The 45,491-nt window shown below is 50.7% G+C and carries 38 protein-coding genes and 2 pseudogenes (1 of these 40 only partly in view); 8 read left to right on the top strand and 32 right to left on the bottom strand.

What is annotated here, in order from left to right:
- Both FFS57_RS12670 and FFS57_RS12675 read right to left on the bottom strand, forming a co-directional pair.
- On the bottom strand, nt 1-83 hold the 5' end (the start) of the coding sequence (locus FFS57_RS12670) for an amino acid aminotransferase (RefSeq protein ID WP_137938163.1). Its footprint begins 1,093 nt before the window's first position; 83 of the gene's 1,176 nt are visible here — the first part of the coding sequence; it begins with the start codon at nt 81-83; its stop codon lies beyond the left edge, outside the window.
- A gap of 33 nt (nt 84-116) precedes the next feature.
- On the bottom strand, nt 117-1,034 hold the full coding sequence (locus FFS57_RS12675; protein WP_137938164.1) for a DMT family transporter: 918 nt from the start codon (nt 1,032-1,034) through the stop codon (nt 117-119).
- Nucleotides 1,035-1,185: 151 nt separating this feature from the next.
- On the opposite strand from FFS57_RS12675, the gene FFS57_RS12680 reads away from it, so the two are divergent.
- The 3 genes from FFS57_RS12680 to FFS57_RS12690 are packed head-to-tail and all read left to right on the top strand — an operon-like array spanning nt 1,186 to nt 2,944.
- A complete protein-coding gene (locus tag FFS57_RS12680; RefSeq protein WP_137938165.1) occupies nt 1,186-1,653 on the top strand; it encodes an Lrp/AsnC family transcriptional regulator in 468 nt (155 codons plus the stop codon).
- A gap of 50 nt (nt 1,654-1,703) precedes the next feature.
- Nucleotides 1,704-2,090, top strand: coding sequence for a hypothetical protein (locus FFS57_RS12685; RefSeq protein WP_137938166.1), 387 nt, complete (start codon nt 1,704-1,706; stop codon nt 2,088-2,090).
- 23 nt (nt 2,091-2,113) lie between these two features.
- Nucleotides 2,114-2,944: a class I SAM-dependent methyltransferase gene (locus tag FFS57_RS12690; protein WP_137938167.1), complete on the top strand. Its 831-nt coding sequence runs from the start codon at nt 2,114-2,116 to the stop codon at nt 2,942-2,944.
- Nucleotides 2,945-3,017: 73 nt separating this feature from the next.
- On the opposite strand, the gene FFS57_RS12695 is transcribed toward FFS57_RS12690, so the two are convergent.
- Nucleotides 3,018-3,422, bottom strand: a complete 405-nt coding sequence (locus FFS57_RS12695; RefSeq protein ID WP_137938168.1) for a YkgJ family cysteine cluster protein — start codon at nt 3,420-3,422, stop codon at nt 3,018-3,020.
- Nucleotides 3,423-3,617: 195 nt separating this feature from the next.
- On the opposite strand from FFS57_RS12695, the gene FFS57_RS12700 reads away from it, so the two are divergent.
- Nucleotides 3,618-5,018: an FAD/NAD(P)-binding protein gene (locus FFS57_RS12700; protein WP_137938169.1), complete on the top strand. Its 1,401-nt coding sequence runs from the start codon at nt 3,618-3,620 to the stop codon at nt 5,016-5,018.
- 1,142 nt (nt 5,019-6,160) lie between these two features.
- On the top strand, nt 6,161-7,036 hold the full coding sequence (locus FFS57_RS12705) for a DNA/RNA non-specific endonuclease (protein ID WP_137938170.1): 876 nt from the start codon (nt 6,161-6,163) through the stop codon (nt 7,034-7,036).
- A 323-nt stretch (nt 7,037-7,359) separates the two neighbouring features.
- Here the strand turns inward: FFS57_RS12705 and FFS57_RS12710 are convergent, their stop codons facing one another.
- The 23 genes from FFS57_RS12710 to FFS57_RS12820 all read right to left on the bottom strand — a co-directional run bounded on the left by FFS57_RS12710 (nt 7,360) and on the right by FFS57_RS12820 (nt 33,617).
- Complete coding sequence (locus FFS57_RS12710) at nt 7,360-7,986, bottom strand: D-glycero-alpha-D-manno-heptose-1,7-bisphosphate 7-phosphatase (protein WP_171013906.1); 627 nt, start codon at nt 7,984-7,986, stop codon at nt 7,360-7,362.
- A gap of 2 nt (nt 7,987-7,988) precedes the next feature.
- Nucleotides 7,989-9,053 carry an S-methyl-5-thioribose-1-phosphate isomerase gene (gene mtnA, locus FFS57_RS12715; protein WP_502705916.1) on the bottom strand — a complete coding sequence of 355 codons (1,065 nt, stop codon included), beginning with the start codon at nt 9,051-9,053 and terminating at the stop codon, nt 7,989-7,991.
- Nucleotides 9,054-9,056: 3 nt separating this feature from the next.
- Complete coding sequence (locus FFS57_RS12720; protein ID WP_137938171.1) at nt 9,057-9,584, bottom strand: adenine phosphoribosyltransferase; 528 nt, start codon at nt 9,582-9,584, stop codon at nt 9,057-9,059.
- 124 nt (nt 9,585-9,708) lie between these two features.
- Nucleotides 9,709-10,392, bottom strand: a complete 684-nt coding sequence (locus tag FFS57_RS12725; RefSeq protein ID WP_137938205.1) for a class II aldolase/adducin family protein — start codon at nt 10,390-10,392, stop codon at nt 9,709-9,711.
- A gap of 17 nt (nt 10,393-10,409) precedes the next feature.
- Nucleotides 10,410-11,300: an S-methyl-5'-thioadenosine phosphorylase gene (locus FFS57_RS12730; protein WP_137938172.1), complete on the bottom strand. Its 891-nt coding sequence runs from the start codon at nt 11,298-11,300 to the stop codon at nt 10,410-10,412.
- A gap of 35 nt (nt 11,301-11,335) precedes the next feature.
- Complete coding sequence (locus tag FFS57_RS12735; RefSeq protein WP_137938173.1) at nt 11,336-12,241, bottom strand: glycosyltransferase family A protein; 906 nt, start codon at nt 12,239-12,241, stop codon at nt 11,336-11,338.
- A gap of 18 nt (nt 12,242-12,259) precedes the next feature.
- The gene (locus tag FFS57_RS12740) at nt 12,260-12,781 is read right to left on the bottom strand and encodes a discoidin domain-containing protein (RefSeq protein WP_137938174.1); all 522 of its coding nucleotides are present in this window, start codon (nt 12,779-12,781) and stop codon (nt 12,260-12,262) included.
- Nucleotides 12,782-13,879: 1,098 nt separating this feature from the next.
- On the bottom strand, nt 13,880-14,848 hold the full coding sequence (locus FFS57_RS12745; RefSeq protein WP_137938175.1) for a hypothetical protein: 969 nt from the start codon (nt 14,846-14,848) through the stop codon (nt 13,880-13,882).
- Nucleotides 14,835-17,039 carry a hypothetical protein gene (locus FFS57_RS12750; RefSeq protein ID WP_137938176.1) on the bottom strand — a complete coding sequence of 735 codons (2,205 nt, stop codon included), beginning with the start codon at nt 17,037-17,039 and terminating at the stop codon, nt 14,835-14,837. The genes FFS57_RS12745 and FFS57_RS12750 overlap by 14 nt, the downstream gene beginning before the upstream one ends.
- Nucleotides 17,027-19,693, bottom strand: coding sequence for a hypothetical protein (locus FFS57_RS12755; protein ID WP_137938177.1), 2,667 nt, complete (start codon nt 19,691-19,693; stop codon nt 17,027-17,029). Before FFS57_RS12755 ends, FFS57_RS12750 begins: the two co-directional genes overlap by 13 nt.
- A complete protein-coding gene (locus FFS57_RS12760; RefSeq protein ID WP_137938178.1) occupies nt 19,690-21,276 on the bottom strand; it encodes a sulfotransferase family protein in 1,587 nt (528 codons plus the stop codon). Before FFS57_RS12760 ends, FFS57_RS12755 begins: the two co-directional genes overlap by 4 nt.
- A complete protein-coding gene (locus FFS57_RS12765; RefSeq protein WP_137938179.1) occupies nt 21,273-22,610 on the bottom strand; it encodes an ABC transporter ATP-binding protein in 1,338 nt (445 codons plus the stop codon). Before FFS57_RS12765 ends, FFS57_RS12760 begins: the two co-directional genes overlap by 4 nt.
- Nucleotides 22,611-22,703: 93 nt before the next feature.
- Nucleotides 22,704-23,525, bottom strand: coding sequence for an ABC transporter permease (locus FFS57_RS12770; RefSeq protein ID WP_171013908.1), 822 nt, complete (start codon nt 23,523-23,525; stop codon nt 22,704-22,706).
- 16 nt (nt 23,526-23,541) lie between these two features.
- Nucleotides 23,542-24,825, bottom strand: coding sequence for an L-2-hydroxyglutarate dehydrogenase (lhgD, locus tag FFS57_RS12775; RefSeq protein ID WP_137938181.1), 1,284 nt, complete (start codon nt 24,823-24,825; stop codon nt 23,542-23,544).
- A 16-nt stretch (nt 24,826-24,841) separates the two neighbouring features.
- Nucleotides 24,842-25,780 carry an NAD-dependent epimerase/dehydratase family protein gene (locus FFS57_RS12780; protein WP_137938182.1) on the bottom strand — a complete coding sequence of 313 codons (939 nt, stop codon included), beginning with the start codon at nt 25,778-25,780 and terminating at the stop codon, nt 24,842-24,844.
- A gap of 46 nt (nt 25,781-25,826) precedes the next feature.
- Nucleotides 25,827-26,414: a D-sedoheptulose-7-phosphate isomerase gene (locus FFS57_RS12785; RefSeq protein WP_137938183.1), complete on the bottom strand. Its 588-nt coding sequence runs from the start codon at nt 26,412-26,414 to the stop codon at nt 25,827-25,829.
- A gap of 12 nt (nt 26,415-26,426) precedes the next feature.
- Nucleotides 26,427-27,134, bottom strand: a complete 708-nt coding sequence (locus FFS57_RS12790; RefSeq protein WP_137938184.1) for a sugar phosphate nucleotidyltransferase — start codon at nt 27,132-27,134, stop codon at nt 26,427-26,429.
- Nucleotides 27,135-27,137: 3 nt separating this feature from the next.
- Nucleotides 27,138-28,307 (bottom strand): DegT/DnrJ/EryC1/StrS family aminotransferase, encoded by a 1,170-nt coding sequence (locus FFS57_RS12795; protein WP_249383989.1) that lies wholly within the window; start codon nt 28,305-28,307, stop codon nt 27,138-27,140.
- A 17-nt stretch (nt 28,308-28,324) separates the two neighbouring features.
- Nucleotides 28,325-29,317: a transketolase family protein gene (locus FFS57_RS12800; protein ID WP_137938185.1), complete on the bottom strand. Its 993-nt coding sequence runs from the start codon at nt 29,315-29,317 to the stop codon at nt 28,325-28,327.
- On the bottom strand, nt 29,314-30,132 hold the full coding sequence (locus FFS57_RS12805) for a transketolase (RefSeq protein ID WP_137938186.1): 819 nt from the start codon (nt 30,130-30,132) through the stop codon (nt 29,314-29,316). The genes FFS57_RS12800 and FFS57_RS12805 overlap by 4 nt, the downstream gene beginning before the upstream one ends.
- Nucleotides 30,129-31,085 (bottom strand): GDP-L-fucose synthase family protein, encoded by a 957-nt coding sequence (locus FFS57_RS12810; protein WP_137938187.1) that lies wholly within the window; start codon nt 31,083-31,085, stop codon nt 30,129-30,131. Before FFS57_RS12810 ends, FFS57_RS12805 begins: the two co-directional genes overlap by 4 nt.
- A 1-nt stretch (nt 31,086) precedes the next feature.
- Nucleotides 31,087-32,082, bottom strand: a complete 996-nt coding sequence (locus tag FFS57_RS12815; protein ID WP_137938188.1) for a GHMP family kinase ATP-binding protein — start codon at nt 32,080-32,082, stop codon at nt 31,087-31,089.
- Nucleotides 32,083-32,090: 8 nt separating this feature from the next.
- Nucleotides 32,091-33,617, bottom strand: a complete 1,527-nt coding sequence (locus FFS57_RS12820) for a B12-binding domain-containing radical SAM protein (RefSeq protein WP_137938189.1) — start codon at nt 33,615-33,617, stop codon at nt 32,091-32,093.
- Nucleotides 33,618-34,489: 872 nt separating this feature from the next.
- On the opposite strand from FFS57_RS12820, the pseudogene FFS57_RS12825 reads away from it, so the two are divergent.
- The 3 genes and pseudogenes from FFS57_RS12825 to FFS57_RS12835 form a co-directional block, all read left to right on the top strand.
- Nucleotides 34,490-35,376, top strand: a pseudogene (locus FFS57_RS12825) (IS5 family transposase); the annotation flags it as partial.
- Between the two features lie 248 nt (nt 35,377-35,624).
- A complete protein-coding gene (cysC, locus tag FFS57_RS12830) occupies nt 35,625-37,409 on the top strand; it encodes an adenylyl-sulfate kinase (RefSeq protein ID WP_171013910.1) in 1,785 nt (594 codons plus the stop codon).
- A 329-nt stretch (nt 37,410-37,738) separates the two neighbouring features.
- Nucleotides 37,739-39,334, top strand: a complete 1,596-nt coding sequence (locus FFS57_RS12835) for an NAD(P)-binding protein (protein WP_137938191.1) — start codon at nt 37,739-37,741, stop codon at nt 39,332-39,334.
- 7 nt (nt 39,335-39,341) lie between these two features.
- On the opposite strand, the gene FFS57_RS12840 is transcribed toward FFS57_RS12835, so the two are convergent.
- The 6 genes and pseudogenes from FFS57_RS12840 to FFS57_RS25225 all read right to left on the bottom strand — a co-directional run.
- Nucleotides 39,342-40,157, bottom strand: a complete 816-nt coding sequence (locus FFS57_RS12840; RefSeq protein WP_137938192.1) for a DUF2145 domain-containing protein — start codon at nt 40,155-40,157, stop codon at nt 39,342-39,344.
- The gene (locus FFS57_RS12845; RefSeq protein WP_137938193.1) at nt 40,154-40,591 is read right to left on the bottom strand and encodes a hypothetical protein; all 438 of its coding nucleotides are present in this window, start codon (nt 40,589-40,591) and stop codon (nt 40,154-40,156) included. Before FFS57_RS12845 ends, FFS57_RS12840 begins: the two co-directional genes overlap by 4 nt.
- A 107-nt stretch (nt 40,592-40,698) precedes the next feature.
- Nucleotides 40,699-40,965 carry a PAAR domain-containing protein gene (locus FFS57_RS12850; protein ID WP_137938194.1) on the bottom strand — a complete coding sequence of 89 codons (267 nt, stop codon included), beginning with the start codon at nt 40,963-40,965 and terminating at the stop codon, nt 40,699-40,701.
- 18 nt (nt 40,966-40,983) lie between these two features.
- Nucleotides 40,984-42,723 carry a type VI lipase adapter Tla3 domain-containing protein gene (locus tag FFS57_RS12855; RefSeq protein ID WP_137938195.1) on the bottom strand — a complete coding sequence of 580 codons (1,740 nt, stop codon included), beginning with the start codon at nt 42,721-42,723 and terminating at the stop codon, nt 40,984-40,986.
- Nucleotides 42,720-45,176: a T6SS effector phospholipase Tle3 domain-containing protein gene (locus FFS57_RS12860; RefSeq protein WP_137938196.1), complete on the bottom strand. Its 2,457-nt coding sequence runs from the start codon at nt 45,174-45,176 to the stop codon at nt 42,720-42,722. Before FFS57_RS12860 ends, FFS57_RS12855 begins: the two co-directional genes overlap by 4 nt.
- Before the next feature lie 15 nt (nt 45,177-45,191).
- A pseudogene (locus FFS57_RS25225) lies at nt 45,192-45,491 on the bottom strand (type VI secretion system Vgr family protein); the annotation flags it as partial.

The following is a 45,491-nucleotide window of genomic DNA, read 5'->3' on the forward strand; positions in this document are numbered from 1 at the left end:
TTGTGTTCACGGGTGTCGTGACGAAAGGCCTCGGCAACTGACAAAATGGGGTCGGCAGCAGGGATGGGTAAGGAGTTGAACATGGCAACGCTCCGGGAATAACAAAATAGGTTGGTTCAGCGGCGATTGATCGGCCAGCTGGCCAGCGCGACCCCTGCGGTAATGATGGCCATACCTGCTAATGAGGCCATTCCAGGTAATTCACCAAATAACGGTGCTGCCAGTATTGAAGCCAGTACCGGCGTCAACGCACCAGCTGCAGCGGCGCGTGGCGCGCCCAATCGCGTGATGGCATAGGCGTAGGACAAGGTAGATAGCAGGCCGACGCCAAGTCCCTGAATCAAACCGTGAAATGCAAGCGATGAGATGGGCATTGCCAGCAGAGTTGTAGGGAGATGCCCCAGCAATATCCAGACAAGCAACAGTATCAATGAGCCGGTTGAAACAACCGCACCACCTTCCATCGGTTTCAAGCCGGACAGTCTTAAGCACACGGTGAAATTGGCCCACATCAGGCTACCCAGCAGGAACAAGCCATAGCCTTGCAGCACGTCGCCGCTGCCATGGTTGAAAGCCAGCATGATCGATGCACCGATACTGATCATGGCCAGTGCCAGATATTGGTTGCGTGGTGTTACCTGACGATAGAGCAGTCCACCCAGTAATGCGACGAACAACGGGATCGTGCCAGGAATCAACGTACTGCCATCACTGACGGGCGCATGGCGCATACCTAAGCCAGCAATCAGGAAATAGGGCAACCCGCTACCTGCAAACATACCAAGCAGATAGCGTTTGGGTACTGCAACGATGCGTTGCCAGCGGCTGATCAATACCGGCAGGAATACCAAGCCGGCGGGGCCAAAACGGACCAATGCCAGCTCGGCGGGCGGCAGATTGGCACGGGCGCCGGCCCGCAGTGACAGGAAAAAACTGGCCCAGATCAACACCGTGACCGCCAATGCGGCGATACCGAGATAACTGTCAAAGAATTTGCGCTCGGGCTGTAAAGGCAGAGCAATGCTGGCTTTCATGGATGGGCCGTTATTACAGATATGAATATGGTTATTCTCCTACTTGTTGGTGAGTGATTTCGGGCAAAAATCCCTGTTAATTTGGAAAAGTTTGGTGGTTTCAGTCGCAATTCGACGTAAAATAGGTGGAAACCACTCAAGGCGTGATGCGATGGATCGTATAGACCGGCAATTGCTGACGTTGCTGCAGGCCGATGGTCGGCTGACCGTGGCAGAACTGGCTGACAAGGTGGCGTTGTCAGCTTCCCCGTGTGCGCGACGGCTGAAGCGCCTGGAAGACAGCGGCATCATCAGCGGTTACCGTGCGGTGCTGAATCGCAACCGCTTGCAATTGGCGACGACGGTATTTGTGAACGTACGCCTGATGCACCATCGGGAAGACGCTGTACGATTGTTTGAAGAAGCGGTGCTACACATGGAGGAGGTCATCAGCTGCCATGTGGTCTCTGGCGCATTCGACTATTTATTGGAAGTGGTGGTGCGGGACCTGCCCGATTATGAGAAGCTGGTACGCAAGTTGCAAATGCTCTCGATGGTGCAGGATATCACCAGCAATTTCGCGATTCGCACCGTCAAAAGTGGAGCCCCCTTGCCATTGTCGTTTGTCAGTCAAACCTGAAGGTTGCTGACCGCTGCATTGATTCTTGTTTTCAGAAAGTGATCCACACCATGTTTTATCATTCCTCTCAAATCGGGCCGGATATCGCTGCGGTCAAACTGGCTTTGCGCAAAGGCTTTTCGTTAGGTAGCGAGGTTTGCATTGCCGTGACCGAATTGCGTGAGCTGGACGGCGCATTGGGTGAGGTGCTGGGTGAACGTGCCGTCAAATTTCTGAAAAAGGACGGCAAGGCCCAATATTTTGGCAAGCCAGTCAAACTGTTGACCACCAAGGTGGACCCTGGCCCATTGTATGGCGCTATTCTTGCGGCCTATGTGCCGTTGCCCCAGCTTGAAGCCTGGGCGGCCAAATATCCCAAACAACACATTATTTACCTACCACCTGACGAGGCGGCGTTGTCTGCTTATCAGTCCCAGCGGCAGACGATGTCGGTTTAAGTACGGTTTTAGAAAGCAATACCATGCAACAAGACAAGAACGACATTCGTCCCGGTCAATCGCTTGAGCTGCTGAAAGCGCTGCATATTCTGACCCGTGACGGCAAAATGAATCAGGACAGCCGTCGCAAATTGAAACAGGTCTACCACTTGTACCAATTCATCGAACCGCTGTTACAGGATGTCAAACAGCGTCACGATGTGGTCAGGTTGGTGGATCATGGGGCGGGAAAGTCATACCTTGGTTTCATTTTGTACGATCTGTTCTTCAAGACACTAAACGACACTTCGCATATCTACGGCATCGAGACCCGTGATGAGTTGGTCACCAAATCGCGTGAGTTGGCACATCATCTGGGTTTTCCAGGGATGTCTTTTCTGAATCTGTCTGTTGCGGATTCCATTACTTCTGATCAACTGCCAGAACAGATCGATGTGGTGACCGCGTTGCATGCTTGCAACACAGCCACTGACGATGCCATTCACTTTGCGCTGAAAAAACAGGCTCGGCACATCGTGCTGGTACCGTGCTGTCAGGCCGAAGTGGCCAGCGAGTTGCGTAAGAACAAAGCTGTAGCACTGGCTAATCCACTGGCCGAGTTGTGGCGGCACCCTATCCATACCCGTGAATTCGGTAGCCAGGCCACCAATGTATTGCGTTGCTTGCAACTACAAGCTCATGGTTACCAAGTCACAGTGACTGAACTGGTAGGTTGGGAACATTCCATGAAGAATGAGTTGATCGTGGCCCAGTACAATAAGGATGTACCGCGGCGTAAACCGGCCGAACGGCTGAAGATGTTGCTGGAAGAATTGGGATTGCAATCACTGGAACAGCGGTTCTTTGTCGATTGAGCCTGTGGCAGTTGTCTCAAAACCCAGTAAAGGCGCCAGTACAGACTGGCGCCTTTGTGTTTCAGGAAGACGGTTACTTCATTCGATATGCGCAATACCCTGGCCGTGGCCCGACCTGAGGGTGATTGCGACAGGTATTGGGGCGCTTGTCGTAAATACTGCAGCGGCGAGTTTTGGCGTCAAGAAACACACAGTCGCTGTTGGCACGGCGAGCTAAAGTGAAGGTGCTGGTCTTGAAATTAAAGTGATCAATGATGCCAGCTTTGATCAAGCGTTTGGCGATCTGCTTGGGCGCATCGGCTTCAATTTCGAACGCGTCCACCACATCCATCCTTACCAGATCCACCAGTTTTACCTCGGCAGGCATGGTACAACAGGTAGCGATACAGCCATCACATAGTCCTGCCCGGTATTTGAGCCACGTATCAGTACGATCAAGGTTGGAGATGTGGGTGACTTTCTTGACTGGGGCAGACATAAGGTAGTGCGAGAAAAAGCGGGATTATCTCCAAAAATCGGTTACTTTGCTTAGGCTTTTCAGTGCTTGTTACATTCTTCTAAATACTTGATATGGCATATGAAGGTGCCAGCCTAGGTTTGCATCATTAGAATGGTTAGCTTCTTCGCTCTGGCTATCGCCTAGATGCGGATACCCAGCCAGGAAGGGCACTGAATGAATCGTCACGTTGTGATCGTTGGTGGTGGCTTTTGTGGTGCAACCCTTTTATTCCACCTATTGCGTCGGGGCGATAGGTCCCTTCGGGTCACTGTGGTCGATCCTTCGTTGGAGCTCGGGAGAGGGTTGGCCTATGCAGCATGGGCTCAGCAATCCTTGTTAAACGTCCCCTGTGGTGATATGAGCCTTGATGCGGCGGAGCCAGATGATTTTCTTGTCTGGGCGCGGTTGCGTTTTCCCAATGTCACGCCACACAGTTTTCTGCCACGAGCCGTCTATGGACAGTACATCATGGAGCGTGTGTACAGCGTGTGGCGTGACGAATGTGTAGCGCATTTGCGCGATTCGGTAACAATGCTGAGGCCAGAATTGGCTGGCTGGCAAGTTACCCTGAGCCGCGGTCATTCATTGATGGCAACAGAGGTCGTGCTGGCGCTGGGCAACCCACCAATGTTTGATCCCTTGGGGCAGTGTGGACTACCAACGAATCATCCTTATTACTTTCCTACCCCTTGGCCCTGTGTCGCGCTGCCAATTACACACCGCAATGCATCGGTGATGATGATCGGCACCGGCCTGAGCATGGTTGACCAATACCTGGCATTGCGCGCACAGGGGCACAGCGGGCCTTGTTATGCTGTTTCACGGCATGGATTACTACCGCATACCCACATCACACCGCTCCCCATACTCCCGTCCGAACTGGCGATGAGAATTCGTAGTGCTGTATCACAAGGCACGCTATATCAGCGGTTGCGGGCATTTCGTTCATTGGTTAGGCAAGCTGGGCCTGCCTGGTCGTGGCAAGCGCAGTTCAAGGTGTTACGGGAAAATGCAACAATGCTTTGGCAAACCTTGCCGCACAAGGAGCGCCACCGTTTTATAAGACATTTAAGGCCGTATTGGGACGCCCATCGACACCGCATGGCCCCTGAAGTTGGGGAGGCCATTCTGTCGGCGGTGCAGGATGGTGCTTTACAACTGTTACGTGGCCGTTTCCTGCATGTTCATACGGCCAGTGGGCGCTTTGTTGTGACGATGGCAGTGGGGCCTGATGAGCCGACGTCGTTGGAAGTGGATGTCCTGATCAATTGCACCGGCCCATGCTACCAAGCCGCCTTACGGCGACCGCTGGAACAAACACTGGTCCAACAGGGGCTAGCTCAACCAGATGTGCTTGGGCTGGGCCTACAATGCATGCCGGATGGCCAAATGATTGATGTGCGCGGCCAGCCTGTCATTGGGCTTCATATGATCGGCCATGCACGGCGTGGCAGCATTTGGGAATCCACATCGGTACCAGAGTTGCGAGTACAAGCACAACAATTGGCTTCTTTATTGCTGCGCGTGGCCACTCCGCATGGTGCAAAACCATTTGTAACCCAACCTGTTCGCTAGTCTAGTACTGCAATGTGGCCGAGTCTGGCTGCTGCACCTCGCCAGCAAAATTTCAAATCGCATTCGATTGAAAAACTATATATAGCAAAGGTTGTTTTGCCTGATTTGAGGATAGCCATGGATTGGCGGGAGCGCCTTGCTGACAAGGTACATGAGGTCTTATGTATCACTTACTTCTCCTGCTATGAGTGATTCTGATCGTATCACCAACTACCGCAATCCATAGTATGCAGTTCGCCTTAACTATTAAATCCCCATATCGGTTGATAAGACGACTTGATCTACAACACAACAAAGTCTAATTGTTGATATTTTTCGTACCTACCATTACCGTTAACGCCATTTTTAATCGTTAGTTACATCATAGTTAAGTAGCATAGCGCATTACAGGTGTAGTTTTATATTCAGTATATTTGACATATTATGATTGGATTGATATGGTATTTGCATTATTTGCTGTGGTCAAGGTGCAATCTGAAGTTATTCCGCCTCGTTGCCACAATCATATGCACGGTCTGAATTGACACTTTTGATTGTCCAGTAAATGGCACCGATGGTTTGCCAATCTTTGGCCTTAACTCACCGTGAATTTCTAGTGTGAACACAGGCAAGGTGCTTTAGCGCAGTGTGTAACGTTGTGCTTCTGTGCAATGGGCTCACCTTGAGGCACCTCGTTATACACATCTTTTTAATCATTTAAAAACAGTTAGTTACAAGAAGCCGTTGTGAATCCTTTAGTGGCATGGTCAACAAGCTAAATCAAGGGCTTACGCAAAGCACCACCCTACAAATTGCATGACAAACGAGTTGTGTATCCCGAGGTGACCTTGAGGCTGCCACATCATTAGCGTGAGTCGCTTGGCTCTAAACACGCAGGCCTTGATCGCGACCTCACGTAACGCCATTTCAAAAAATAGATTCAATGCCTAAGAACCTGTTCAACGTCTTATTGCGCGACCACGATCAGGGCTCATGTGCTGCTCAAAATCCTCATGTATCACCCATACACCCCGGTTTTTGCGCTGCGCTTCACCCCGCTGGTGGCCGCTCATCACAGACTTTGAACAGGCTCTAAGAACAGCGCTGCCGGGTGAATACCCCTGTTCACCTTCCCTTAACTTAATCAATAAAGGATGTTGGTAATGAACCTGCGCAAAGTTGCCACAGGGCTGTCCGCCCTTGCGCTTATTTTTGCTGTCGCCCTACAAGCTCGTAGCCTGCATGATTTAATCAAACTCCCAGTAAAGCACGACAAGCAAGAATACCGGTCCGGTAGCGTAAGTCAGAGAGAAGCACTGGCACTTTATTCGGCAAAACAAAAGCAAGATTCGTTTTCGGCCTGTAAAGACCAATTTCCTGCCGGAAAGCCGCTAGATATTGACAGAATGCCCGCAAAGATGAAGCCGATGGCGTTGTGTTCGGACAACTTTGCAGTGTTGTATTCCAAGACAAGCAAAACGCCTATGATCGTTGTTGAACGGCTTTCGTCAGCACAACTTAATGATGCCAAAGGCGAGGAGCGAACCAATGCATTCTATGCGGACCCGCGCATTCCCAGCGGCGCACGGGCCGAGCTAAGTGACTACCGTGGCCAGACTCCGCCTGTGGATCGAGGGCATCAAGCACCAGCTGCCGATGCGCCAAATCAAAAAGCGATGGCGCAGTCATTTGCACTATCGAATATGGTGCCGCAGGACCCAACCAACAATCGAAAAATCTGGAGCAAGATCGAATCAGATGTGAGGAAGTACGTTAAACGCGCAGGTGGCAACGTTTTTGTATTTACCGGTCCGATTTTTGACTCCGGGCATGCCGTCATTGGGAAAAACAAGGTTTGGGTACCAACGCGATTATTCAAGTTGGTATACGACGAGAACTCGCAGCGGGCCTGGGCTTACATACTCCCTAATAGCGAGACTCGTATTGAGAAGCCAATGGACTATTCAAATTTTGTGAAGGCGACTGGCCTGCGCCTCTTGGAAAGTCAAGTTGTATCCGGATCATTGCACCGATCTTGAGCAATGGGCATGTCGAATTCAGGCGGTCTGCATGGTCGCCAAATCACTTAATGGCCCTCTACACCAAAGGCTTCAACCACTTCGTTACCTCCTTGATTGTTCTGATTGCTTCTGGCGGGAGCAAAACTCACCGGGTGGGATTTGCACCCGCAAATAAGCACCACCTTGCTATGGCACACGTTGGACTCAGGTGACCACAGAATGTTAACGTTTTACCTAGGTTGCGCCCAATGAATCCGTTGGTGCCTGTGGCCAATATTTGCATTGTGTTGCCCTTTCAGAATTGAAATGGCTACCACAAACTGCGTCATGATATATGGGCTTTATATCTGAAGCTGATAAGTCGCCTCTTTATTCCGGGTGTCAGTGGTGTGCTTGAAAGGTTCTCCTAGCGTTGCCAGGTATTCATTGAGCGCTTGAAGAGTGGGTATGCATATGTCCGGCAACGGAATCATCTGCGCATCGAATTCAGATGTCAGAAGAACAGATAGGCCAACACCCGCTGCTTTGGCTGCCGCAATGTCCGAAGGTTTGTCACCAATGAGAATCGATCTAGGCAGATCAAGATCCAAGTCTGCTTGCGCACGCAGGATCATGCCGGGATTGGGTTTACGATCAAATGAATCAACCGCGTATCGACCAATACCGTGCTCCGCGTGATATGGGCAGAAATAGACGGCGTCAATGGTTACGCTATGCATGGCAAACTGATCGCACATCCAGTTGGTGAGATCGTGAAATTGTTGCTCAGAATAGAAGCCCCTTCCTATCCCCGCTTGGTTGGTCACCACGACAATGGCCATTCCGCGGTCGGCTGCAAGTCGGCATAACTCGAAAATACCGTCGTTGAATTCGAAGTCTTCTCGTTGATGGACATAGTGCTTATCAACGTTGATCACGCCGTCTCGATCCAGAAATAGGGCAGGACGGAAGATGAATGCGGTGTCCATGGCTAGCTCTGCTTCATCAGTTTCAGTAGTTTTGCCCGGTCTGGTTGATTTACAACACATTTCTCAGTGATTAGCGCGGTGACCAACTCGGCCGGCGTGACGTCAAAGGCAGGATTACGTACGGATACACCCTGAGCGGCCCATTGGCAGTCGCGATAGCCGGTGACTTCATCCGCCGCGCGTTCTTCAATCGGAATGGCGTTGCCTTCCGGAATGGTCATGTCAATGGTCGATAGCGGACAGGCCACATAAAATGGAATGTTGTGTCGTCTGGCCAGTACGGCCACCATGTAGGTTCCGATTTTGTTGGCGACATCGGCATTGGCGGCAACACGATCTGTACCGACAATGACTGCGTCAATTTCCCCGCGGCTCATCATAAACCCGGCCATGTTGTCGGTAATCAGCGTAACGGGTATGTTTTCCTGCACCATTTCCCACGCAGTCAACCTGGCACCTTGTAGAAAGGGCCTGGTTTCATCGGCAATGACGGAGATTTTTTTACCTACCTCCCGAGCGGAGCGGATAACGCCCAATGCAGTGCCATGGCCAGCTGTGGCCAGCGCGCCGGCGTTGCAGTGTGTCAACACCCGGGCACCATCCGGCAATAAGTCGGCACCTAGGGCTCCCATTGCCCGGTTGATCCGGATATCTTCGGCCAGTATTTCGTGCGCTTCGTGCAAGAGTAGCTGCGCAACGCTGGCCGGCGATTGGTGGCGATTGGCGTTCCATTTGGTGCGCATGCGGTTCAACGCCCAAAATAGGTTGACCGCTGTCGGGCGGCTTGCGGACAGTAGCGCAAAGCTAGCTTCCAGCCCCTGTTCGAAATCGGGGAATGAAGCACGTTGAAGTCGACGCGCTTCCAGTGCAACGCCGTACGCAGCTGCGCAGCCAATCGCGGGCGCACCACGCACGACCATGTTTCGAATACCTTCCGCAGTGCTGGCGGCCGAATCATATGCCTGGTATTCAAATCGCGCTGGCAAGATGCGCTGATCAATCATTTCCAGATACGGTTCACGCCAGCGTAGCGTTTCAATCGTGGTCATCTTGGTTTGGGTATCCATCGCTCAGTGTCCTTCAAATTCGCAAAGTGAAAAGACTTGCTGCCCCTGCTTCTCAAGGCGGATACGCCCACCCAGATCAGGTAGGTCAATCACAAAACAGCATTCCACGACGTGCCCTCCTGTTTGTTCTACCAATTGAAGCGCAGCTTCTGCGGTGCCACCTGTGGCGATCAGGTCGTCTACCAGTAGTATTCGTTCACCCGGTTCAATTGCATCCGCATGGATTTCAACCCGATCTATACCGTATTCCAGTTCATAGTCATGCCCAATGGTTTCGGCTGGTAATTTGCCCTTTTTGCGAATAGGTACGAAGCCTGCACCAAGCAAGATTGCTAGTGGCGCGCCCAGGATGAATCCACGTGATTCGATACCGGCGACTTTGTCGATGCTGCTTTCGCGATAGCGTTCTGCCAGTTCGTGAATGGCGGATCGAAATGCTTCTCGATCTTTGAGGAGGGTTGTGATATCCCGAAACATGATGCCGGGTTTCGGGTAATGTGGCACGGTGCGGATCTTCGATTTGATTGGCATGGTGATCCTTAGGCTAGGGCTGCTATGCCGATAATTGATTAATGAAATCTATCGTGTCGTGCTACAACTCTTTTGTGCAAGTACCGCCGTTCACAACCGGTGCCAGCGCTACCGTACCGGTCATTCAGGGTGTAAGGTGATCATTCGGTGTAAGCGCCGGATCATTGGTTTGTCCCCATCGCCCATATCCCTTGAACCGATCCAATACTGCGTGCATTTCATCGGGTGACAAGCAACGCGGTTGGCCTATTTGTAATGCCCGCCAGTATTGCTCGCACAGCGATTCGACTTCGACAGCGATAGACAAGGCTTCGTCCAAGTCTCTGCCAATGGCAATCATGCCGTGATTTCCCAATAAACACGCTTTTCTGTCAGCTAGGGCTGTAAGGGCATGATTGGATAAAGCTTGCGTGCCAAAAAGCGCATATTGCGTACAGCGAATGGTGTCGCCGCCAGCAACGGCAATCATGTAATGAAACGGCGGGATGTCCATCCCAAGACAGGCCAACGTGGTGGCAAATGGCGAATGCGCGTGAACAACGGCATGCACCTCGGGCCGTGCTTGCAGAATGTCTCGGTGAATGCGCCATTCGCTGGTGGGACGCCCTTTGCCAATCACCTCTCCTGCCATGGACAGTGAGACAATCCCATCCAGCGTGATGTGTTCGGCAGGCACGCCGGATGGGGTGACAAGCAGGCCATCGGTACTTCGGGCACCAACATTACCAGATGTGCCTCGATTGAGCCCAAGCGAGGCCATTTGGCCTGCAGTGGAAACAACCTGCTGTCGCAGGTTGGCATCGTTCATGATCGGAATCCGATCACTCATATTGCGCCCCGGTCATTACCAAGAATGGCATGCAGTTTCTCCAGCATGGCTGGGTCGCGAGAGGCTGGGGCCGTGAGGATGGCGTGTTGCAGAGCGTGGCGGCATGTGCAATCTGCCGCATGCTGATCATGCCCAATGGGGTGGGCGACCTGCTTAACGAGCGTACGGGCTCTGTCCGCATTACCCATCAGCACATTGACGATTTGGTCGACGGTGACCGCATCATGATTTGGGTGCCAGCAGTCATAGTCAGTGACCATTGCCACCGTGGCATAGCACATCTGGGCTTCGCGAGCTAGTTTGGCTTCCGGCATATTGGTCATACCGATTACGTCGCATTTCCAGCTTCGATATAGCTCGGATTCTGCCTGGCTGGAAAATTGCGGCCCTTCCATGACCAGATACGTTCCGCCGCGAACCGTCTTGATGCCGGCTTCGTGTGCAGCCTGCTCGATGTGATCGCCAAGCCGATGACACACTGGCTTGGCCATCGAGACATGGGCTACCAAACCCGCACCAAAAAAGCTTTTGGCACGGGCGAATGTACGATCGATAAACTGATCGACAATCACGAACATGCCTGGACGTAAATCTTCCCGCAATGAACCCACTGCGCTGACAGAAATGATGTCGGTCACGCCGCTACGCTTCAATGCATCAATATTGGCACGAAAATTGATTTCGCTTGGCGGTATCCGATGGCCACGACCATGACGCGGCAAAAACGCCATGCGTTGGCCCGCCAATTCGCCAAATAATAATTCATCGGAGGGCGAGCCAAAGTTTGAATCTACTTTTACCCAATGCTTATTATTCAATCCGTCGATATCGTATACACCACTACCACCGATTACGCCAATCACTTGTTGCCTATTGTGCTTACTCATGCTGTTGCCTCGTGGATGGAAATTGAAACGGATTGCTACCGAACAAATGGCCGTAACAGTCCGCGGGCAGCCAGAAGACGGCCAGCAAACCAGCACCAAAGAAACCAGCGCCAACAAAATGGCAACCCGTGATCAAATAGAAATTGCTTAGCAAAATAAATGATCGCAGCACTCAGTTGCCGTGGCGTCTGGATAATCACATGCTGTGATTGAAACGGTACCGGCGATTTACCCTGAATTGTGTCAATCAGTCGTTGGGCAGCGCGACTACGTGTGTTTGCCAACGAAATGAAAGTTGGATCATCGATGAATCTTCCTCGCCTGAGATAGGTCGCGTCCGCAGGGGCTTTGCCTGCTCGGAAGTGCATATGTTCAAAGATCACATCGTTCAAATAACAGGTCCTGTCCAACCCAGCATGTTGTAAGCGTTTGAAAATATCAAATAGGTGCACGTCAATAAATGCGCCTTGATATGCAGATGGATATGGTTCGACCAGTAATTCACAGGTACGTCGAGAAAGAATGGGAAATGTACACAAGCCTTTTCGTTTCAGCAGGTCATCTCCATATCCTAGGTAGACTTTGTCAGGGAAGCGATTGTCCAATTCAATAAGCCTCGCATCCCACCCTGGAGTGCGCATCATCATGTCATCATTTGCGAGAAGGATAATGTGCCCTCGAGACCGTTCAAAGCAGATACGGTTATAGTCTCCCATAGACTTTGAGGGGCCAATAATCTTGATAACATGAATCACATCGCTATGCAGATGATGACTATTATGATCATCGTCATCTACATAGAGAATGATCTCTATATTGTTCAGACTATTTACTGTATTGATGATGCTCTTAAATAGCCGTATTACAAGTTCGCTCCTCCCTCGCGTTGGAAGCAGGAGCGAAATTGCAGGTATGTTCATACCTGATTGCGCTGAACGCATCACGTAACTCGCTTTTACCTAGCTGATACGTAGACCACGGATGGTCAACAAATGAGGATCCCCGCAATTCGAAAACACCACAACCTTCACATATCGCGCTGTAGCGGGTTTGCTAAGTGTAACGTCAGTCCAGCCGTCTTTGGCATTGGGCTGGCATGCATCATCTGCACCGGCAACGGGCGTCCATTCATTCCCATCACTACTGACCTCGATACGCAAAGCTTTCGGTCCGCGTTTTGGTTGGCCTTCCTGTTGCAGGAGCCCAACGGTGCCAACCGCCTTAGATGCATGCAAATCGACGGTAATGTACTCTGGGAACTTCGGAGGTTGGTCCGAGTGCCATCCTGGCTTTGTTGCCTGCATTAATCCTGCCGGGCCAAGTTCCGCTGTCTGCGAACTGGCGGATATTGTAGGACCATCAGCCTTGGGTTGAGGTTGCGCTAAATTTTCATTCTTGGAAGCTTGTCCAGCATCATTGGAATCACACCCTCCCATGATGACAACAAATGCAGAAATTACGAATAACAGACTTAATTTCATGTTCACTCCCCTGTTTGGTCGCCAAAACAATAAGTACGGAATATACAAATCAAAATTCTAAAGCAGTGATGCCACAATACTAAATTCGGCACGAGCCATGAAACTGTTTCGTCAGAGCCTAAAACGCAGCCAACAGTGAGAAATGTCTTAATCAGATTAAAAATTACGTTTCAAGCATCGTCGATATATTTATCTTCAGCTAGTATGGTAAAAAAGTGGTAGCCAAGTTTCACGACTAGTAACCTCAATGGTCGATGTGAATTCAAGAAGTCGCATGCTTCTTGCAGGATCCCAATGATAAATTCATAATTAAGTTTTGTAACTATTTATAATTATGGATTTGGTGGTTTTTCAGAAACAATCAGCTGATTAGTAATGATTATTATACAAAAAATAAAATTGACTTTCTAATTGTCCATCCTGCTTCATTTTTGATTTTTTGATTCGTGCTGAGGTGCACTAATCGGGGAAATAGCCATTGTTGCAAACCCATCTCGTTATACACATCTTTTTTAATCATTTAAAAACAGTTAGTTACAAGAAAGCATTGTGAATTCTTCAGTGACATGGTCAACAAGCTAAATCAAGGGCCTACGCAAAGCACCACCTTGCAAATAGCATGACAAATGAATTCTGTATAACGAGGTGTTGCAAACCACGTCAAGTAACGATCTATTTGAGAGGCTTTTTGATGCCTCATCCAATAAATATCCGTACATGGAGCACATGTCTATAATTCGAATCGAAAATATTATTCAATTCTTCTGAAGAGGCATCATCTTTTCTGAATAGAAAAAGATGATATGAATCTTGGTTGTTAATACTATCGCATGAATATGTGGCGTTAGTTTGTAAATTATCAGAAAAAATAAGTAGTCGATAGTCAATAACCGATGAATTATTTTTACATTTCTATCGGTAAGTAATTTGAGATATCCATTCCCAGTTTTATTTGAATTTCTGTAGGCCGCCAGAATATAATATATACAATATAGTTAGGGCACCTCTGCACAAATCGGATTTTGACAGATTCTTCAATCTTAAGTGCTTGAATTTACTGGGCGCTGTTTTTCGATTTTTGATTCGTGCAGAGATGCCTTAGGTATCTATACCGTCTGTTATGGACCAATATTCAATAAAATCATGCGGAAACGGAAACTTCTTCTCAAAGCTGTCCGCCATGTCCATATACTTCTCATATGATGCGCAGTAAATATTTTTCCAATCATTTAGTTTTGATCTTATTTCTTTAGTCCAGTGTGAATCGCTCATATTAATTTGTTCGCAACAATGCGATATCAGAGATTTATCATTCGTTGCGACGGATATTGATGCCCTTCCGCATCGTAGCCCAGCAATGATTCTCATCAATGATAACCACTTCCAGTCTTCGCGTTGCGGGACGTTTAGTATTAGCTTAGAGCTAATATTTAGTAAATCTCGCTTCTTCCGTGATACAAGTTGATCAGGCTGTTTGATAGTTATGTTCTCTTTTTTTATTTCTGAAATTATCTCTGATCTGTATTCTGTGCAGTATCCGGTAAATATCAGATCTGAATCACAATTAATACTTTTATGGCTAGTTTCAGGATCTATATAGTTTAATTTTGGAAACGGAACAGATTTTACTTCCGCTCCAGGTAGCATGGTAGAAAAATTCCTAAGCTCGGGTAAATCACCCAGTACAAGAAATGATTTGATGTAGGGTAGGCAGTCAAATAAATATCTGATTCTATTTATTTGTGTAGCCGGATGCATGTAGTCATTATTAGTCCATAACGGATTGCCGTGAATGAAAATATTACCGCTATCAAAATCAAGATGTTCCGTCATTATTATCGAAACACGCTTTCTGGTGTTCAAGCAAAAGTTCTCAAGAATAGCTTTACTCTTTGGTGAAAAATTCTCTATGGCAACATTCAGGCAGTCCGTTCTTGGGCTTCTTCCTAGTGTCACTTTGTAGCCATGCTGTGCAAAAGAGGCGAGAAAGAAATCGATTTGATCGCTTATCCCATTAAATGGATGGTTATAAATCCATAGATGAATTTTCTTGTTATCTGGCTTCATTTTCTGTTTCCATTTCTTCATTGTTATGGTTGACACTTACAAATTCTTTCCTAATGTATTGGTCAATATCATGCATAACACCATCTATACTACTCCCGATGCACTGCGCTGAGTAACTATTTTCTTCTATTTTTTTTATATCAAATGCACCATCCGACTGTGGAATTCCATAGAATGTCGATATGTATTTGACAACATTAAATCCGTTGTAGCCTTCCAGAACCAATTCAACAGAGTCAGAAGCATCATTATTGTGATATTTTTTTCCCTTTGTCTTTATTTGAATAAGTACTGCATTTAGCGATCTCGCTTTGAATGATGACGAATAGCCACCCATGTCTGCCTTGTCGCGAATAAATTCGCCTTCATGTTGAGGGATTGCGTAATATAAATGAAAATATCTAATTACATTGTAACCTGCTACCGAATGCATTATCAGCTCTATGTCTGGCTCTTTGTTCTTTTCAAATATAGTGAATCGCAAGTATTTTTTGTAGCGACGTGAAATCTTCAAAAGATTAGCGGCGTTGCTATGAAGAGACGGAAATGGCATAAGAATGTTAGAGATGAACTCTACAAATTTCATACTTAACATACTTGATGATTGACCATTTATGGACAAATATGCACCACCTAGCTCTGATATGCTCTTTGACCAAGTCAACTTAGGAGATGCCGGATTAATATATTGGGCCACTACTGACCAATCAAGCAGCTCCATTTTAGGATTTCCTGGTGAATGAATATAAGCTCCACCCATTTCCCAAACAATATTTTGCCCAGTATAAATTTTTCTAACTGGCTGAGTGGCGCTTTCGAAAACTCTGGGAATGTCTTCTGACTCTAGGATTGCATCCTCCAGCTTTGGGTAACTATTGTTTTTTTTATGGATTACATGAATATTTGATTCAAAAAATACTCTATTAACATCACCCCAAAAGTTTTCTGAGAACCGCCGTCCTGAATAGTTTACAAGAGCATGAGAAATCATATTTTCTCTTATGGATTCATATTTATTTTCTATAAAAATGAGATTGTCAATTTTCTTTATCAACTGATTCAGTAGTGAATTATCCAACTCTTCTGACTTTATGTATTTGTCAATCAATATGCTTGTCACCGGGTCTTTGTACCATATTGTAGATTTTATCCCTTCCAATATTAATCCATTGAACTCGTCGGTTATGTAGTTATCGGTTCCGATGGTGTCAGTGACAATAGGAACTGTTCCAAGCAGCATTGACTGAATGATCGATGCAGAGTGAAGAGACAAGCTGGGTAATAACAGTATATGCGCTTTTTCTATTAAATTACTCATTTCACTATTTGATAAATAATCTTGGACCCAAAGAATTGACTTTCCCAACTCGGATTGGACGAAATGAATGTTGACTCCATTATCTTTAAGCTCTTGGTCGTTTGGTTTGGCGCATCTGACCAATAGCATTCCCTTTCTTCCATTATTTATAAAATGCTCCCAAAATCTGAGAACTATATGACCTCCTCTATTAAAAAAGTTATTTGGATTCTGATTGGCAGAGTTTATGAACAAAAATATTGGAAATTCTTTGATGTGCTTGATTTTCAAATTACGTTTATATGAAGCGTCACTGAGGCCTATGTCTGATTTTAGTAATTTTATGTCAATGTCCTTATTTTTAAAAAAATTACTGATACTATTCAATGTGTTATCTATGTGTGAAAATATGCCTAAACATAATTCATTGCTGAAAATGTCTCTATAATATGATTGTAATTGTTCGTGATTTTTAAAATGGCCACTTCCTTGTTGATAAAATGGTAAAAATATTGGTGCAAATGACTCGCAGTGAAATATGAATGGCCTTTTTAACGACGGAAACGGTGCAGTATGATGCAATTCTATATCGCCAGGAATCATTTCTGTTAGATACTTGTTGGCGCTAAAGAAATACTCTTCATAAGCTTTATTGATTGGGCTGCTATTCTTCCTAGTATGCGTTGAGTATTCAAGATGATTGTTTATAAACATTTTTCTCAGTGTTGGATCTGTCTTTAATAATTCATTGAGCTTGATATTGTCCCATGTGTTGATGGAAATATTCGATGGCTTGTGTTCAAATAGTGCTCTATATAGTGGATGAAACCCATTTAATGGGATGTAATGGCTTAAACTCCAAGGTGCGGCAACTGTTAATTTTACTTTTTCCATTTTATTAGCCCTATGAAGCCGTTAATTTTCTTGCCGAATGTAACTAACCAGTTTTCCTCAATATTTTTAGTTCTAATTTCTAAATCTTTCTCTTTTAATATTATATCTTTTATCGCATCCTCAATATTTGTAAAGAACTTTTTTGAAGATGAGCTAATTTTTTCGTAATGGTTAATAATTTCTGATATTTCGCCTTTGACTGATTCAATTAATATAGCTTGTTCTTTCTGGAATTTCTCTAGGGCTTCATAATTTCTATTTATATCGTCATAAAATTGCCCAAACATTGTCAATGTTTTAGCTTGACTGGCTTCACATGAGTTGTGAAGAGTGATATATTCATGCTGATTGTGATTGAGAATATCAAGTAACTCTGTTCTTAATTGTGATATTTGCTGTAGAAAAATAACTTGATTGGTTTGATTTGCTTCAAACATTGCTTGGCAATTTTCTTGATCTTTTTGTTTTATTTTCATCAGTTCATGTCTGCAATACTGAATTTGTTCATGTGCTTTATCAAAATTTACATCAATGATTTTCATGGCTGATTCGTGAACTTCCGCAATTTGTATTTTTAATTGTGACAATTCTTTATTGTTCTGTAATATGCGATTATTTGCATCTAATAATTCATTGTTGCATATGTTTTCGAGTGATATCTTTGTTGCCTCGGATATATGACGAGTGCGCACCAGTTCATTATTCAGCTCTAATATTTTTGCGCCAATTTGAGCGACAGTGTTAATCTGATCGTTGGAAATAATCTTTATCGAATCTAATTCTTTCTTCCATAGTTGTGATTGTTCTTGTTCAAATTTTAAAAACCGTTGGTTGTTTATTGAAATGCTATCTTCAAATAACATTTGAATGGATAAGTCTGTATTCTCTATTTCTCGCTGAGTATGTGATACTTTATGATCAAGTGCTGATTGTGATTTAGTTGCGTTTGTAAGTATATTGCTGAATCCTGCTGTATATTTCGAGTATATTTTTGAGAATTCTTTTTCTAATCGACTAATTCTGTTTTCTTTTTCTTCTGATTTGATGTTTATCAATTTGTTGAATCGCTGTGTTATTGAGAGGCCGTCAATTTCAAGTTTTAGTTCTGAGATTGTTCCGGTAATTATTAGGTCTTTATGGTTAAACTTGTCGATCAAATCTGACCAATCTACGTATAAATCAACTTCACCTAATGTTTGACGAATTGCTATAAAAAAATTACGAAATTCTATCAAATTGAAACCATGGTAACTGTCAATTATTCTTGGGGTGTCAGTAATTATCCACTCATCGTTCGCGGCATGGTAGATTGCGTCTGCATCGACTAGTTTCTTGCCAAGTGAAATAAGTGATTCAGTACGTTGGTTATAGCTATGACGCCCCATCATCAGGAGCGCTTTTAATTCGTCGATGGTAGGGGCAGAAGGAATGGCCGCAAGTTGCTCGGACGACAGTGTGGCTAAGGGTAGGCGCCCTACATTCTGTGGCAACGCATAGATGCGACCATCGAATCTCACCAAGTTGCAACCCAGAAAGCCACTTTGCAGGGTCATGGGCATTTTGTCGAAGTTTGCTGACGAGTACTTCGGGCTACGCCGTCGCCACGTCTGGTTGTGCGTTGGCAATGCGATGGTGCCGTCGGCGGGGTAACCGAATCGGGTCAGCAGATCTTGGTTGTCATTCAGAAAGTGCTGGATGACCTCCGGAGGCAGCTGTTTGACAAATCCACCAATCTTGCCTTCCCGAAAGGTAGCGGACTCCGGATTGAAGAGTCGGGCTGCAATCTCACGCGGGTTGCCTGGCGCGTGCAGTTTGAGTTGAATGGACCAGATCAGGCGTTGCTGTATATCGCTATCGGCGCCGCCAGCAGCGCCGATCAGTTCTTCGAATGAGAAGCTGATGACATTCGGAAAATCCAGCCACGGTGTGAACGCACCTAGTCGCTCACGCAGTGGTCCCAGCAACCATGGGTCGTTGAGCAATTTGTCGAGGCGAGCCTCGAAACTGTCGTCGGGTAACCACCCTGCGAAGCTGGTCTTGCCATCGCGGTGATAGTAGTGTGCCTCGGAGACGAGGATGTCCAGCGGGTGGCGGTATATGAACAGTGCTGGTGAGCGCATGAAGGCGTGGTGACGATTGCCGAACGGTGCACGACGTACCGAGTCGACAAAGAAGTCGCGGGCGACAGTATGCGAATTGCTGTATTCCAAGCAATACCATTTACCGCCTTCTGGAAATTCGGGTAGCTCAACGGCACCTTCGTAGCCAAGCGCTTCTGCCAGCTCGTAGGCAAGATGTGTACCGGATTTCGGGATGGTGACCAGAAACAATGGGCGCTGCGAAAAATACCAATTGGTCTCGGGCGCGACAACGGTGAGTTCTGGCCTATCAACACAATCCATCAGGGCAGCGGCGAGTTTCTCGCCATCAGTTTCGGTGAACAGGACATATTGCGCCGAAGCCGATTCTTCCGGGCTTAGGCGATTGAGCGGTTGCACCGGCTTGCCACGCTGTGCTGCGTGCTTCACCAGACTCTGCGCAAGCGGAGCGTTGCCTACGATGGCGATGGTGGCATCTGGCTGTTGCGCCCACCAACCCTCCAATGTGGCAATCAGGGCATCCTGCGTTGGGGGGACGAAGCTTAACCGGTTCATGTTGCGGCTCCATTCACCACATCCATGATGGCGTCCAGCGAGTTGGCAACGCGCACGCCCGGTAGATTGGTCACGTCGTCGATTTGCAGATCGATGGGCCCGAGTGCCTGTGGCAAGGCGTAAAAGCGTCCAGCAAAGGTGACAATATTGGTTTGGCCAATGCTGCTTAGAAGCATTGGGTTGCTGTATTGACGGAGCGTGGGTGCCGGGCTGTCCTGCGTCGGGACGGATGTCTCGTTTGCGTCCTGCCGCATGGCCTGTTCAAGGTGTGCATGCCAACTGTCGGCATGATGCGTGTTGGCAAACAGGACGTGTAATGCGGATTTTGTTTCGTTCAGTATGGTTGGCGTCAGTTGGCGAGACATTGTGTTTGGCAGCCAATAGTCAAGTACTGCATTGATTGCAGCGCAGGTGGCTTCCGCCGCTTCCCAGACCGCCATGACCAGCGTGTCATCAGTGCAGGACGATCGCTCGATGCGCGTGTGGGTACGCCAGTCGTATTGTTTAAACGAGAACCGACTTAGGTCTAGATTGGATTTGTTGAAGGCGAATCCGAACAGGTCTTGATCGTGGTATTCATGGAGCACTGTTTTGTTACGAATGGCATTCGCCAGTTTTTGCTGGAATGGGGTGTATTGGTTTTCATCCAGCATACCGATTGGTTCGTAACCAAAATATGTGGTGAGTGTGTCCAGCCCGTGTGCTCGGATCATGTCCAAATGGGTATTGGTCAGCCAATTACGCCAGCCACCCACGATGCCGTGGCCTGTCCGCAAGTTGTGCTTGTGTGCGCCGGTGAGATTTTTATGATCCAACCGCTGCCAGATCTCGTGGGCTTGATACTCGGTTATGGTCAGGTCCAGTTGAGTGGCAATGCGTTGTACGGTTGAGATGGGGGCCGATATCAGGTCTTCCCAACGCATGATCTGGTATTGATCTGCAACGGCCAGGAACTGGGCCATGTATGAGCGGAACGGGGTGAGTAATGCCGCAAAGAAATTCAGGTCAGAAAGCTTATACAGCGCCAACTGCTGACGGATCTGGTCATTGTCCTGATCCGGCGCCAGGAAGCGCTGGATGTATTCGCTGGTCAGTGCGTTCAGCGAGAAGCAGGCTGATGTGACCGTACCTGCGGGGTGTCGCACTGAAGCAAAGCGCTGATACGCACCATAATGGGCGTGTACTGGCCAGTGTGTCGGGCCAACGTGGGAGTGGATGATCTCGTAGTAGTCCAGTACCTCACATGGGTGTGAGGTGATCAGCGTAAAATCACCGTGACCGCGTACGCCAATATACTTACGGAAACAAGCTCTGCTTGTGTCCGCATCATGAAGCCACTTGGGTCCCCCGGTCAATTGTCTGAAATTGGGGTTGTAGAGGAGCTGCCCCGTTAGTCCACGCTGTTCGAAGACTTGGTCAATAGCGACCGTTAGGGCGTCCGATGCCATATCGCAGAAACACTTGAGCGCGTGCCTGCCGGGTTTGGTATCCGGTCGGTAGGGCAATAACTCGGCAATCACGCTAATTAACAGTGTGAATCCTGTCCGGGGGTAACCAATGACTACTGGCGCGCGCGGATTCATGCGAACGATACCTTGGCCCTGCCGGCGGCAAGCGTGACCACTTCGTGTTTCACGTCCAGATTGATAAATCCACATTGGCCATGTGTGCCTGCAAAAGCCAGTCGTGCTACCGAACGCCGTACATCAAGGTACCGGTCTTCGCCACTGGCCAGCTGATTGGAGCCGATATTCAGGAAATACTCGCCACCTGCCAAGTGTGAGGTGAACCGGAACTTGACTGCCATGCAGCATCCTTTCTGACCGGCGAGAAATGGCTGGTTCATCATGGCGAGGTTCGTTCCAAATACATAGGTGCCATCAATTGTTACCAGTGCAAACCCGACAAAGACACCGTCAATGTCTTCATTGAATCGGAGTTTGGCAATGAGCTCGATTTCGGCATGCAGCGGGATTTCAGGCGGATTGAGCTTACCGTTGGCGATCAGATCGAAGTCGATAATGGTGGCGGCGCCATTTCCTATGCGCGTCTCATGCTTGTGGTAATAAGGATGTTCGCAGACGCGATCATGCAAGGTAGGCGCCAGCGCTTGAATTGCTGGTATGGGTTGGGCTAGTGCCTGGGGTTGCCAGTCTTGCACGAGATTGTCCGGTACGGGTTTGCGCGTACCGAATAGCAGGTCCTGATAATGATTGACTGCAAGCTTGATTGGGCCGGCGTAGCTGAGTCTTCCCTGATCGATAACGATGCCGCGGTGGCAGATGCGTAGCAGTGTGTCCGTGCTGTGGGAGACTACCAGGATGGTCTTGCCAGCCTCCATGAACTCGCGGATGCGCTGAAAACAGCGATGTTGGAATTTGGAGTCTCCCACGCTCAACGCTTCATCCACCACAAGAATTTCTGGGTCGATATGAATCGCTGCTGCGAAAGCCACCCTGACGAACATGCCGGAGGAGTAGGTCTTCACTGGTTGATCGAAGAAATCGCCGATATCGGCAAAGGCTTCGATTTCCGGCATCTTATTTTGCATGGCTTGTTGTGAGAACCCCATGATGGAGCCATTCAACAACACGTTCTCGCGGCCAGTGAATTCGGGATTAAAGCCCGCGCCCAGCTCAAGCAAGGCTGAGATTCGGCCTTGCACCTCTACCGTGCCGTGTGTGGCACGCATGACAGCGCAAATGATTTGAAGCAATGTGGACTTGCCCGAGCCATTCTTACCAAGAATACCGACGATTTCACCGCGCCCAACGTCAAACGAAATGTCGCGGAGAGCCCAAAACTCCTGATGGCGCGGTTTCCCGAATGGGTGTAATGCCTCTAGCATCCGTTCCTTGGCAGATTTGAACAGCCGAAATTTTTTCGATACCTGACGAACTGAAATAGCGACTTCCATATCACGACCTATTTTGTTGTCTGCGAATGCAAGCTGAACATTTCATTGCAATCCGGGTTGCCCGACGGGCACCCGGCGCTTTTATCGAAACCCTTACATGACGTCCGCGAACTCGGGCTTCAGTCTGCGAAACACATGCATGCCTGTTAACAGCATGCCCATTGCCATCCCCCAGAAATACAACGTTTGCACCATATTGGGCAGGGTAGGTTGGGGTGAAACGAGTGACGTGCGATAACCTTCCGCCAAATAAAAAACCGGGTTGTAGACCAGCAAGGACTGATAAGACGCTGGCAATATTTGCGCAGACCAGACGATGGGTGTGGCCCAGAAAACGATATTGAGCAGAATGGCAATGGCCTGTGCGATATCGCGGTAGAACACCTGTAATGCCGACAGCAGCCAACCCAGGCCCAACAAGAGTGTGATGGTGCAGATCAGGTAATAGGCCACCATCAGCCGCTCAGGCATGAATGGCACGTTCATTGCCACCATCAGGATACCGAGAACGGCCAGAAAGATGGCATGCGGAAACAGCCCGGACAAAATATGCACGAAAGGAAGTACTTCTGTCGGGAAGACGGTTTTTTTCACCAGGTGTGCGTTGCTGGTGACGGAATGGGTGATGGCCAGCAAGGTGTCGTTGAAAAAGAACCAGGGTACCAAGCCTCCAATGAACCACAGAATGAACGGCGTATCGGCCGGGCCCTGGGCTTTGAATCCAACGGCAAATACGAAGTAGAACACTCCCACGATGGCAATCGGGTGCGCAAATGCCCACAGCGTGCCGCCCAATGTGCCTGCGTACCGGCTTTGCAAATCGCGTCCTGCCATGGCAAGCACCATGGCGCGGTGCTTGCCAAGTTGTCGGAAGAAGTTGGCAAAGGAAGACGTGTTGTGCGACAAATTCATCATCAGGTCCTGGTAAACATTAACAGTTCTCAACCATGCCAACGGCCGCAGCGGGCGCTGCCAAGTCATGGTTAGCTGGATGCGATGTTGCTGGTGCTGCCGAGCATTCGGCGGCATCTACGATCAGTTCGGCAAATGCCAGTGAGCTGGTGAATGCGGGTGAAATTGCGTTCAGTACATGCAATGTGTTCGGCGTACGCGCCAGGATGTAATCCATCTCCAGTTTGCGTGTTCGCGTGTTGATTAATTGCGGCCGAATGCCTGCTTTAGGTGTGGCAATCATGTCCCTTGCGTCGAGCGAGGGTATCAATTTGCGTGCCGCAGACAGGAAGTTGTGTTTCCAATACTTGCTGATTTCGGCATGTGCCAATTTCCGGAAGTTGCCGTCGTTGCGCAGATACATACTCATCAGCTGGCGGCTAATCGCAGCTGCTTCATTCAACTGAATGCCATGCAGCTTGTCGTAATTCTCGCGGCCAAAGGCTGGGATGGCAGTGGGGCCGATATAAACTTCGCCAGAAATGACGCGGGTCAGGTGCACGCCCAAAAAGGGTAGAGTGACATCTGGAACGGGATAGATATTGGCCCTAATTTTTGGATTGGCTGCGGCGTTGAGTTTCCAATAAATCCCTTTGAATGGCACCAGGGCATAGTCCTCAGCTTGGCCAAAACACTTGGCGATGGTGTCGGCATAGGCACCGGCACAGTTGTACAGGAACCCATAATGCACATCGCCAAGCGATGTGTTCAGGCTGCCGGACGGGCGAATGGTACGTACCACGCAGTCCAGTAGAAACTGTACATTTTGCGCGGCTAACATCTCATGTAACCGCTTGACCACCGCCACACTGTCAATGACCGCCGTGGTTGGGCAATGGATGGCAGCCGGGCCGTCGGTGGCATAGGGTTCGATTTCCCGCAGAATATGATGATCGATCAGATGCGCTTCAATGCCATTTTCGCTGGCATTTCGAAGCAGTTTTTGGACGGTTGGCAATTGCGAGTCATCTGTGGCGAGAATGACCTTGCCGCATTGCGAAAATGCGATTTTTTCCGTCCTGGCAAATTCCAGCATGCGCGCCGCGCCCCTGGCGCATACTTTGGCTTTCAACGTATCACTGCCGTAATAGATGCCGCAGTGCAAGACACCACTATTGCGGCCACTGGCATGCATGCCGGGTCGGGCTTCTTTTTCCAGCACGGCGATGGATGCATGGGCGTATCGCTGCCGCAATTCGAGTGCAACGGTGAGGCCGACTATGCCGGCCCCGATGACCACGAAATCGAACGTCTTTGTGTGCATGGTTACCGCACTTCAATCAAACGTTGCCATAACGGCTGTTCTTGATCATGGTGTAACCCTTGATCAATTCCTTGATGCCTTGATCCAGTCCGACACTGGTCCGGAAACCCGTGGCCTCCAGCTTGGCGTTGGAGACAACGTAATTGCGTTGATCTGGGTCGTTACCGACCGGCGCTTCCACAAATACGAAGTTCGGCACCTGTTTTTGGATGCGCTCACAGAGTTCTTTTTTGGAGACGTTCGCTTCCGTCAGACCCACGTTGTAGATTTGGCCCTTCATGCTGTCGAAATGATCAATGCCATGTAGGAACGCACGGGTTACATCGCGTACATGGATGTAATTGCGCTTGAAGTGGCTTTCAAACAGTACGACAAATCGGTCGTAGACGGCGCGATAGGTAAAGTCATTTACCAATAGGTCGATACGCATGCGTGGCGACATGCCGAATACCGTGGCTAGGCGAAAACTGATGGCGTTGGCGTTCTCCATCAGTGCTTTTTCGATCTCGACTTTGTCGATGGCGTATTTGGAAATGGGCCGTAGCGGTGAGTCTTCTGAGCAGAAATTGTTTTTGTCACCGGTGCCATAGGCGCTGTTGGTAGTAGGCATCAACACGCGTTGCTCTTTTGAGACATGCTTGAGCATCATCAGAATGGCATCATGGTTGACGGTTTGCGCACCAACCGGGTCTTGATTACAGAGCGGCGCACCAACATAGGCCGCCAACGGGATGATGATGTCCGACTCTTTAACTAGTGGCCTGATGGTGCTTTCGATGCGGATATCGCCTTTGACAACAGCAAAGTTGGGGTGATGGCAAACGTGATTGAGGCTGCTCTGCTGATACATGAAATTATCCAACACCACCACGCGATGACCCGCGTTTAGTAGCTCCGGCACTAAGGTGGAACCAAGATAGCCTGCGCCACCAGTGACAAGGATGTTGTAGCTCATGTGTTGTGCTCCCGTGTTATCAGTTATGTGCTTTTCAGAAACGGACTTAGTCACCGAAGATGGCGCGTTCCACGCATTCGCAAAGCGAATGGGCCAATACAATGTGCAGCTCTTGAATCGTGCTGGTCATCTCACCTGGTACAGCAATGCAGTAATCGGCTGTTTCCTTGCAAGGGCCACCACCGCGTCCAGAAAACGCAATCGACGGCACCCTCTTGTTTCGACAGGTCTCCAGCGCCAGCAAGATGTTGGGTGACTTCCCAGACGTGGTAATGCCGAGGAACACATCCTTGTCAGTCATCTTGCCCAGTATTTGCCGGGCAAAGACCTGCTCATAACCGTAGTCGTTACCGATGGCAGTCAGGATGGAGGTATCGACCGTCAACGCTTCTGCGGCCAGCGGTGCACGGTCGCGAGCCAGCTTGCTGACGAACTCGGCAGCAAGGTGCTGCGCATCGGCTGCGGAACCACCGTTGCCGGCGATATACAAACGCCCTCCTTGGCGGTAACGGCTGACCAGCATATCTACGGCGCGAGTAAAGGTTTGCAGGGTGGCGTCGTCTTGCAGCAACACCTGTTTGGCTTTGATGGAGGCCGCCAGATTGTGTTTCAGCACATCGGTTGTGTTCAGCATCTTGTTTTGTCCTTAACTGATCATGTCAGCTGCGCGCGCGTAATCGGCTGGCAGGCCGATATCAACGAATCGGCCGTCACATACCATGCCAAACAATCTGGCGCCCTGTCGTTGCAGTGCAGGCAACAGGTCATCCTCAAATGACAGCTTGATCCCGGCCTGGAAACACCCCTGCATCAGACCACTGGGGTTCAGTACGTACACACCACCATTGGCAAAGGAGCCTACAGCGCTTTTGCCTGATTTGAGCGCCAACACCTCGCCATCCTCGGCAATCGTCATACCCATGTAGCGATCTGCTTCGTTGGCACGAAACAGCGAGAAGCTCAAATCTGCTTGCCGATGTCGGTGGAAGGCGGTCAACTGGTCCAGTGCCACTTCAAAGTAGGTATCGCCATTCAACAACAGGCAAGGCTGCAGACTGGCCAACTTGCCCAACGCCAGTAATACGCCCCCACCTGTACCCAGTGGTATGTCCTCGATGGCGTATTGGATGGGTGCATTGCGGTAGTGCTGGCCAAAATGGTCCATGATCGCTTCCCGACGGTAACCCACCGATAGAATGAACTGATCGATGCCTTGCCCTATCCAGTAGTCCATCTGCTGTTCAAGAAACGGTCGGCCATTGATGGGGGCCATGGGCTTGGGCAAATCGGGCACGGCCGAACGCAGGCGCGTGCCCAGACCACCAGCCAGGATGATGGCGGTTTGAATTTGCATGACTTAAATGTTGTTCACGATGCGGCATATTTCGTCAATCTCGTCATTGCGAAGATCGGGAAAATTGCCAATGTAGAAGCCAAAGAAGTGGACATGCTCGGTTTCCGGGAATTCTCGGTGATAGCCATCCGGCACAATGGATTCCAAGTAGGGTTGACGTAGCTGATTGCCGCCGCCCGCGCTGCCGCGACGGAATTCGATCCCGGATTCCTTCATGGCGCTCATCACGCACTGAACCAAGCGGTTGTCGGCTTTTTGCAGAATCAGATTGAAGGCATAGTTGCTGGCGCCTTCCAGCCTGAAATCGATGCGGTACTTGGCCGGGTCGATCTGATTGAGAAAGCGCTTGAGGTTGTCAGCTCGCCGTGCCACATTTGCATCCAGCCGCTTCAACTGGCTACGGCCCAAAATTCCTCCGATCTCGGTATTGCGTACGTTGTAGGCAGGGTAGGCAAAAATGAAATCTGGGTTCAATGCTGGGTTGGCTTGTTGGAACCGGGCGCGAACAGCAGGGTCGTTTGCCTCGCGCACCATGCCGTGAGAACGCAGCATGCGGACTTGCTGGTAGACGTCAGGATCGTTGGTGCAGACCATGCCGCCCTCAATGGTGCTCATGTGGTGTGCATAGTAGAACGAGAAGTTCGAGATCCAGCCGAAGCTACCAACGCGTTGCCCGTTGTGGGTTGCGCCGTGCGATTCACACACATCTTCAATCAATGGAATGTTACGTTGACGCAGTGCGTTCAACAGTTCGTCGGTCAGACCATTGAAACCCTGGGCATGCGTCAGGAATACTGCCCGGGTCCGATCAGTGATTTTCGCCAGAATCTTGTGGGTATCCATTGCCAGTGTGTGCGGATCAATATCTGCAAATACCGGGGTAAAGCCATTTTGCAAAACCGAAGCAATATCAGACACCCAAGTCAGAGGGGGGACGATCACTTCACCACCTTCCGGATGGCGAATCTTGAGGACGGCCATGCTCAGCAGGTTGGCCGACGCGCCAGAGTTCATGAATATGCTGTATTTCACCCCCAACCACTCAGACCATTCCTCCTCGAACGCACGGACATTGGCGCCATGAGTCAGGATGGGGTCTTCCTGCTTCAGGTACTCAATGACTGCATCAAGGTCTTCACGCAGGATGTTGTTGCGCATCAGCGGAAATTTCATTGCTACTCCCGATAACTCTAGTTGTTGAGGACAGGTACACGGGCTTCACAAGGCAGTGCCTCAATGAAGGCGTTGATTTGGTTGAATGCGGTTCCTGGGCCGATACCCACCTGCTCGTGCAATTCCGCGCGGCTTCCCAGCTCAAACCGGTAACGGCCTTCCACGCCAATATTGAGCAGCTTGGTCGTCAAGCCCTGACGGGCGATGAATTCAAATAGCATCGAATCCATTCCGCCGCGGCCCCGGAAGCCTTCTTCCAGGCTGACGATGCCTTTGTAGTGATTCAGCAAGGTAGCAAAGGCATCGCAGGCAAAATGCGACAGGTCGAACAGGTCGACTACCGCAATATCGATGCCTTCCTCGGCAAAACGATCAGCAATCTTGAGCGCGCTGTGCAGCATGTAACCCGTGGCTACTAGGCAAATCTGCCCCTTTTTGCGGTGGATATGAAAGCCGGGCTCCATGTTGGGTGCGCCGTGCTCATACAACACGGGGAGTACTTGAGCATCCAGCCGCAGGTATTTGGGTCCGGTGTGTTTGATGCAGCGGTCAAACAAGGCGGCTGCTGTCAAGTGATCGGCGGGTGACAGCACGTTGAAATTTGGCAATGCGCGCATTAAGGTCAGGTCTTCATAACATTGATGTGTTGGGCCCGATACAACATAGCTGTAACCGGCACCTACACCGATCAGATTTACATTCATCGGTCGAACGGTTGACAGCAGCGCCAGACTGATTCGAATCTGTTCGTAACAGCGCATTGTGATGAATGGGGCGATGGCATAGGCGAACACTTTGTAGCCTTCCAGGGCCAGCCCAGCCGAGACATTGATCAGATTCTGTTCAGCAATACCGACATTGACGAAGCGATTCGGAAAATCTGCACGGATCTTATCCAAGATCGGCGATCCAAAGTCTGCGCAGGTAAAGAAGATGCTGCCATCCGTCGCCATGGCTTCCCACAGCTGATTGAGTAGCGCGTCCCGCATCGGCAAGGGTTTGATGGTCATGGGTTCTGCTCCAGCAGGCTGTCGATCAGCTCGGGCTTGGGGTTCATGATGTGGCTGAGTGGAGCGTTTTCCAGACCAGGCACACCATGTCCTTTCAGGGTGCGGGCAATCAGCGCTTTGGGCTGCCCTTTGCGGCGCTCTTTCATATCCAGCAAGGTTGCCTGAATGGCATCGACATCATGGCCGTCCACCGCTTGGCATGCCCAACCAAATGCGGCCAGCCGCGTCGCTAAGTCATTGTGCGAAACAATATCGTCGGTGTAACCCAACATGCTGATTCGGTTGTCATCCACAATCAGATGCAGATTGTCGAGCTGGTGCTGTGAGGCGAACATGATGGCCTCCCAATTTGCGCCTTCATGCAGTTCACCATCACCTGCCACCACAAAAATATTGGGATCGCTCCCCTTGCGTTGCAAGCCCAGTGCCATGCCGGTTGCAACTCCCAAACCATGGCCCAACGAGCCGTTGACGGTTTCGTAGCCAGGGATGACCGGGTCCGGTATGCCACCTAGAAAACTGCCCGTCTTGCAGACGTTTTGCAGTTCGTTCAGTGGGAAATAACCTAGGTCTGCCAGGATGGGATACATGCAGATCGAACCATGTCCCTTGCTGATGATGCAGCGATCCCGCCGCTCTGCCAGTGGTTCTTCCGGGTTGAAGCGAATGACGCCGCCGTAATAGAGCGCCACGAAAATGTCGATGGCCGACAATGACGACGCTAAACGGGTTTCCGGCGCGCGGCGATGAATAGCGAGCGTTTCACGCCAAACCCAATGCGATTTCTCGCGGAGATTGATGCATTCGGTGATCATAGGCAGGCCTCCAGCAGCGCTGCATGCTCGACATACCACTGATAGGTGTTGCGCAAACCGCTGTCGAAATCAATCGTGGGATGCCAACCAAAGTCATGCAGACGAGTGCTATCCAGCAACTTACGCGGCGCGCCATCCGGTTTGTTGGTATCCCAGACGATTTCACCTTCGTAGCCCACCACCATTGCGATGCGCTGCGCCAGTTCGCTGATGGTGTAGTCTTGGCCGGTACCCAGATTCACGGGTAGCGACAGGCGACTGGTATCGCGATTGAGTAACATCAAGCAGGCATGGGCAATGTCATCGGCGTGAATGAACTCACGGCGTGGTGCGCCCGTTCCCCATAAGGTGATACTGTTGGCACCGGTTCGCTTGGCCTCATGAAAGCGCCGAATCAATGACGACAACACGTGACCAGATGTGGGGTCGAAGTTGTCATTTGGGCCGAATGCGCTGTTGGGGATGACGGGAATAAACCGCGCTTCCCCATATTGCTGGTTGTAGGCCAGGCACAGTTGCAAACCAGCCAGTTTTGAAATGGCATAGGCCAAGCTGGTTGGCTCTGGCTTGCCTGTCAGCAGCATGCATTCGGCCATCGGTTGCGGGCATTCACGGGGGTACATGCACGATGATCCGAACAGGATGAGCTTCTGCACGCCGAAGCGGTGTGCAGCTTGCAACACGTTCAGCTGGATGGCGAGATTGGCATTCAGAAAGTCCGCGGGAAACGTCTGATTTTCGACAATACCGCCGACCCGCCCGGCTGCCAGAATGACATACTCCGGTTGATGCCGGGCAAAGAACCCATTGACGGCGTCCGGCTTCGTCAAATCCAGCTCTGCATGGTGGGCCAGCAACAGGTTGCCATATCCCGTTTGTCGCAGGCGCCTTACCATGGCCGAGCCGATCAACCCCTTATGGCCCGCAATATAAATTGAAGAGGTTAGCTCCATCCTACAATCCATTAGGTTGATACAGCACAACGCGACTACCCGCGTCTTCGAAATTGAAAGGCACGTGCACTAGGTTTTTGAGCCGCTCACGAATCGCTGCGTGCTTTCCCGGTTTGGCGAACAACAACAGGAACCCACCTCCGCCAGCACCCAGAATCTTTCCGCCCGTGGCACCTGCGCATTGCGCCTCTTCATAAAGCTGATCGATTTCGGGTGTGGATACTTGTTTGGAGAGACTACGTTTGTAACGCCAGCTGGTATCCAGCAATTTGCCGAATTCATCAATGGGGTGTTTGGTGTCCTGCAGGATGTGAATACCCTCATCCACCATTTCGCGCATTTTGCTCAGCTCGGTGGTGCGATTCTTCAAATTGTCGATCTTGGATTTTGCAACATCGGAAGCAATGCGGGAGACGCCCGTAAAACACAGCATCAGGTGATCTCGCAGCTCCTCACGCCGTGCTGCTGGTAATACGACGGGGGCGACATCAAAATTGCCGTCCTTTTTGAATTCGATGCGGTTGAAGCCACCATAGGCCGCTGCGATCTGATCCTGCGAGCCTACGTTTTCACCAATCACGTTCTGCTCAATGTGGATGGCGTCTTTGGCAAGCGAGTCCTTATTGGTCATGTGGCCCCGCAAACTATACAACGCATGAACCAGGCCAACGGTAAAAGCAGAACTCGATCCCAAGCCGCTTCTGGCAGGTAGATCGCCATCGTGGTGAATTTCGAGCCCATCGCCTATGTTGGCCCAGTTCAAAATGGCTCTGACTGCGGGGTGTTCAATTTCGCTATTGTGGATGACATTCTCAATCCGCGAATAAACAATACGGTGCTTGTGCTCAAAAAAAGGTGGCAGGCGCCGGCAAGTGATATAGCAAAATTTATTGATCGTGGTGGACAATACCGCACCGCCATGATCACGAAACCAGCCGGGATAATCCGTACCGCCTCCAAAAAAGGAAACTCTAAATGGTGTTCGTGTGATAATCATGATGCTCCTCAGTCGCCAAGTAGTTTGCGTTTAAGAGGAATGCTGGCCATATCTTCCACATTTTTGCGTTCGGTCATACCAAATCGGTTTTCGACCAAATCAAGATATGCCGGATTGGTGAAGTAATGTTTCCAGGCCTCGTCTCTAAATTTCAACACCTCCTGCGATGTCAGGTACTTGGTAGGTAGTGGTTGGCTCTCATAAGACAGGAAAGCAAACCCTTCGTAGGAGTCCGGTAACGACCAGTTATTCTTTTTGGCCATGTGGTACATCGGACTACCCGGTAGTGCCTGGCACGGATACATATTGGCCATTTCGGTATTGAGCTCCATGGCCAAGTCCAGTGTTTCCTGCATGGTTCCCAGATTGTCATCCGGGAAACCAAAAATATAGTTGCTGATAATATTGATGTCTGCATCGCTGATGGTTTTACAGACATCACGGATATTTATTTCCTTGAACGAACCTTTTGATACTTCCTGGCGAACCATCTGATTGCCAGCTTCTACACCTAGTGCCAGCCAATTAACCCCAGCACGTTTGAATAACTCCAGCATTTCTTTGCGGACTGTGTCTACCCGAGAATAGGTCCACATATTGAATCCAAATTCTTCCGCGACGGCATTTTCCAGTACGGGTACATAATACCGGCGATTCAGAAAGAACATTTCATCACTGATACGTAGTGTCTTCACTCCCATATCGGCCAATTTGCGCATTTCGCGATTGACCCAGGCCGGGCTCCAGAAGCGCATCCCGCGCGAATGGGATGCATTGATATCGTCATCGTTGTCGACCCGATTGACGATATTGATCATGCAGAAGTCACAGCCGAAATTGCAGCCCAGCGAGGTATAGATGGCTGCAAACGGCGTTCGCTTGCCATGGTCGAATTCGGCATGCCAGAAGTGCGCCCGGTAGAGATCGAGCGGCTTTTCCTTGTATGGCAGCAAGTCCCATGCGTAACCAGGAAGGTCTTCGTCCATGCGGTCCTGCGGGACCACGCCCTGTGGTTCATTCAAGGTGGGGATCAGAAACCCGGCTGGGCCACGTTTTTTCCAGCCAATTCCTTTGATATGAGGCAGGTCATCTGCCAAGTTACTCTTCAGCAGGTTGTGGAGCGCATAAACGCCCTCATTGAGCAATACCAAATCTACACATTTGTGGGACAGCACTTCCATCGGCAATGCGCTGGTGTGCGAGCCGACAAAGCAGATTTTGCAGTTGGGAATGGTTTCTTTTAGTGCACGGCCCAGCGCCAATGCACCAATCATGCTCGTGGTGCCGGAGTTTGGGTTCTGTCCATACACCACGAAAACAATCAGCCTTGGATTCAGCTCTTCGACCCGTGCGACAGATTGGGAGAGGGTAAGCCGCTCTGCGTCGCAATCCAGTATGCCCACACCAAAGCCTTTTGAACGGCACGATTCTGCAAGCAGCAATGACCACGTCGGTGGTTCAATCGCTGAATAGACTTTGGCGAGCCCTTGATAGGCCTTGGCTGATGAATCCGGGTTGATGAATAGCACGTCCATTGATTATCGCCACCCCAATGTGAAAGAGAGTTAGCATTGCCAAGCCAAAACCAGGCCCTAGCAGACTGATAAAATCAGGCTGCGATATTCAACCGTAATTCAGAATACGGGCGGTACCAGTCAATCGGACGTGATGTAATGTCCAGTTGACCAGATTATTCAATCAAGGTCATGTTGACTGATTGAATTTGATGGCTTGCGTTTTTCTTATGTAAAGCGATTACAGGCTATTTAGCGATTCCGTCTACGTGGTCATGTAGATCGAATACCGTAGCCAGATAGTGTCATTGCATTTGATGAATGCGTACTGCAATGAATCAAACTCGTTTGGGAAGGGATTTTTTCCTAATCATGGATTAAGCCCTTGCCAAGCTTCACTTCGTCAATACTAACTTCGCGAAACAACAAGTTACGATTAATGCAATTTGGAAGTAAGCATCTCAAAAACCAAGAGATGTAGACTACTGAACAAGAAGCCAATACCCGAACCGTGATGCTGTATAGCTTTCCTCCAGATTTACAGCTAAGTAAAACGGAATGCCACTTCTACAACAAACGTCGATACCGCTTTATTTTTTGATATACAAGAAAATGTGGTATTGCAAGCACACCTGTCATTAAAAGGAAACAGCGGACAGGTAAGAGCATTTTCAAAACAGTTTCAAACCAATTTGAGAGAGCCGCGCCAGTGCTTGCTTCACTGTTTACTAGCCTAATACACCAATCAACTTTCCGCCAAATAGATTTGATTGTCAGCACATTGTTATTTACTTTTATTCAAGTATTTGCAAGCCTTTGGCGTGGTGTCGAATCCTGTTAAGTATCTGGTATTGCAAGACATTATGTCGGATTATGACAAGTGTGTGATCTGGATCCAGGCGTTACTGGGCCTGAAACAGGTGTACAACCTGACGTTGCGCGGGCTACAAGGTTTCGCGAACAGCTTGGGCAAACTTGCCCGTGCCCGACTACACCACACTGAGTCATCGCACGCAGGCGCTGGAGGTCATCTTACCTGCATCGAAACGAGCCATCGCATCTGCTGGTCGATAGCACCGGACTGAAGGTCTTCTGCGAAGGAAAATGGGAGGTGCGCAAACATGGCTATACCAAGCGCCGTACCTGGCGCAAGGTCCATCTGGCGACGGACGCTAACACCGGTCAGATTTGCGCGGCCTTGATGACCCACCAAGATGTCACGGATGGGGAAGTGTTGCCCGACTTGCTGGCACAGCTACTGACTGACACGTCGATTGACACCCTGGGTGGCGACGGCGCTTATGACAGCAAGTCATGCCATGCCGCCATTGCCGCTCGTGGTGCGACCTGTCATTCCGCCTCAGGAGGGCGCTGCCTGGCGTAATGCAGCGATTGCGGCCATCGAGACCTGCTGTCGGCGCGAATGGAAAATCGCGAGTGGTTATCACCGACGTCTGCTAGCCGAGATCCTGATGTACCGGTTCAATATGTTGACAGGACCTTGCCTGTGGGTACGCAAGGTGGGCTCTCAGTCTACCGAGTGTCTATCCGTGTGGGTATGCTCAACCGCATGACGCTCCTCGCCCGCCCCCAGTCCGTCCTGACCACAGTGTTTTCATGCTCAATTTATGCAACAACGCCGTTGACCGGGTACGAAAGTTTGCAGATTGGGTATGAGGAAATGAATCTTGCGATGGTGCTAAATCTGAGCAATCTCTTCACCAGATTGGTCCAAATGCTAGGGAAATCAAGCACCATTTTGGGCTCGATTGCGTGGTAGGCATTGAACCATTGGATCAGTCCGGTCACGAGGGGGACGGTAAATAGGGCTGCTATTTTACGTGGCATTTTTTGGGCATGGCGTTTTGATAGCCGTCGCAGGCCGATCAAGCATCGGCTTGCCATCGTGTGTGCATTGGTTGGTGCTTGGGTTAAACTGCCGGGGCAGTATTGCAGTGCGCAGTCGTAAGTGGAGAGCCGGCCAATCCGGTATACCAGTCAATACGAATCACAGAAGGAATGCTTCTGATGCGACACAATACGCTTTTCCCGAATCGGACCTTGTCCAGCAGTCAACCAGCTTCTGTTGCCAATGCCACATGGCACGACACCCTTAATTTACGGAATACCAGCTCTTTTCTATTATTTGGCGCTCACCAGAACACTGAGGGTGGATTGCAACTGCCCCTGTCCGGTGAAGTTGAAACAGTAGGCGACATCGATACGATAAATCAGCTGCAGTGCAAAACGTTTGTTGTGGCTGGAACAGGACAGACCTGTTTTGATTTTCGCGGCTGGTCAATCGACTTTTCCATGGTGGTGCAGGCTTCGCGCGTTGCCGATGGCATGTTATTTGCCGTCCCGGACAAGGGGGCGCCGAATTCTGACGTTTTACACGCGCTGCAGGTTGCGGCCATGTGCAAAATCCGCCAAATCGGCATCCTGTTCGAACACGGTGCCGACCCCGCGGCCGAAATGCACTGGCGAAGCGTACTGAGTCAGGCAGGTATCCAGCAAATTGACTTGATTCCTGCGATAGAAGACATCCTGCCTTGGTTAGCCACCTTGGAAAACAATTTCCTGCCCATACAGCCGGTTTTCGGTGGATTGGTGATGCTGGCCGAGCCTGATAACGAGCGAGTGCTTAACGTGTGCGGCGCGGTGGTCGAAGGGCAGATCCAGGTGGACGATGCGATCCGCTGCATGCGATCAGGGCTGATTGCTACTGTGCAGCACATCGATGTGGATTGCGAGCGGCGTAATATGGCCCAAGTGGGCGAGCGTGTCAGCATTTTGCTTGACAGACCTATGCAGGCCGCCCCGATGGAGGTCATCACGCATGAAAACGGCTCACTGACCAGCTCTGACAGTTTTGCAGTACGGTTACATTGGCTGGAGGCTGGCGCCATGACCTCTGCAATGCGCTACATGATCAAAGTTGGTCATCAGCATGCAACGGCTCTGCTGACACGTTTTCCAGTCGAAAAAAGCATGGTTGGGATTGTGCCAGACAGTAGCTGGATGCATGGCATGGTCGAGACAAATATCCCCTTGATCATTGAAGTGAATGCACCACGACACTTTTTTGGGGGGCTGACATTGCACGATGCCGCAACGCAACGATTGCTTGCGTTTGGTGCCATCGAAGAAAATTTGCGACAAACTCGTCATGTCCACCACCAATCGCTGACAGTGAATCGTGACCGCCGTGAAGCACTGAAAGGTCATCGCGGACGGGTGATCTGGTTCACTGGGCTGTCCGGTTCCGGTAAATCCACCTTGGCCAATGCATTGGATACTGAACTTCATGCACAGGGATATCACACCTATATATTGGATGGCGACAATATTCGCCAGGGCTTGAATAAAGACTTGGGTTTTTCTGACGAGGATCGAGTTGAAAATATTCGTCGGATAGCGGAAGTCGCGCGCTTGATGCTGGATGCGGGCCTGATCGTGATGACGGCCTTTATTTCGCCGTTCCGGCGGGATCGTGAACTGGCCAGAGCATTGATCGAGCCAGAAAATTTTGTGGAGATATATGTCAGCACCGCGCTGAATGTGTGTGAGCAGCGTGATGTAAAAGGGTTGTATCGCAAAGCGCGGGCAGGGGACTTGCCAAATTTGTCTGGGGTGGGCAGTCCCTACGAGGCACCTGATGAACCCGCGCTCATACTGGATTGTGGAAAGATCGAAGTCGACGAGGCTGTCAATGCCATATTGCACCATCTGGGCGCCGCCTCACGTTGTTCAAGAACGTATTGTCGGGATGTCGAAGTCGGCATCGCCGACGGCCCACCTACTCGGGCTTGATGCGGGTCGCGCGCCTCGCCACCTGAAAGTCGGCGGTGTCGTCGCTTGATGGTATCGCAATGTGGCTGAGCCTGGTATCCAGACCGACAAGTCGAGTGGCAGGTTGATGTTCCACGCTGATTGCCGTTCAACATATAGATGGAAAAAAACACAGCGACCAGCCTGATTAAGAGCCGCTAACAAAACCCAGCGAAGTGGTTCTGGTTAGGCATGCAAACGAAGGCAGTACGAGCGTATGACAAGTTTGCATAACACCACCAGAAGGGTTTTGTTAGCGGCTCTAAATGGCTTAAGCTTGCGCCTTAAAGTCAACCGCCTCTCATTACTTCATGCAACGTCGCCTGTTCTTGCAATGGACTGCCGCTCTGGCTCTGACTGGATGCGGTAAATTGCCTCGCCTGGGTTTGCCGATTCAGGTGTACTACCCTGGCATGCAAGCAGGCCACATATTGCGTGACAAACCATCAACATCTCCGCCAACGATGAGGCTGAAGGTTGGCACGGTCATTGTTGGCAGTGGAATCGGCGGTTTGATGGCGGCATGGAAACTATGGCGGGAGGGGTATCGTGATCTATTGCTGATCAGTGGCCCCGAGCTGGGTGGCAATGCTGCTGGCGGGCGCTTTGGCAATATTCCCTATCCGCGTGGCGCACATTACCTGCCGCTTCCATCGTTGGAATCCACCCATATCCGTGAGATGCTGCAAGATGTGGGCGTGATTGAGCGCGATGCTTTCGCAACACACCCCTATTACGATGAAACGGCTATCTTGCACGGCCCGGAAGACCGTCTGTTATGTAACGGCCAGTGGCAAGATGGCATCATGCCTACTCATGGTGTGGATGAAAATGAACGTATGCAGCAACAGCGTTTTGTCGATCAGATGGAGACACTGCGTCACGCCATGGGAGCGGATGGCCGTAGGGCTTTTGCTATCCCAATTGCACAGGCATCAGCCGACCCGGTGTGGCGGCGGCTGGATCGGCTATCTTTCAAGGCTTGGTTGATCCAACAGCGTTATACCGCCCCCAGCCTACACTGGTATGCCAACTATTGCTGTCGCGACGACTATGGTGCAGATTATGACCGAATCTCGGCCTGGGCTGGCCTACACTATTTTGCTGCTCGTGGTGGCCATGCCGCAAATGCCGCCGATGGTGTGTTGCTGACCTGGCCAGATGGCCTGCATGATTTGGCCAAGAAGCTGATGGCCAGGCTCGACCCAGGTTGCCTCTTGGCAGGAAGTGCCTTTCGGTTGGTGCCGACCACTCAAGGCGTCGATGCCTGGATACAAACTGAAGATGGCCGCACACTTCGTATACAAGCGGACCATGGTGTTTGTGCATTGCCGTTGCACGTGGCAAAGCACATTATCCCCAACTTGGCCGACTCAGGGTTCCACCCGATACAGCACATGCCATTGCATGCCCCGTGGCTGGTGTCGAATTTTCTGCTGGATGGTTTTCCAGCCGAACCAGAACATGCGCCATTGGCGTGGGACAATGTGGTTTACCAAGGCAGGGGCTTAGGCTGGGTCGTGGCAACCCATCAATGGATTCGTGCCGCCAAACCGGAACAGACGGTGTTTACGGCATACCATGCTTTGGCCGATGGCGAGCCGGCCGATACCCGCCGCTGGTTACAAAAAGCATCAGCAGATGAGTTGTATGAACTGGCGGCCTGTGATCTGGAACAAGCTTATGGCTGGCGATTGAGGCGTCACCTCAAGCAGCTGGAGATTACGGTGCGTGGCCATGCCATGGCCTCACCTACGGTCGGCTTTCTTGATAACCCTGGTTTGACCGCCTTGCGCCAAGGTTGGGGAAGACTGCACTTCGCTCATGCGGACCTTTCGGGGTACTCTGTCTGCGAAGAAGCGGCGTGGTGGGGGTATCAGGCTGCACACCGTGTGTTGGCTGGATAAACAGCCGTTATCGTTGCACAATGGCTGGTGACAGTGAAAGCGTGTGTTCAAGCAAACGCTGCCCCTTGGCCTGATAAAAACGGTTAAGAAAATGTGTGATCGAATCCACACTGACCACATCAATCTTGCCCGCCCAGCGCAGTGCGTCCGGGTGGTCGTCAAATGCGATATTGGCTCGCGTTGCTCTGCCACCTAGACGTTTCAGCATCGAGATTTGTAACCGTGATGGCTGATAGTCATTTGCCTTTAACCAAGCCTGTGCAGCGTGTCGATTCTGGACGGGAGGATCATCTGCCAGCGCCGCGGCCAGCGTCTCGATGACCCAACCGTTACTATTCTGATATTTGGTCGAAAAAGGGTAGGCCAGCATATTGTAGGCTGGCTCATGTAGCCGGGTTGCGCCAGTATTGGTCAATAGCGGCTTGAGTCGTGCTTGTGTGTCGCGAGGCAGCAGGTAGATCCCGGCATCGTACCGATACAGATCATCCGCAAAAAAATTGGCCAAACCTTGAATGAAAATACCGGATCGAGCCGAATTGCATTCATTCAGTTCATGCACCACAGTCCAAGGCCCAGATGGGTGCTCACGTATGATCAAGCCAGCATGGGAATAGGTCAGTCCATACGCGGACAAGTCCTGTCCTACTCGGGCGAGCAGTGCTACTTGTTCATCAGTCTTGTCCAGCCATTGCTTGACCTGATCCGCCAAGGCAAAGGCTTGTGCCATGTTGGTGGAATGGGGTAGCTTGCTGCAACTTTGCCCAGCCTGCACCGGTAGGCTGACCAGCAGTATTGTGCAGCAGGTTACGCAGGCCTGCTTCACTGGCTGACCTTTTCGCTGCGATATAACGCAGCCCCTTTTTCATTCGGCACGAACAGATCCGGGCCATCCTCCGCAAACTGCACCCGAACGCCAGTATCCTGACGAGCCAAGTTCATTTGCTGCTCTGGTTTGATCGTTTTGTCACCCAGCGCTTCTTTTGGAAAGGTCAGTTTGACCGGCTCTGCCTGCTTATCCGCTTGCACGGCGACATGTACTTCGTTTTTGTTGGGTTTGGCCTCAATAACTTTGGAGTGATTTGGGGCGCGTTCAAGGTTTTCCGATAATGTGACCCAGCCATACCAGCTCAACAGGATTGATACGGCAGATACAGCCGAGGGGAAAAATGAAATGTCTTCTGCATCGCCCGCCCAGGTAATGGGCGATATAGTCAGCGTGCTCAAGAGCACAATACTCAGCATGGTATGCTTGAACATGATGAACCGCCAAGATTCACAAATTAAGTCAGGGCGTTGAACAGCCCATTCCCCATCGTTTTTAGCTGACCCAAACCGTCACACAAGCCGTCCGCATAGGGGGGTGATCAGGTTTTCCCAAAATGCCCCGCTGTGGCGATCAAGCTGGCCCCACAACTGGTCTTGTGGCCTTCATACGCAACCGGAATGCCATCAATCGTATGCTGTGAGTCACCTTCAACAATCGTACAGTTATTGTGACCAGGAATGGGGCAACTGCAGACATCACCCACACAAGCCAGCGGGATGGCATCCAGTGTGACATGCGTGGCACGTACACTGATGACATTACCGCCATGGCTGTGGGGATCTCCTAAACGGATGACTTTGCGCATGCTGGCATTACTTACCGATTAATTGTAGTTGGCTGGATCAATTGCCAACGAACCTTTATGCCGCCACGGATAATCCCCCTGTGACTTGCGCTTGGCCTCGGGTGGTGGCGTAATCATGACGATGCTGGCTTCCTTATCGTCACGCAGATTGATCGCGGCGCTGGTACCACCTTCGTAATAGCTGCCCATGGTGCCAATCGCCATCTGCATGAACAGGGTGGCGGGGCCGGTGTTGCCCAGGCGTTTATCGGTGTCGATGAATTGCGTGGCTTTGGCGGGGTCGTAAGCCGGGCCACCCTGTTCATGGTATTGATTCAGGGCGCCATGAAGGGTCAGCAGTTTTTCTGTATCGCCACCAGTGGCAATGACCACCCTGGCCGGGCCGACCTGTCGATCCGTTTCCGGCAGCGTTTGCAGTGCCTGCTGCCAGCCTTGGCTCAAGGCTTTGGTACGGTCATCACGACGGATGAGGGGCTTGCCGTCGTCGTCGGTCAATTTGACCCAGGTGGGGCGGTGCAGGTAACCCAAAGTGGGGCGGCTGTCGAAGGCTTCCAACTGTTCCTTGTTCCACGGGATGGGGAACCATGGTGTCGGTTGCCAGCCGTTGGGGATACGTGGTTTGAGCGGATTCAGCATCGAAACAACATTACCGGTGACACTGGGGCGTTTGGCGAAGATGGCGCCAGCGCGCAGCCATTCGTCGGCACGGAGGTCGCGTTTGGCAAAGTCTTTGATGCCGCTGCTTTCGTCACGGCTGAGCGGACGGGAGGCGACTTCCTCCAGCGTCATGGTCTTTTTGGCGTTCCCGGCCTTGCGGGGGTTGGGTAGGGCGTAGGAAAGGTGAAGGTGCATTTCCCACAATTCACGGGCGATGCCGCCCTTGTTGGGCGGATCATCGAAGGCAAAGCGGCGCAAGGGTTCGGCGCGTTCGCGGCGGGCAAGCACGAACAGGGCGGTGGAGTCAGCCAGTTCAGGGGTGTAGCGGCCGGTGCGAAGCATGGGCTGGGTGCCAGGGACACGGAGCACATCGCGCAAACGAGGGTTTTCTCGCGAGTCGACAATTATGAAAGGCACGTCTGGATTGGTATCAAAAAAGGCAAATACGTCGTCAAGCACGCGATCTGGATGTTCTCCTAGTCTTCTTCCGGATGGAATCGGAATGTGAAACATCATTCCAGTGTTTTCAACACTGCATGCTAAACCGCAGCGAGGTGAGTTGGGTTCATCATCAGGAATACTTGGATTATGAGAGGTTGCTTCTGCACTGAAAACTGGAATTCCCCAGTATGTGGGTAGATACTTAGCGCCATTTTCCAACGCATCCAGTGCGCGCCCTCCACTTCTGCCAATCTTGTCCGTATCCATCCACTCCTGCTTCTTCGGGTCCATATCGCGAATCAACGTGAACGCATTACCCTTGCGCAGTGCCTCCCACAACATACGCTGCCTAAACTTGTCGTAAGTGACCCCCACACCAATGATCTCCAATACATAGTCGCGACTTTGCGGATCGGCTTGGGCGGGGTTGGCGGCCTGGGTGGCAGTGGCCGGTGCATTGACCACCTGGGCATAGCGGGCGCAGCCGGCCAGCACGGTGAGCGTAAACGGCAACACCAGCCCGAGCAGGATTCGGTTGATCATGGAAGTCTCCGGGTCAAGGGGGAAGGTGAACATCATCAGCGCCAGCCAGGCTGGCACGATCAGCAGGCTGGCCAGCAGGCTCCAGACCAGATAGGGGCGGAAGGCGGGTTTGCTCATGCTTGGCCTTCCTGTGACGGTTTGCTGGTGTCGGTCGGGGATGGTGTTGCTGCGGTGGGCGGTGGCTCGGGAATCACATGTGCTTTTTGGGCTTCCTCGAATGTCCAGCCTCGTACCGATTCGCTGATGACAGCGGCGGGTTTCTCTTCATACAGCGGCTTGACGCAAGCAGGGAGTTCGCCAGAGGAATAATAATCGCTGTTCCCTTTGATCAGCTCGCGTCGCCAGGGTTCTTCTACTTGCCAGTAGTCCGCAAATTTTTCTTGAAACGCTGGCCACGTCAAAATACCGGGTCGTTCTTCCTTCGTGGGATCAGGAATCTTCAACCGCCAATCCGCCACCACACACAAATAGGCGTGAAATGCCTTATCAGTGCTCGCGCGTCCGCTGCCAATAGATACATCGTAGGCGGTGGCCATCTCGTGGTTCTTCTGGCCGTTGAAGATGGCGCCATGGAAGGACCGTTCCGATACTTCGCGGGTCATGAAGCGGCGCTGGATTTCCTCTGGCGTTTCATCGCGACGGATCAGCAACTTGCCAGTGGGGGTGCGTTTGTCTTTTTCCAAGCATTGATAGGCCTCATACACTTTTTCAGTTTGTTGCGCTTTGGGTTTCTCAAAGTTTAAATGCTTTTGAATGGTATCGACCTTGTTGTTGGCGACGGCAACGACCCAACCGGTGTAGAGATTTTGCCCAACAGGCTGGCGTTCTGGTTTGGAATAAATGGAAGGCGAGCCTTCCTGTCCATCTACCAGATCCCAGACTTGCTGGCGGCCGTAAGCACTGGTCAGGGCAATCTGGGCGTCGATGGCATCTACCTGTTCCCAGCGGCCCTGCTCGTAACGTATCTTGTCCTGCTCTGCTTCACTGCTGGCCTGTTTGGCTGCATCTTCCGTCTGGCCGGTATAGACACGTTTTTTCTTGTCGTCCGGTGCAGGTATCGAGTTGGCCGCACCATCATAAAGTGAAGGTTTGAAAGGCTTGGGCAGCGCTTCGCCAGTAATGCGCCGGATGGCATCACGCTTATCCGGGTTTTTCGGATCGTACTCGGGAAAGGTCTGGCGCATGTTGCCGGCGTTCTCGGTGACATGGGCGTGATCATCCTCGCCCTTTTCGCGCAATACGAAATCGTGCGGTGCCAGGCCAACCTCATTCATGCCAAGCTGCCCTGTCTGCGGATGCTTGCGCTGTTTGACGCTGAACACCCGCTGACGGAAGCCCGTGCCCAGTTCCGGCAATGCTTCGCGGGTGATACGCGACAGCGCTATGGGCCCATCGGGGTCGGCCATGGTGTTTTGCTGGGCTGGTTGGCTGGGATCAAGCCGGCTGCCTTTAATGGCATCAGGCACGCCTTGCCAACCAATACCTTTGACGTTGGGTAAACCCACAGTCATGTCTTCCGGCCCAAAATAGAGATAAACCTTGCCCCGGTTGTCGCGATCCTTGTCTGGTTCCCAAGTGGCACCAACAATACCGTGATTTTCGTAGCCCGTCAGTGTGGTCAGAGCGGGTTCTGTATGGCGCTTTTCAAATACACCTTTGACAATATTGGCCAGCGTCTCCAACCGGGCATGCAAAGTCTGCCCACCTTTCAGCTTATGGTAATGCTTTGCCATGCTGGCATCTTCGCCTTCACCGGTATTCTGTGCGAACCAGCGGATCAATCCGCCACTATCTTCCAGACTGTAGGGTGGGTTGTTCAGCACCAAGGTGTCGGCAGGGCGCAGACCCTTGTGCAACAGAAAGGCTTGCGCCAGCAGGCTGACCATGCAGCCCTGACTGTGGGCGACCAGCGAGACGGTTTCATCAACGTGGTAATCACGAATCATAGAAATCAACGCGGCCAGCCGCTTGGCCGCCAGCACCATATACATGCGCCCTGGCGCACTGAGTACTGGCCGTAATGGGTCAGCGGCAACGCGATCTGCCGCTCGGCACCACAATCCCCAGTTACCCTTGTTCCACATGTCGGGCAGACTGGTGGTAGCGTTGGCGAACGGGCCGCCGCCTTTGGAGTAATCTTTGTCCAACCGATTGCCATAGCGATCGGTGGACTGGCCGTGCCATTCCAACTCACCTTTATTGACTTCCTCTTCAATTTCGCGGAAACCCCAATAGAACGGAATGATCGGGGTGTGGCTGGTTTCATCCAGCTTGCGTTTGAAGAACACGGCATCCGGGTCTTCTTCGGGGTGTTCGCGGTCGTGCTGGGTAAGTGTGTCGCGGTATTCGCCGGGGACGATATCTTCACGGTAAAGTCGTTTTATAAGCCCGGTGCATAGGCCGCGTTCGACTGTACCATAGCCAGTACCGACGTCGTTGACGCCGTGGATGACGATGATATTGCCCGGTAGATCGGCCGGTACGCTTACGGTCTTGTCCGATTCTCGTTGGCACTGTGTTACCGCTGTATCGGAGGCGATAACCAGTTCTTTTTTGGGATAATGACTCATCAGTCGAGCAACGCCTTACGTTAAGTCAGTCAATATGTCGATATTGGCGATCCGCATCGCGTCGCGTTCGAGTAGTTCCGTTCTGCCTTCGACATCCGATACGCCTTCAATCTGGCTGCCATCTGTCAATGTGATACGGTAACGGCGATTGGCGGCCAGTTGCGCATTCTTGGTGTGGGCTTGGTAGGCCAATACAAATCGCTGATCCGTCTGGCCCTTGTCAAACGTAGGCAGTTCAGCGGCCATGGTCGCTGGCCCACTATGCGGGAAGCTGACGGCCTTCTGCTCGATGGTGCCTTGTGTCCCGAGCGTGAT

Origin of the sequence: Chitinivorax sp. B (genome assembly GCF_005503445.1) — a bacterium.
In the GTDB taxonomy this organism is placed as follows: Bacteria; Pseudomonadota; Gammaproteobacteria; order Burkholderiales; family SCOH01; genus Chitinivorax.

Excerpts from the sequence above, each read along its gene's own strand:
- FFS57_RS12675 (WP_137938164.1), bottom strand. The coding sequence starts at position 1,034 with ATGAAAGCCAGCATTGCTCTGCCTTTACAGCCCGAGCGCAAATTCTTT.
- FFS57_RS12680 (WP_137938165.1), top strand. The coding sequence starts at position 1,186 with ATGGATCGTATAGACCGGCAATTGCTGACGTTGCTGCAGGCCGATGGT.
- FFS57_RS12685 (WP_137938166.1), top strand. The coding sequence starts at position 1,704 with ATGTTTTATCATTCCTCTCAAATCGGGCCGGATATCGCTGCGGTCAAA.
- FFS57_RS12690 (WP_137938167.1), top strand. The coding sequence starts at position 2,114 with ATGCAACAAGACAAGAACGACATTCGTCCCGGTCAATCGCTTGAGCTG.
- FFS57_RS12695 (WP_137938168.1), bottom strand. The coding sequence starts at position 3,422 with ATGTCTGCCCCAGTCAAGAAAGTCACCCACATCTCCAACCTTGATCGT.
- FFS57_RS12700 (WP_137938169.1), top strand. The coding sequence starts at position 3,618 with ATGAATCGTCACGTTGTGATCGTTGGTGGTGGCTTTTGTGGTGCAACC.
- FFS57_RS12705 (WP_137938170.1), top strand. The coding sequence starts at position 6,161 with ATGAACCTGCGCAAAGTTGCCACAGGGCTGTCCGCCCTTGCGCTTATT.
- FFS57_RS12710 (WP_171013906.1), bottom strand. The coding sequence starts at position 7,986 with ATGGACACCGCATTCATCTTCCGTCCTGCCCTATTTCTGGATCGAGAC.
- mtnA (WP_502705916.1), bottom strand. The coding sequence starts at position 9,053 with ATGGATACCCAAACCAAGATGACCACGATTGAAACGCTACGCTGGCGT.
- FFS57_RS12720 (WP_137938171.1), bottom strand. The coding sequence starts at position 9,584 with ATGCCAATCAAATCGAAGATCCGCACCGTGCCACATTACCCGAAACCC.
- FFS57_RS12725 (WP_137938205.1), bottom strand. The coding sequence starts at position 10,392 with ATGAACGATGCCAACCTGCGACAGCAGGTTGTTTCCACTGCAGGCCAA.
- FFS57_RS12730 (WP_137938172.1), bottom strand. The coding sequence starts at position 11,300 with ATGAGTAAGCACAATAGGCAACAAGTGATTGGCGTAATCGGTGGTAGT.
- FFS57_RS12735 (WP_137938173.1), bottom strand. The coding sequence starts at position 12,241 with ATGCGTTCAGCGCAATCAGGTATGAACATACCTGCAATTTCGCTCCTG.
- FFS57_RS12740 (WP_137938174.1), bottom strand. The coding sequence starts at position 12,781 with ATGAAATTAAGTCTGTTATTCGTAATTTCTGCATTTGTTGTCATCATG.
- FFS57_RS12745 (WP_137938175.1), bottom strand. The coding sequence starts at position 14,848 with ATGAAGCCAGATAACAAGAAAATTCATCTATGGATTTATAACCATCCA.
- FFS57_RS12750 (WP_137938176.1), bottom strand. The coding sequence starts at position 17,039 with ATGGAAAAAGTAAAATTAACAGTTGCCGCACCTTGGAGTTTAAGCCAT.
- FFS57_RS12755 (WP_137938177.1), bottom strand. The coding sequence starts at position 19,693 with ATGAACCGGTTAAGCTTCGTCCCCCCAACGCAGGATGCCCTGATTGCC.
- FFS57_RS12760 (WP_137938178.1), bottom strand. The coding sequence starts at position 21,276 with ATGAATCCGCGCGCGCCAGTAGTCATTGGTTACCCCCGGACAGGATTC.
- FFS57_RS12765 (WP_137938179.1), bottom strand. The coding sequence starts at position 22,610 with ATGGAAGTCGCTATTTCAGTTCGTCAGGTATCGAAAAAATTTCGGCTG.
- FFS57_RS12770 (WP_171013908.1), bottom strand. The coding sequence starts at position 23,525 with ATGATGAATTTGTCGCACAACACGTCTTCCTTTGCCAACTTCTTCCGA.
- lhgD (WP_137938181.1), bottom strand. The coding sequence starts at position 24,825 with ATGCACACAAAGACGTTCGATTTCGTGGTCATCGGGGCCGGCATAGTC.
- FFS57_RS12780 (WP_137938182.1), bottom strand. The coding sequence starts at position 25,780 with ATGAGCTACAACATCCTTGTCACTGGTGGCGCAGGCTATCTTGGTTCC.
- FFS57_RS12785 (WP_137938183.1), bottom strand. The coding sequence starts at position 26,414 with ATGCTGAACACAACCGATGTGCTGAAACACAATCTGGCGGCCTCCATC.
- FFS57_RS12790 (WP_137938184.1), bottom strand. The coding sequence starts at position 27,134 with ATGCAAATTCAAACCGCCATCATCCTGGCTGGTGGTCTGGGCACGCGC.
- FFS57_RS12795 (WP_249383989.1), bottom strand. The coding sequence starts at position 28,307 with ATGAAATTTCCGCTGATGCGCAACAACATCCTGCGTGAAGACCTTGAT.
- FFS57_RS12800 (WP_137938185.1), bottom strand. The coding sequence starts at position 29,317 with ATGACCATCAAACCCTTGCCGATGCGGGACGCGCTACTCAATCAGCTG.
- FFS57_RS12805 (WP_137938186.1), bottom strand. The coding sequence starts at position 30,132 with ATGATCACCGAATGCATCAATCTCCGCGAGAAATCGCATTGGGTTTGG.
- FFS57_RS12810 (WP_137938187.1), bottom strand. The coding sequence starts at position 31,085 with ATGGAGCTAACCTCTTCAATTTATATTGCGGGCCATAAGGGGTTGATC.
- FFS57_RS12815 (WP_137938188.1), bottom strand. The coding sequence starts at position 32,082 with ATGATTATCACACGAACACCATTTAGAGTTTCCTTTTTTGGAGGCGGT.
- FFS57_RS12820 (WP_137938189.1), bottom strand. The coding sequence starts at position 33,617 with ATGGACGTGCTATTCATCAACCCGGATTCATCAGCCAAGGCCTATCAA.
- cysC (WP_171013910.1), top strand. The coding sequence starts at position 35,625 with ATGCGACACAATACGCTTTTCCCGAATCGGACCTTGTCCAGCAGTCAA.
- FFS57_RS12835 (WP_137938191.1), top strand. The coding sequence starts at position 37,739 with ATGCAACGTCGCCTGTTCTTGCAATGGACTGCCGCTCTGGCTCTGACT.
- FFS57_RS12845 (WP_137938193.1), bottom strand. The coding sequence starts at position 40,591 with ATGTTCAAGCATACCATGCTGAGTATTGTGCTCTTGAGCACGCTGACT.
- FFS57_RS12850 (WP_137938194.1), bottom strand. The coding sequence starts at position 40,965 with ATGCGCAAAGTCATCCGTTTAGGAGATCCCCACAGCCATGGCGGTAAT.
- FFS57_RS12855 (WP_137938195.1), bottom strand. The coding sequence starts at position 42,723 with ATGAGCAAACCCGCCTTCCGCCCCTATCTGGTCTGGAGCCTGCTGGCC.
- FFS57_RS12860 (WP_137938196.1), bottom strand. The coding sequence starts at position 45,176 with ATGAGTCATTATCCCAAAAAAGAACTGGTTATCGCCTCCGATACAGCG.